The following is a 47,200-nucleotide window of genomic DNA, read 5'->3' as shown; positions in this document are numbered from 1 at the left end:
TTACCGCAACGCCGACCAATGGAGGCACCACACCAACCTACAGTTGGACGCTCAACGGAAGCAGTGTTGGTACGAATTCTTCAACGTATTCGAGTTCAACAATACCAGCCGGATCAAATACGATATTATGCACAATTACAAGTAATGCGACCTGTGCAAGTCCAGTGACTGCAACTTCAAGTATTGCAGTCACGGTTAACCCAACAGTAGTTCCTTCAGTAAGTGTAGCCGCCAGTCCATCCGGGGCTGTATGTGCAGGAACGAATGTGACCTTTACCGCAACGCCGACCAATGGAGGCACCACACCAACCTACAGTTGGACGCTCAATGGAAGCAGTGTGGGTTCCAATTTGCCTACCTATTCAAATTCGGCATTACCTGCAGGAGCAAATACTGTAGTATGCACAATTACGAGCAATGCAACTTGTGCAAGTCCTGTAACGGCGACATCAAGCGCAGTTGTCACAATTACTACTAACGCTGTGCCTTCATTGAGTTTAACCTCCAATCCGCCTGGAGCTGTTTGTTCAGGAACAAATGTTGTATTTATAGCCACCCCTTCAGGAGGAGGAACAGCACCGACCTACAGCTGGACACTCAATGGAAGCAGTGTTGGTGCGAATTCCTCAACCTATTCGAATTCCTCGTTAAATACTGGAAACAACAATATTGTTTGTACCATGACAAGCAATGCCGGATGTGCCAGTCCTGCCACTGCCACAATGAGTCTTGCTGTAACTGTAAATGCTAATGTTACCCCTTCAATAGCAATAACAGCTAATCCTTCGGGAGCGATTTGTGCAGGAACTAATGTTACATTTTCCGTTAGCACAACTACGAACGGAGGTTCTTCTCCTTCATATCAATGGTTTCTTAACGGAGCACCAGTTGGAAGCGGAACGTCCTATTCGTATTCGGGCTTGACCAATGGTCAAACTGTATATTGCCAGATGACAAGCAATGCAAATTGTGCCAGTCCGGCAACAGTATCGTCAAATACGATTATTATGTCCGTGAATCCATTAGTTATACCAACTGTCACTGTTTCGGCAAATCCTTCAGTACCCGTATGCACTGGTTCAAATATTGTATTTACTGCTGTTCCGACGAATGGTGGAACAGCACCAACTTACTCATGGACACTCAATGGAAGCAGTGTTGGTTCAAATATACCAACTTATTCAAATTCGGCATTACCTGCCGGAACGAATACAGTAGTTTGCACAATTACGAGCAATGCAACTTGTGCGAACCCGGCGACGGCAACAGCAAGTATTGTAGTAACAGTTAACTCAAGCGTTGTTCCTTCTGTGACTGTATCATCCAATCCGTTGGGCACAATTTGTTCTGGAACAAATGAAACGTTTATTGCATCCCCGACAAATGGTGGTACAACTCCGACCTACAGTTGGGTGCTCAACGGAAACATTGTTGGTACCAATTCCGCCACATATGCCAATAGTTCTCTACCTGCTGGAACAAATAGTATTGTATGTATTGTCACGAGTAACGCTACTTGTGCCAGTCCGGTAACAGCTACAACAAGTGCTACGGTCACTGTTAACCCAAGTATATCACCGTTAGTTGTGGTGACGGCGAATCCTTCAGGGGCAATATGTTCAGGTACCAATGTGACCTTTACCGCAACTCCAACTAATGGAGGTACTGCACCGACCTATAGTTGGACGCTCAACGGAAGCAGCGTTGGGTCTAATATACCGACCTATTCAAATCCGGCATTACCTGCAGGATCAAATACCATATTGTGTTCAGTTACCAGTAATGCTACCTGTGCAAGTCCAGTGACTGCAACTTCAAGTGTAGCCGTAACTGTCAACCCTACAGTTACACCTTCAGTTGTTGTGTCTGCAAATCCTTCAGGAATCGTTTGCGCAGGTACAAGTGTCACATTTACGGCAATACCTACTAATGGTGGTGCAACACCGACCTACAGCTGGACTCTGAATGGAAGCAGCGTTGGTTCTAATATACCAACCTATTCAAATCCGGCATTACCAGCCGGGGCAAATACTGTTGTTTGCACAATTACGAGCAATGCAACTTGTGCAAGTCCTGTAACTGCGACATCAAGCGCAGTTGTCACAATTACTACGATTGCTGTGCCTTCATTGAGTTTAACCTCCAATCCACCGGGAGCTGTTTGTTCAGGAACAACTGTTGTATTTACAGCCACCCCTTCAGGAGGAGGAACATCACCGACCTACAGTTGGACACTCAATGGAAGCATTGTGGGAACGAATTCCTCAACCTATTCGAGTGCCTCGTTAAATACAGGAAACAACATCATTGTTTGCACAATGACAAGCAACGCCGGATGTGCCAGTCCTGTGACGGCCACAATGAGTCTTGCTGTCTCAGTAAATGCTAGCGTTACCCCTTCAATTGCAATAACAGCCAATCCACCGAGTCCAGTTTGTATTGGTACTACGGTTGTGTTTACCGCAGTACCTTCCGGTGGTGGTACATCCCCTGCATATCAATGGTCGCAGAATGGCCTAAACTCAGGCTCTAATGCGCGCACATTCTCTAGCTCGACATTGATTAGCGGCAATAATATCATTGTTTGTACAATGACTAGCAATGCTGTGTGTGCAAGTCCTATTGCTGCAACCATGAGTCTTCCAATAACTGTTAATACTATTCCCTCAATAACCACGCAACCGGTTGACACGTCAGTTTGTCAGGGGCAGAATGCTGCATTTTCAACCACTGCAGGCAGTACAACAACAATGACATACCAATGGCAAGTGAGTACTGATGGCGGAGTGTCCTGGAATAATACCCCAACGACACCGCCATATTTTAACTATACGACAGCGACACTTGACATTGTTCCTGCTACAATAGGAATGAATAATTATCAATATCGTGTTGTGATAACCAATGCTTGTGGAGCAACCAACAGCAATGCCGGAACATTGTTTGTTGGCTCAGGTCCTGTAAATGTTATAGCATTAGCGTCACCGAATCCTGTGTGTGTTGGCACTACTTTGGATCTTACTGGAACAGCAACGGGTGCAACAACTTGGAGTTGGACAGGTTCCGGGGGTTTCAGTTCAACGGCACAAAATCCTCAAATAAGCCCAGTTACTACATCGCAAGGGGGTATATATACACTGACAGTTACAAATTCCTGCGGGACTGTAAACGTGACCACAGGGGCAATTGTCGTTAGCACCGGCCCAACCGGAATTTCTGCCGGTGCAACACCCAATCCTGTCTGTTCAGGACAAAGTTTAAGCCTTACGGGTACAGCGTTAGGTGCCACATACTGGTCATGGGCTGGGCCTGCAGGATTTACTGCGACTATTCAAAATACGTCTATGCCCTCAATTTCATCAATACAGGCCGGTATTTACACCCTTTATGCAGGTAACAGATGTGATACAGTCAATAGTACTGTTTCTGTGAGCCTGAATTATCCACCAACAGGTGTAAATATTTCTGTTTCTTCCGATACAATTTGCTCAGGACAAACCTTGACATTCACCGGGACTGCAATAAATGCCAGTTCTTTTGAATGGAAAGATCCCAATGACTTGTTGATTTCCGGTGCACAAGTTTATCCATTTTATAATATTTCAGTAAGTCAAAGTGGAATGTACCATTTCAATGCCATAAACACATGCGGCGTTGTTAGCGATTCTGTCGATATTATTGTACATCAAACACCTGCTATGCCCGGTCCCATTACAGGACCTTTGAATCCCTGTATTGGAAGTACAGCATGCTACAGCATTCCTGGAATTGCCGGGGTAACTTATCAATGGAGTATTCCTAATGGATGGACGTTGGTAGGAACGACAGGTGATTCAATATGCACACTACCTTCAACCAACCAAGGGCAGATTTCGGTTACTGTTTCAAATGGGTATTGTATGAGCACATCCCAGGCTCTCACTATACAAGGTGTTAATTTGGCTGTTGATGCCGGCCCAACTATTTGGATTGCTGCAGGAACATCTGCACATATCACGGGACAATGTTCAGGCATTAATGTTTCATGGTTATGGAGTGGTGGCTCTATTAGCGGACAGGATAATCTGCCAACGGTAAATACTGGATCTTTATCTTCAGATACCTGGTATTATGTTTCAGTAGATAATGGCAATGGTTGTAGCGCTATCGATTCAGTTCTTGTAAGAATCATTCCTACCCATATTACAATTATTGAAATATCCGGCTTACCCGACACTATTTGCAGTGGTGAAACTATTCAATTGCATTCACTTGTGAAAGGTGGTGATACGCTTAATTACTCTATCCTGTGGAGCGGTAGCGGTGTTCAGAATCCTTCCCTGCAGAATACAATTGCAATACCTGCTGATACAGGAGTTGTGAGTTATAAACTTCATGCAACAGATGGGGTAGATTCAGATGATTCAACGATATCGGTTTACGTAAAACAATCGCCCATTGCGGAAGGTGGACCCAATATTGGAATTGGTTGTAATATTCCATTTGATACTATTGGTCTTGCCGCTGTTCCCGGGAATACTTATTTGTGGGCGCCTGCTGCGGGTTTGAATAATGCAAATATTGCCCAACCGGTAGCTTCTGTTGTTCAACCAACAACTTACACCTTAACTGTAACGAACGTTAATGGCTGCGTTTCCACAGACACTGTTCTGGTTGCACCTATTGGTTCTATTACTGCAAATGCAGGTAAAGATACCGCAATCTGTAACGGCGCTGTGGCGCGATTGCATGGCACATCCGATTTTGGCAATGTATTCATATGGACACCTTTCAGCGATCTGAACAACCCATATATTGCCGAACCACTTGCAACGCCAACAGCAATCGGAATATATACTTTGACCGTCGGTTATGGAAGCTGTTCTGCCTCTGACGAAGTTCAGATTGATATCAATACTATTAATGTTTCATTGGTTTATGATTGTCAGTCATTCACCGCAATAGCCCTGCCCGATGGACTTGTAAGCTATGAGTTTAGTGTGAACGGAGTCGTAAAACAGGATTCAAGCGATAATAACTCATACTTTAACACCACCATCAATAATAAGGACAGTATTCAGGTTTTTGCAATTGATGAAAACGGATGCAGTGTCCGGGTTGCAACTATTAATGATTGCGGTTCTGAGTGGGTAAACGCTTTTACTCCTGATGGCGACGGCATAAATGACAGGTTTGGCAGCGGTCGGGATATGAGAATATTTGACCGCTGGGGTCTGCAATTATACATCGGCAGCGATGGATGGGATGGTACTTTCAATGGTAAAGGTGTTCCTGCCGGTACTTATTATTTCATTATTCAGCAACCCGACCCAAGCGGCGGATTTAAAGAAATAACTGGTCCTGTAACACTGGTTAGAAAGTAAAACGAATATTGGATGATAGTATAAGGTATAGGAACATGATGTTTAATCGGTTATAAAAAATTATGTAACATGAAAAGGATCTTTTTAATAATCGCACTGCTATTCACTTCTGGATTTCTCTTTGGTCAGAAATCCTTTGAAGCTGCAGAACAATTTTTTGCAGACAGGCAGTATTATCTCGCAATTGATGCCTACAAAACCGTATTGAAAAATACGTCAGATGCATCTTTGAAGAGAAGTATCTATTTTAAAATCGCTGAATCGTATCGGCTTATGAACTTTTATACCGACGCGATTAACTGGTACGAAGACGCGATGGCGAACGGATTCAGGGACACCAAAGTGTACCTGAATTACGGAGATGTGCTTACTGCCGTCGGAGAATTGGATAGGGCGCTGAATGCTTACGAAGAATACATGAAAGTTGTACAAAAGGATCCTAACGTTGAAAGGCGCATTGCCGGTATTCATAAATATCAGATTGCAGCCAAATCCCCGAACCTGCTTAATCCATTGAAAAATGAAGTCGGCTTGAATTCGCAATACAGCGAATATGGCCCGGCATGGTTCAATGACGGATTACTTTTTTCGTCGAACCGTAAAGACATGAGCGAAAAAACCGACACCAGGACAGGCGAGGGGAACTCAGATGTTTATGTTACAGACTTCAACCCTGCCACCGGGCAATTCTCAAACCCGGTAATCGTGAAAGGAGGGTTGAATACAAAAGCAAATGACGGGACATTGGTTTATCTGCAAAATGAAGCAACCGCTTATATTATGCAGTCAAACGGATATCTGGGAAAGGGAAACATCAATGAGTGTACTTATAAAGATGGAGAATGGAGCTCCTCAAAACCGACCGGTCTGAACAGCAAGACATACAGTGTTGGACATCCGACAATGGCATTTCAGGGGCATATAATGTATTTTGTGTCTGATATGCCGGGTGGTAAAGGTGGTTATGATATATGGATGTCTGAACGTTCTGTCAGCGGTAATTGGGGGCTGCCGGTTAACCTTGGTGATGGAGTGAATACGAAAGATGATGAAATGTTTCCATACATCATTGGTGATACAATGCTTTTCTTCTCATCCAACGGGTATACCGGTTTTGGCGGATTAGACATCTATTTTGCTCGGAAGAAAGATAAAAAATTCATGAACCCGACGAATATCGGCTATCCGTTCAATTCGCCTTCAGATGATTTCGGAATAATTATCAGGAATAATCTTAAAGGTGGCTATCTGTGCAGCAACCGACCAAAAGGCGCGGGAAGCGACGATATTTACTCTTTTCCTAATTTCCCGGCGTTTATTACGGCATCGGGTATTATCTCTGATCTGAATACAGGAGTGACTATCGGAAATGCAATGGTAGTGCTGAAAACAGCATCGGGAATGAATGATACTACTTTTTCTGATAATTCAGGAAATTATTTGTTCTCTAATCTGGCCCCCGGCGAATCCTATACTATTGAAGTAAGCAAAGTCGGGTATTTTGATGACTCAAAGCTTCTGCAAACGAATGAAAATGTCTATTTTATGGAATATAAAAAGGCAAATGGTACGAACCTTGATTTTGCGCTGCTAACCAGACCCATACCATTGTTTAGCGTTACCGGAAAAGTAAGAGACCGTGCAACACAAAGCCTTATTAAGGATGAAAAATTAATCATCTATACCAAAGATCAAAACTTCGGAGATTTTGATATGTCTGATGGTGGAGGTGTATATGCATTTACCTTACTCAACACAACCGGTTACACAATTAAAATTATGAAGAAAGGGTACTGGTCTGAATCGCGAGAATGCGACGGAACTAACGCAAAAGACGGAGAGGAATTTTCACTGAAATACGGAAAAGATTTTGATTTTGACCTCACCAAAATTGAGCCGAAAAAAGAAATCGTGCTGAACAATATCTATTACGATTATGCGAAAGCCACACTTCGCCCCGAATCTCTTATTGAACTGGATAAAATTGTTGCGATGATGCGCGAAACGCCCAATGTGACTATTGAACTCAGCTCGCATACCGATGCACGAGGCGAAGCAAACTATAATATGAGACTTTCGCAGGCAAGGGCGAAATCATGTGTTGATTATATCGTCTCTCAGGGAATTGATGCACGCCGTCTTACCGCCAAGGGTTATGGTAAAACAAAACTTTTAATTACCAACGCTCAAACCGAAGACGAGCACCAGAAAAACCGCCGCACATCTTTTCAGGTGATGAAGGTAACTGAAGCGGCCGTGAGTAATGCAGCCCCCGATACATTTAAATTTATGGTGAAAATTGTCTCATCACCAACACGGAAAATTACAGACGAGTATTTTGAAAAATTATACAGGAAGATACCGGGAATTGTAATTGGAATGGAAGAAGAAATCATTGATTCGCAAAAAATGTTCACCTACAATGCCGGAACATACGATGATCTTAATAAGGCAATTGAACTAAAGAAAAAGATAAGGCAGGAAGGCTTTATAAGCTGCACCATTCAGCCGTATGTAAATAATATCAAAACCGACGTTCAGAAAACGCTTGAATCATTGTCAAAGTAAAAATCACAACTAATAATAAGTATTATGAAAAAGATATCCGGATTATTAATATTGCTGCTCGGCCTCAGTTTTGCCGTCATGGCTCAAAATGACCTGCAGCTCAGTCATCAGATTTATAACAGGATATTATTCAACCCCGCTGCCACCGGTCAATCGGGCTGTTATAATATTACACTGTTGGCCCGCGAACAGTGGACAGGAATTAAAAAGGCACCCGAAACCCAAATACTGAACATCAACAAATATATAACTCCTGCTAAACTTGGTCTGGGGCTGTCAGTGATAAGTGATAAGGTGGGGTATGAGAATATACTGAATGTGAAAGCTGCAATCGCTTATCATGCATGGCTTTCAAAAAGGACGGTACTCTCATTCGGTGTGGGCGGCGGAATTATAAGCACAACTGTAGAAGGCTCTAAACTTACCTACCAGGAGCCGGGAGACCCGAATGCCACTATCAGCAACATCACTCATGTGTATCCTGATTTTGATTTCGGTGCGGAGTTTAACAGCGGCGGGCTGAATTTGGGCGTTTCAAGCACCCACGTTGTGACCTCTTTCAAAAAGTCCGATCTGATGAAGATGCCACGGCATATTTATGCCTATGGTAAATACGCGATTAAAGTCACCAAAGGGTTTGAGATTATACCGGCTGTTTCCTACAGCAACATTAACAGGGTTCATTTGTTTGACTGTAATGCGACCTTCAGTTTTTCCGACCGCGTGTGGGCAGGCGCATCCTATCGTATCGAAGATTCATTCGTATTAATGGCAGGCGTGAAAATAATTAATCAATTGCGCATCGGATACTCATATGACTTTAAAACCGGACCTATCAAATCAGCTATAACTAAAGGAACCCACGAGGCAATGATACAGATGAAATTCGGGTGTCCGTCAGCCAAACCCAACCAGATTTCACCAAGATTTTTCAACTAGAGGTCTTCGGTAAATAATAACTTCACAATTGTATGTTTTGAATCAGCCCGGTCTTTTGACCGGGCTTTTTGTTATAGTCAACGACAATTATCTACACTTGCTTATCTTTGCAAGACTATGAATAATCTGCTGTATATTTATTGGAATGTAAGCCCAACAATTTTTCAATTGGGCCCGTTGAAGGCAAAGTATTACGGATTCTTTTTTTCTTCAGTTTTCGTTGTTGCCTATGTGGTTATGCGCGCTATTTTTTTGAAAGAGAAAATCCCCTTACAGCATCTTACCCGCTTAATGGTTTATTCAATAATTGGAGTGGTTGTAGGAACACGTCTTGCGCATGTCTGCTTTTATGAGCCTGCTTATTATTACGCGCATCCTGTCGAGATTTTTATGTTCTGGAAAGGAGGGCTTGCAAGCCATGGAGGCATTATCGGTATTATCATTGCAGCCTGGATATTCTCAGCTAAATCTCCTCCCAAAGCAAGTTTTTTGTGGACAATGGACCGCGTTATGATACCTGTTGCATTTGCATCCGTCCTTGTCAGACTCGGCAATCTTTTTAATTCCGAAATTGTAGGTCGACCAACGGATGTTCCATGGGCTTTTGTTTTTCCCCGGGTAGATATGCTGCCGCGCCACCCCACACAGTTATATGAAGCTTTGTTTTATTTAATAATTGGCTTGATTTTGCTTGTCTGGTATTATAAAACCGATGCACGTATATATAAAGGACTTTTCTTTGGAATAGCCCTGGTTTCAGTTACTATCTTCAGGATATTGATAGAATTCTTTAAAGAAAATCAAGTGGTGTTTGAGGATAAAATGATTTTAAATATGGGGCAATGGCTCAGTGTTCCGTTTCTGATTGCCGGCGTTTACTTTGTTATCAGGGCATTGACGAGAAAAGAATTATAATACTATTGCCAAATAGCCAAAAAAAATCCCCCCGGAATTCGGAGGGATTAATATTTATTCAGGATTTACTGTTTCAGGTTTTACTATGTCAGCTTTTACTGCTTCAGGTTTTGGCGCTGCGTCTGCCGCTCTTGCCAATAGTTGGGCTTGTGAAAGGCGTTTCTCACGAATACGTGCTTTCTTGCCGGTAAGGTCTCTCAGGTAGAAAATACGTGCCCTTCTTACAACACCGACTTTATTCAAAATTATTTTATCAATAAAAGGTGATGCAATCGGAAAAATTCTCTCAACACCAGTGCTTCCGGACATTTTGCGAACAGTGAATGTTTCTTTTATGCCGGCGCCTGAACGCTGCAGAACAACACCCTGATACTGCTGGATACGTTCTTTATTACCTTCTTTTATTTTGTAATGTACTGTAACTGTGTCGCCTGCTTTGAATTTTGGAAAACTTTGACGTGGTACGAGTGTCTCTTCCACAAAATTCATTATTGCCATCTTATTCATAATGCCTGGGTTTTAGAAATTCTAAATTCGGAGTGCAAAGGTATGATAATTTTATTATGGTTTTCAAAATTCGCGCAGAAAATTTTACTATCGTCAGGGCGAGTAGGGTTTGCTGATGTTAATATGCAGAAAATCAATAAGTTTTGTTTAATGCCTAAAGAGGCCGGGCTATTTTAATAGGTTTGGGCGTCTGGCTTTGGTCTTTTCTATGGCTTTTTCATTGCGCCAGTTCCTGATTTCCTTTTCATTGCCTGAAAGGAGCACTGCGGGCACTGTCCAGTTGTTATATACGGACGGTCGTGTATAAACAGGTGGTGCAAGCAGTCCGTCCTGAAATGAATCCGATAAGGCAGAGGTTTCATCACCCAATACGCCCGGTATCAATCTGATAATGGAATCACATATAATAGCGGCAGCCATCTCCCCACCCGACAATACATAATCTCCGATTGATATTTCACGGGTGATAAAATGTTCCCGTACACGCTCGTCAACACCTTTATAATGACCACATAAAATAATAATATTGCCTTTGAGCGACAACTCGTTTGCGATTCCCTGTTCCAACAAATCTCCGTCGGGCGAAGTGTAAATTACTTCATCGTAATCGCGTTCCGACCTCAGCTTTTCAATGCACTGAGCAATCGGACCAATCATCATAACCATACCGGCACCACCGCCGTAAGGGTAATCATCAACACTTTTATATTTTGTTTCAGAAAAATCGCGCAATTGGTGAAGATGTATTTCAGCCAAACCCTTGTCTTTTGCCCTTTTAATGATTGAATGATCAAACGGTCCGGAGAACATTTCAGGAAAAATGGTGATGATGTCGATTCGCATATAATAATATTATTCGGTAAAATTAAGAAATGAAAGGGAATTCATGAAGAAATACGTGTCGTTATTCAGTCAGCAGTTTCATTAAAGGAAAACTTTAGTGGACGTGCAATTCATCAACTTAATATTTTTAATTCTTCGTAATTCGTTTTTTAGTTAATTTCAGTATCTTTATCACAAATAAAACAGGCTTATGAACCACGCTTCTGGCAAACGCAACCTTTTATTGATAATGTCAGCACTGATGCTGGCTATTGTGTTTATCGTAAGTTCGTGCCGCACGCACAGGCAGGCCGCCAAATACGGTGCACCGCCAACAAACTTCGAAGAAAAGAAATAGCCGATTATACTATTTCGATTGTTTCAGCGGTTGGGCGTAAAGAACTACGTCTTTACCGTCAATCTGCTGATCGCACATAATTACCAGACGCTCTACAACGTTTCTCAGTTCACGGATATTACCTGTCCACTGTATCTTCTGCAGTTCGGTGATGGCATCTGCTGTAATGTTCAGTGCCGGCCGTCCCTGTGCCTGACAAATATCTTTAATAAAATGGGCTGCCAGCAGCGGAATATCTTCGGGCCGCTCATGAAGCGGAGGTACGGTAATAAGGATTACGCTCAGGCGGTGATAGAGGTCTTCACGAAAATTCTTTTTACTGATTTCCTCTTCCATATTCTTATTTGTTGCAGCAATAACTCTTACGTTTACCGCAATTTCTTTTTCGCCACCAACCCGTGTAATTTTATTTTCCTGCAGCGCCCGTAAAACCTTTGCTTGTGCAGAAAGGCTCATATCGCCAATTTCATCCAGAAATAATGTGCCTCCGTCAGCAAGTTCAAAATCGCCTTTGCGCTGTTTTATGGCCGACGTAAATGAACCTTTTTCATGACCGAACAACTGACTTTCGATAAGCTCGGAAGGAATGGCCGCGCAGTTTACTTCTATAAAAGGCGATTTCGCACGGTTACTTTTTTCGTGCAGCCAGCGTGCCACAAGCTCTTTTCCGGTGCCATTTTGCCCGGTAATCAAAACCCGCGCATCAGTCGGAGCCACTCGGTCTATAAGATCTTTCACCTTCTTAATGGCCGATGATTCGCCAATCATTTCCCATCCTTTAATTACCTTCCGCTTCAGCACTTTTGTCTCTGACATCAGCGTTGATTTATCCAGCGCGTTGCGTATGGTTACAAGCAGGCGGTTCAGGTCGAGCGGCTTGGCGATAAAATCGTAAGCCCCCATTTTTATAGCTTCTACGGCCGTTTCAATAGTGCCGTGCCCGGAAATCATAACAACGGGTGTATCGGAGCGCTCAAGTATTTTTTTCAATACCTCAATGCCATCCATTTTGGGCATTTTGATATCGCACAATATCACATCATATTTTTCTTTATCAATCAGGGTAAGACCTTCACTACCATCAGATGCATCGTCAACACTGAATTTCTCATATTCCAGTATTTCACGAAGCGTATTTCTTATGCCTTTTTCATCATCAATAATCAGAATATTCGCCATAATTGTGAATTATTTATCTAATTGCAAATGTATAAAAATTGAAGCATGCGGCGGTTTAAAACTCGGACGATTAAAATTTTGTGTACTCGGTAAAATTCTTTAATCTTGTATCCAAGTAAAAGAAAAGTATTATGGAAAGCAAGTATTTGTGGCTGCTCGACAACGGTCATGCAAAATCAACGCCGGGAAAGCGATCCCTGGTTTTTGAAAACGGTGCGCAATTATTCGAATATGAATACACCCGAGATTTGGTAAGTCGCATCGCGGCAAAACTCGAGGCGGTTGGCATCAGCTATCATATTCTGATTCCTGAAACCGATGAGGATATTCCCGTTATAGATCGTGCAACGCGTGCCAACCAGTTCGCAGCAGACAAACCGAAATTGTATGTTTCTGTACACGGCAATGCTAACGGGTTTGGGCAGACCTGGGACGACGCACATGGCATAGAAACGTTTTATTGTATTGCAAGCTCTAAAGGGAAACGAATGGCAGGTATTTTCCAGAAAAAATTAATTGAGTTAACCGGACTGCGCGACCGTGGTGTGAAAACTGCCGAATTTGTGGTGCTTAACAAAACTCAGATGCCTGCCATCCGTACTGAAAATGGCTTTTATACCAACAAAGATGAATGTGCGAAGATGGCTGATCCTGCGTGGCGTGAACTTGTTGCTGAAGCACATTTTCAGGCAATTATTGAACTTGATCCAATTTTATAGCGCTGTTTCAGATTTATTTCTTAATATGCGGCGGATTTCAATGTGTCCTGTTATATTAAATGTCTTCTGAAATGAAACCGGGTATCAATAAAAACACATTTTTGTGGTTGCTCGTGTTGGGCTCATTACTGATAAATGCATGCCTTATCGGAGTGCTGCTGTCCTTCCGAAAAAATGCTGTAAATCGATTGGATAATGTTGCCGCATATATTGATGAACTTGGAAGTGCACACATTCTTTATACAGTTCGTATCAAGGATACACTGGATATTAATACGGAGTTCACTGTTCGCGAAAAGATCCACGTTTTTGTGGAGATGAATGTAAAAAATAATATTGCCATAAAGCAGATGATTCCGATAAATCAGAAGCTCGATGTTCCTATTTCAATGATCGTAAATCAGATGATTCGGCTGGATACGGTGATACTTATCAAAGACACAATAAAGGTGCCGCTCATTGCAAACATTCCGGTGAATCAAAAAGTAAATATTCCCCTTGAAGGGACGAAAGGCATTGAAGTTCCTATAATTGCTGATTTTCCGGTTAATCAGGTTATAAGTTTGTACATAGGAAAGTTGCCAGTACTCACAGACATCCCTATCAAAATTCCGATAAATCAGAATGTGCCTGTCACACTCGATTTAAAGATTCCGTTGGACATGAATATTCCTCTTGATATGCCTGTGAAGAGTGAGGCAACTATAGCTTTTCCGTATAAACTTCCTATTAGCGGGCGTATTCCGATAACCATGAATGTTCCCGTAAATATTGACCTCGGAAAAACCGAATTAAAAGAGAAGACAGATAAAATTTCTGCTGAGATGCGCCGACTGCTTGACTTTTAGTTTTCTCAGCTTCTGTACGAAAGCCATTTCCACAATTCGCGATAGCTTACTTTTTTTCCATACATCAGAATACCGGTACGGTATATTTTGCCTGCAAGCCACGTTGTGCCTATAAATCCTAGCACCAGTAACACCATCGAAAGTATCAGGTCGATTACCGGGACTCCAAACGGAAGCCGTATCATCATTACAATAGGTGACGTAAAGGGAATGATGGAAAGCCAGAATGCCACCGGCCCTTGCGGATCTTCAAGAATAAAATTTGACATCACAAATGCAAAAATGAGTGGCACGGTAACAGGCAACATGAATTGCTGCGTGTCGGCTTCGTTATCAACAGCACTCCCAATAGCCGCGAACATGGCTGAATACATCAGATATCCAAACATGAAATAGAACAGGAAAAACAACGCCAGATTCACAAAATTATAATTGCCGATGGTGTCAAAAAAACTTTGGGCGAGTTCCTGATCGTCGCTTACCTTTTCCTGTGTGGCAGTATTATCAGGCACCAGCACATTATTATTCAGAACCAGTTCATCCTTTTGTTTCGGAGCAGTATATTTTTCTGCCATCGAAAACTGAAATACGGTAACGATGCCGAGCGTGAGAACAATCCACAGAAGAAATTGTGTAAGACCTACCAACGCGATGCCGATAATCTTACCCATCATCAGCTGAAACGGTCGTACCGATGATACTATGACTTCAACGATTCGGCTCATCTTTTCTTCAATTACGCCTCGCATTACCTGAGCACCGAACATGAAAATAAAAAAGTAAATCAGAATGCCCCCAATCATTCCGATGGCAGTCGTGAGTATGGGCAGGTTTTTTTGACCGGTATGAATATTTTCAGAATTAATGGAAATAGAAACTTTAGACTGATCAATTATTTTTTTATCGATGTTATAATTATCAAGCAAAATCTTGCTTTCCAGAACGTATTTCATTTTGTCCTGAATGTAAGATGTTACCGTTATACCCGGTTGTTTATCCGAATAATATAAAATGGCGTGATTCGGTTTGTTGTAGGACGGCCGCGGAATGTAGAGTACTGCACTTGATTTCCTGTCATCAAACTGCGCTTTGGCAGAATCAATGGACATGTCAAGATAATTGAACAGTACCGAGTTGTTGCTTTTAAGTTTATAAAGATATATGCCAGTCTCGTCAACTACATCTATGGTCTTCTTTTCGTTGCCCATTTTGGTTATCATAACGGGAACAATCATGAGCGCCGCCATCAGAACAGGACCAAGAATGGTCATGATAATGAACGACCGTTTTTTTACGCGTGAAAGGTATTCGCGCTGGATAATGATAAGTGCTTTTTTCATAACAGGCCAGGCTTATACTGATTGTGATTTGGAAGAGTCGTTGTTTACCTTCGAAATAAAAATATCATTCATGGTCGGGATAATCTCATTGAGTGCGCGAACCTGTGCATGCGGCAAAAGCACCGACAGCAGGTCGTTTGGATTATCCGTATTTTTAAGTTGAATTCTTGCCGTGCAAACGGTATCTTTCGTTTGCTCTTCTGTCAGTTCAAAACGTCCGTTCAGCAAACTTTTTAAAGGTGTGTTCAGTCCCGATAACTCAACACTGTACATATTCGATTTGTGATTGTTTTTAATATCAGACATCTTCCCGTCAAGGATAATATTTGATTTATTGATGAGTGCAATGTCATCGCACAGCTCCTCAACTGTTGACATATTGTGCGTTGAGAAAATCACGGTTGCTCCGTCTTCTCTGAGTTGCAGTATTTCGTCGCGGATGAGGTTGGCGTTAATCGGGTCAAATCCACTGAACGGCTCATCAAAAATCAGTAATTTGGGTTGGTGTATTACGGTAACTATGAATTGTATTTTTTGCTGCATGCCTTTCGACAGTTCTTCCACTTTGCGGTTCCACCACCCAAGTATTTCGAATCGTGTGAACCATTGTTTCAGATGCCTGGTGGCATCGGTACGGTTCAAGCCTTTGAGCTGTGCAAGGTACACTGCTTGTTCGCCAACTTTCATTTTTTTATAAAGACCGCGTTCTTCGGGTAAGTAACCAATGATTTCTTTATGCGCCGCATTCAACTTTTTGCCTCCAAGAAAAAGTTCGCCCTGATCGGGTGCGGTAATCATGTTGATGATACGAATCAGTGATGTTTTTCCTGCACCATTCGGTCCAAGAAGCCCAAAAATGCTGCGTTCGGGAACTTCGATGCTGACGTTGTTCAACGCAACTTGCGTGGCATAACGTTTAGTGATGTTTTTGGCAGTCAGGTTCATTTATTCCGGCGAATTACGTGCGAAGAATGTGTTGTTATTTTTAGTAATCCTGAAATTTAGAGTTGCGAAAAAAATTATCCTCTGAAATATTCGCGCATACGCTCAAAAAAGTTTTTATCCTTGGCTGTTGGCCTGGGTTTAAAACTTTCTGATTCGGAGAATTTTTGCAATACTGCTTTTTCTTCTTTTGTGAGATTTTGCGGCGTCCACACGTGTATGCTCACCAATAAGTCGCCTCGGCTGTATGAGTTTATCTCCGGCAAACCTTTTCCTTTCAGGCGCAGCATTTTCCCCGATTGAGTTCCCGGTTCAATTTTTACTCTGGCTTTGCCGTCAATGGTGGGAATTTCAGCCGTAGTGCCCATTATGGCATCGGGAAATGAAATATAATGTTCGTACAGCAAATTATTTCCGTCGCGCAAGAGTTCGGGATGTTCCGCTTCTTCAATAAGTACAATGAGGTCTCCGGGAATTCCTCCTCGCGCTGCCGCATTTCCTTTTCCGCTCATGGAGAGTTGCATGCCTTCTTGAACACCGGCAGGTATTTTAATGCTGATAACTTCCTCGCCTTTCACTACACCGTTGCCGAAGCATTCGCTACATTTATCGGTAATTGTCTGGCCTTCGCCTCCGCACGACGGGCAGGTGCTCATGGTCTGCATCTGACCAAGGAAAGTATTGGTAATACGCGATGTTTGCCCCGTACCACCACAGGTTGAGCAGGTGCGGTAAGATGAACCGCCTTTGGCACCTGAACCTTTGCACGATGCGCAGGCAATGTATTTTGTAACCTTTATCTTTTTTTCAACACCTGAAGAAATTTCTTCGAGTGTGAGCTTCACTTTTACACGAAGGTTGGTGCCCTTGTTCACGCGGCGATGACTCTGTTGTCCGCCACCAAAGCCGCCAAAGTTGCCGAAGGCTCCGCCAAAAATATCTCCAAAATGGCTGAAGATATCATCCATGCTCATGCCGCCGCCACCGCCGCCCGAAAAGCCATTCATACCATCGTGCCCGAAACGGTCATATTTATTGCGTTTGTCTGGATTGCTGAGTACATCGTACGCTTCTGCAGCCTCTTTGAATTTTTCTTCAGAAGCTTTATCGCCGGGGTTTTTATCGGGATGATATTTGAGCGCTAATTGCCGGTATGCCTTTTTAATATCTGCATCGTTTGCGCTGCGCTCAACACCAAGTATTTCGTAAAAATCACGTTTTGCCATCAGGGAAATTATATTTTTTGTTTATGTGCCGTTTAATTTGCAACCAGTACTTTCGCAAAACGGAGCACTTTACCGTTCAGAAAATAACCTTTTTCAACCATATCTAATACCTTACCTTTATTTTCTTCGCAGTCGGCAGCAACATTGGCAATTGCTTCGTGCAGGTCTGTATCAAAGGTTTCTCCAATGGCTTTTATTTCCTCAAGCCCTTTCTGAACAAGGATATTTTTAAATTTATTATGGATGAGGTTCACACCTTCTTTAATGGCTTCCACATCCTGAGTCGTATCAAATGATTTTGTAGCACGTTCAAGATCGTCAAGTACCGGAAGCATTTGAACAATAATGTCTGATGATGCTGATTTTATCAATTCAATGCGTTCTTTTTGAGTCCGCTTGCGATAATTGTCGAATTCCGCAAACAGATAAAGGTATTTCGCGTTCAGCTCTTCAATTTTTGAATTTAATTCAATGCATTTATCTTCGGCCGTCAATGGCTTTTCCGGAGCTTCACCCTGTTTCGATTTTGATGAATTATCTTCAGCGCTTTTGCTGCTATTAGCTTCTTCATTGGGTTGACCGTTTACCGCGTCTTTCATTTCCTGCTCCATTTCTTCCGGTTGCTTCTTTTTCTTACTCATTTCCAAATAAATAGATGTTATTATGTAATATATTGCGTCTGATATCAACTATTTTGCCAATAGCTGCTGTTGCGACATTTTGTCATGTTCAAACAATATCACCAAAATTATACGCTAATGCCGATAATAAAGACTTTCAGTGATATTGAAGCTATTCAAATTTCATTTCCAGCGTATTGTCTTCTTCCGGGTCATCCTCAAAATCAAAAAGCTGCAGCTGGTTCTCACTGATGTAATCATCTTGAGGCATGGTATCGGCATATTTGCCCAGATACTCGCGTATAGCGCTCTTAATCATCTTGTTCGGACTGGTGTTATTTACTTTGCAGAAACGGTCAATTACCGACTTCTGCTTTTCCGAAAGCTTGAATGCGACTTTCTTATACTTGATCTTTTTTACCTTTTTCTTCTTTATGCGTGTTGGCATAGTGTAATCGGCTGATTTTGGCGAACAAAAGTATATATTTTGAACTAAGCAGTCACCATATCGCATAAAATAGATGTAAAATGATAAAGTATTTTTACTTTAGTGCCCGATATTTTTTTGAAATCTGAAACTACCTTATTGCAATAATTTATGATAAACAAGCAATTGATGGAGCCCCGGAGCATAGTGGTTGTGGGAGGCTCAAATGATGTTACCAAACCGGGAGGTAAAATCCTGAAAAACATTATTGACGGCGGTTTTAAAGGCTCACTGTATGTAACTAACTTTAAAGAGACAGAAGTTCAGGGTATCAAAAGCTATATGAACCCTGAAGAATTACCTGAAGTTGACCTCGCTGTTATTGCAATCGCTGCAAAATTTATCCCCGATACAGTGGAGCTTCTTACAACTAAAAAGAACACCCGCGCTTTCATTATTCTTTCCGCCGGTTTCAGCGAAGAAGGTCATGAAGGTGCATTGCTCGAAAAAAAAGTGGTTGATTTGATTAATAAGGTTGATGGAGCACTTATCGGCCCAAATTGTGTCGGCATTCTTACGCCGGTGCATCACAGCATTTTCACTTACCCGATTCCTAAACTGGAAAAACACGGATGCGATTTTATTTCCGGTTCAGGTGCAACGGCTTGTTTTATTATGGAAGCCGGCATTCCCAAAGGACTTACGTTTGCGAATGTTTTTTCTGTCGGAAACAGCGCACAGATGGGCGTGGAGGAAGTGCTGAAATATCTTGACGAGAGCTACGATTCTGAAAACAGTTCACCCGTTAAGTTATTATACATAGAAAATATCTCAAAACCCGGCATGCTGCTTAAACACGCCTCGTCGCTGATACGTAAAGGATGCCGTATCGCTGCGATAAAAGCCGGATCATCGGCGGCAGGCAGCCGCGCTGCATCATCGCATACCGGAGCGCTGGCAAGTTCAGATGTGGCTGTTGATGCGCTCTTCCGCAAAGCTGGAATTGTACGTGCCTATGGTCGCGAAGATTTGATCAGCATCGCTTCTGTGTTTATGCATAAAGAAGTCAAAGGAAAAAATATTGCCATCATCACCCATGCCGGCGGCCCTGCCGTAATGCTTACCGATGCGCTTTCCGACGGCGGCATGGAAATACCGCATATCAATTCGCCGAAAGCCGACGAACTGCTGACAAAACTTTTTGCGGGTTCGTCTGTGGCTAATCCTATCGACTTTCTGGCCACCGGAACTGCGGAGCAGTTAGGCACTATCATCGATTACGTTGACCGCGATTTTAGCGAAATTGATGCCATGGTGGTCATTTTCGGAACACCGGGATTATTCCCGCTTTACGAAGTGTATAAGGTGCTGGATGAGAAAATGAAAACATCCCGTAAACCCATATTTCCGGTACTTCCGTCAATAATGACAGCCGGTCCCGAAGTAGAAGAATTTATTTCTAAAGGCCGTATCAATTTTCCTGATGAGGTCACGCTGGGTCGTGCTCTTTCAAAAGTTTACTTTACAGAAAAGCCTGCCGATTCCGTGATTTCAGAAGTAGTAATTGACAGAAACAAAATTCGTACGGTGATTGAAAGTTGCGCTGATGGCTATATTTCGCCGGATGCAATTCAGAATTTACTCGACGCTGCCGGTATTCCAAGAGCTGGAGAAGCTGTTGTAACTTCGGGTGATGATGCCGTGAAAGCTGCGTCATCACTTGGCTTTCCTGTAGTGATGAAAGTGGTTGGTCCGATTCATAAATCGGATGTGGGCGGCGTAGTGTTGAACGTAAAAGACAGTGAAACGGCCGCGCGCGAGTTTGAGCGTATGATAAAAATAAAAGACACAACCGCGATTCTCATACAGCCAATGCTTTCCGGAACCGAACTGTTTATCGGCGCCAAAGCGGAAGAAAAATTTGGTCATATGATACTTTGCGGGATGGGCGGAATTTTTATAGAAGTGTTGAAAGATGTTACTGCAGGCCTTGTTCCTGTGGGTAAAGAAGAAGCATCATCCATGATAAAACGCCTGAAAAGTTATAAAATAATTGAAGGCGTGCGCGGGCAAAAAGGCATCAACCGGGATGCTTTTGCAGATGTAATCGTTCGGTTATCGGCATTGCTGGAAGCGGCTCCCGAAATTTCGGAAATGGATTTGAACCCGCTGTTGGGAAATCCCGAAAAAGTGGTGGCTGTTGATGCACGCATTAAAATAGAGAAAAGACATTAGACAAAAGACAATAGAAAAAGATGAAGAAAACAGATGCATTTATTATTGCAGGTATTATTATACTGTTAAGCCCGTTTTTTATTTTTCCTCAGGTATTTCATGCTTACGAGACCTTTAACAAGGAACATGGTATGGTGATGGCCTTTATTAAATTTGGAATATTGGCAACTTTTGGAGAAGCAGTCGGTCTTCGTATAAAAACAGGCGTTTATAACCACAAAGGATTTGGGCTGATACCACGGGCTATCGTATGGGGTTTTCTGGGGCTTACCATTGCCGCCGCTTTTAAAATATTTGCTACAGGTGTTCCTGTTTTTCTTGCCTATCTCGGTAAAGCAAATGCACCCGAGGCCATCAAAGGAGTATTTTCACTGACAAAACTGTGTACGGCATTTGCCATCAGCGCAGCAATGAACGTTACCTATGCTCCGGTTATGATGACCTTTCATAAAATTACCGATACGCATATCCTGTCGAACGGCGGACGATTTGCATGCCTGTTCCGGCCCATTAAATTTGCCGATATTTTTGTATCAATTAACTGGCGCGTACAATGGAACTTTGTGTTTAAAAAGACGATTCCTTTTTTCTGGATTCCGGCGCACACAATTACTTTTTTGCTGCCTCCCGAATATCAGGTGTTGTTTGCTGCTGCGCTAAGTGTGGCACTTGGAATATTTCTTGCCGTAGCAAGTGTGTTGAATCAGGAAAAACAGAAATAAGGTGAAGAATTCATCACGTATTATCCGTAAATTAACGTTAATTGTCGTTATCATATCAGGCACACTGTTTCAGCCGTTTTATACTTCGGCACAGGAAAAGGAAAAGCCTGCAAATTTCGGTATCCGCTTCACTGGTTTCGTGAAAAATGATTTTTGGTGGGATTCTAGGCAGGTGTTCACAACGCGTGAAGATTTATTTTTATGGTATCCTAAAAATATTCAGACCGATGCCGCCGGTTTAGATATCAATGCCAGGCCGACTTTTAATTTCACTGCCATGACCGCGCGCCTGTCGATGATTCTGAGCGGCCCTGATGCATTTGGCGCAAAAACATCTGGATATATTGAAGGCGATTTTTCAGGCGTGAGCAACGACCATGTGAATGGTCTGCGATTGCGCCACGCATGGATGCAGCTCAAATGGAAAAAAGTGGAACTTTTAATGGGGCAATACTGGCATCCACTTTTCGTTCCCGAAGTTTTTCCGAATGTGATATCGCTCAATACCGGCGCTCCATTCCAACCATTCATCCGGAACCCGCAGATTACTGTTACGGGAGTGTTTGGCAAGCACCGTATCATTGCTTCTGTTATTGCACAGCGCGATAACTCCAGCGACGGACCGCTTGGATACAGCTCATCCTATATGCGGAATGCGGTTGTTCCGAATGTGCATCTGCAATATCAATTCAAGTCTGAACATACCGTTTTTGGTGTTGGTGCCGATTATAAAATAATTCGCCCCCGGCTTATCACAGATAGTTTGCTGAAAACAAACGAGCAGCTTGCAACCTATGCTATGGTGGCTTATTTCAAGTATTCAAAGAACAGATCAACCTTCCGCTTTAAAACAATCTACGGGCAAAATCTCACAGAACACTTGATGCTGGGTGGTTATGCACTGCATTCACTTGATTCGATAACTGGCAAAGCAGTCTATACACCCACCAATCATATGTTCTCATGGGTGAATTTTACGTATGGTAAAAAAATTCAGGGAAGTCTTTTTCTGGGCTACCTGAAAAATTTCGGTACTTCAGAAACCAATATAGGCAAGTATTACAGCCGGGGGTACGATATTGATCAGATGATTCGTATCGCGCCAAGCATTTCATTTATTTCAAACAAGACACAACTTTCAACGGAACTTGAATATACAGCCGCTGCCTTTGGAAAGCCTGATGCACATGGTTTGGTGAAGAATACCACAAATGTTTCCAATCTGAGATTACTGTTCACGGTATTTTATTTTTTTTAAATCAAACAATTCAGGAATAGGCCGGTTAATGGCTATTGTTGTAATTTGAAATTATCCTGATCATGTCATTGGGATGAAGGTATCTTTCTTTGTAAGTTATCCGCAGGTAGGCATACACACCTAAAGAAATGACGCCAATATAAAAAAACGGGTTTGTCAGATTGATGATAACCATGCCCGGTCCGGCAAGATTTAACAGACTTATTGTATATGAAGCTAAACCTACAGGCAACAGAACACGTCCGGCAATTTTGGCTTTTTTCTTTTGGTCGAAATTCAATGCATCGTTGTATGCCGTTGGGGAATTCTTCAGGTATTTTTCAGCAACGGAATCTATATTTTTATTGGTAACGGGTATCATTTGCGATGAATCAGATGCAGGTGAGATAAAATAGTAATAATCATTTTTATACCTGCCCGAAAACGCCGATTCATCTATCATGGTATTATGATAATCCGGATGGTTCGGGTCTTTCGCGATTACTCGCAGCTCATCGTAGTCACTCGGCAGCGCACGGCAGTAATACAACGATAATTCTCCTTTTACGATGCGTTCTGCAAATACATGAATGTTGCCGAATGGCGTTGCACTTCTGTAATACTTCCCGTTGCGACGATAACCCCAAATTGAACTCGCGGGCAAAACACTGTTCGTACTGCATATCTGCAATAGCTGGTCAGTGAAATTTTTCATCAGAAATACATCACCTGTCCAGAGTGTATCTTTTGTAACGAGCACTTGTGCCTGGCTGCATTCTACAAATGTTTCAAGATGAAATCCATTATCGGGTTCAATGAATTTTACGCGTGCGCTGCTGTCGTTCTGCGCCACAGATACATGGTAACTGCAGCTGAATACAGATATAATTGTACAAATCAGAATATTTATGCGTGACATTTTGAACGTTTTTTTAATCTGAGGTTTTACGCTATTCAGAACAGACACTCCAGGTATACGTGATATATCAAACAAATATATACAGAATATTCATTAAAATACAGTGTTTTGTTCGATTTTACTTTGGAAATAGTGTTCACCGTCCTGCCTGACTACCCGTTGTTTACTGACAAGAACTGGGTGTTGTTGTCGTTATCGCCCATTTTCCTCTGTATTTTAAGGCGTTTGGGAAAATTTTTGGAAATATTTGGCTATGACCAAATAAGTCATTTTATTTGTGCAATATTGCATTGTTAATCTTTGAACAAGAAAATACTGATGAAAGACACTCCGATAAACTACGAAGTTGTAAAAAGGAAAATCGCTGAAAGCGGGATTACAAACGTGGGCAAAGCTACTATTCGTGAAATCAGGCGACTGGTTGATAATATTGAAAAGGAAACCGGCGATAAATTTGTTCGCATGGAAATGGGCGTTCCGGGTCTGCCGGCAGCAAAAGCAGGTGTTGATGCACAAATCAATGCGCTGCAATGTGGTGTCGCATCCATCTATCCTGAGATAGACGGCTCTGCAGAACTGAAAGCACAGGTTGCCCGCTTTGTTGAACTCTTCCTCGGAATCAAGGTAAAACCCGCACACTGCTTGCCAACTGTAGGTTCCATGCAGGGAAGTTTTGCTGCTTTTATGACCATCGGACGCATGAACCGCAACAAAAGTACCATGCTGTTTCTGAATCCCGGTTTTCCGGTACACTCACAGCAATGCCGTGTGCTTGGTGTGGATTACGAAGGTTTTGATGTGTATAATTTCCGTGGCGACAAGCTTCGCGAAAAGCTGGAATCATATCTTGTAAAAGGAAACATCTCATCCATTTTTTATTCAAATCCGAACAATCCTTCGTGGATCTGCTTTACCGACGACGAACTGAAAATTATTGCCGAGCTGGCCGTAAAATACGACGCAATCGTAATCGAAGATCTGGCGTATTTCGCCATGGATTTCCGTAAAGATTATTCTAAACCCGGCATCGGACCCCACCAGCCTTCGGTAGCAAATTACATGGATAACTACCTCCTGCTTATTTCCAGTTCTAAGGCATTCAGTTATGCCGGAGAGCGTATCGGTATGATGGTAATCAGTGAGAAACTCTTCACTACAGTGGCTCCTGACCTCAAACGCTTCTATTCTTTTGATGAATTCGGACGTGCCATGGTTTACGGAACCATTTATTCACTGAGTGCCGGGACCTCCCATTCTGCGCAGTATGCTCTTACCGCGATGCTGAATGCCGCGTGCGAAGGCAAATATAATTTTGTTGAAGAGGTCAAGGAATACGGCAAAAAAGCCGCTATCATGAAGAAATTATTTACCGATAACGGATTTAAAATAGTGTATGATAAAGACCTGGGCGACCCTATTGCCGACGGCTTTTATTTTACAATTTCGTATCCGGGAATGTCGGGTGAAGAACTGATTGAAGAATTTGTGTATTACGGGATCAGCGCGATATCATTGAGCATTACCGGCAGCGAGCGCAGTGAAGGCTTACGCGCCTGTGTTTCGCTGGTAAAACGCAGCCAGTTCCCCGATTTGGAAAACAGACTGAAAATATTCCATGAAAATCATCCGGTTTAATTGAATAATTAATTAGAAATCAATGGCTAAAATTGTTTTATCTTTTTTAAGGATTAATTAACCCGGGTTGCGCAAAAATTAGCTAATTTCGTCCGACTTCAATAATATAATAGTGTTTTTAAATAAATCATATAATGGCAAAAGTAAAAGGAGCAATCGTAATAAACATTGAAAGGTGCAAAGGATGCGAGGTTTGTCTGGCAGTGTGCCCCGAATCAGTGATTGCGATGGCAAAAGCAGTAAATGGAAAAGGATATCATTATGCCGAAGTGGTGAATGATAACTGTACCGGCTGTACCAACTGTGCGGTTGTTTGCCCCGACGGGGTAATCAGTGTGTATCGTGTTAAAGCAGCTGCCGAAGTTTAATCTTAAAGAAACTCAATAATGAAAGAATTACGGTTAATGAAAGGCAACGAAGCCGTGGCAGAAGCTGCCATCCGCGCCGGTGCCGACGGTTATTTCGGTTATCCCATCACCCCCCAGTCAGAAATACTGGAGTATCTGATGGCCGAACGCCCTTTTGAAAAAACGGGTATGGTTGTGCTGCAGGCCGAAAGCGAAGTTGCTGCCATCAATATGGTTTATGGCGGAGCTTCCTGCGGAAAAAAATGCATAACATCATCATCAAGCCCCGGAATAAGCCTTAAAATGGAAGGTATTTCCTACATGGCCGGCGCTGAGCTGCCCTGCGTTATTGTGAACGTGGTACGCGGTGGTCCCGGACTCGGAACCATACAGCCGGGACAGTCTGACTATTTTCAGGCAACCAAAGGTGGCGGACACGGTGATTACAGAATGATTGTGCTGGCTCCGGCTTCAGTTCAGGAAAGTGCCGACTTTGTTCCTCTCGGATTTGAACTCGCATTCAAATACCGTAACCCTGTGATGATTCTTACCGACGGCGTTATCGGGCAGATGATGGAAAAAGTGGAGCTCTTTGAACAGAGACCACGCTCTACTCAGGAAGAAATTATTAAGAATTCCCCCTGGGCTACCACCGGAAAAACTCCCGACAGAGAACGCAATATCATCACTTCACTCGACCTCGATTCTTCCAAACAGGAAAAGCACGTTATCAAATTGCGTGATAAATTCAGGAAAATGGAAGAGAACGAAGTTCGTTACGAAACATTCCAGTGCGAAGACGCCGAATACCTGCTCGTAGCTTTTGGCTCATCAGCACGTATATGCCAGAAAGCCGTTGATATTGCACGCGCCAAAGGTATCAAGGTCGGTCTTATCAGACCAATTACCCTGTTTCCCTTCCCATCAAAAGCAATTTCCGATTTGACTACAGACAAAGTTAAAGGAATCCTTGTTGTTGAAATGAATCTCGGACAAATGATAGAGGATGTGAAACTTGCCGTTGGCAAGGGTGTCAAAGTGGAACATTACGGACGCTACGGCGGCATCATCCCCACACCCGAAGAAACTATAGAAATGTTGCAACAAAAAATTATTGGAGGATAAGGCCATGGCTGAGATACTGACAAGAGAAGAAATTATAAAACCGGAAAACCTTGTTTACAAAAGGACAAACCTTCTTGTTGACAGGGCACTGAGCTATTGCCCCGGCTGCGGCCACGGCACGGTTCACCGTCTCGTAATGGAGACCATTGAGGAAATGGGAATACAGGCTGAAACCATCGGCATTGCGCCTGTTGGCTGCGCTGTACTTGCTTACGAATTCATGGATATAGACATGCAGCAGGCCGCTCACGGAAGAGCTCCTGCACTTGCTACTGCTGTTAAAAGACTGATGCCGGAGAAATATGTTTTCACCTATCAGGGCGATGGAGACCTTGCTGCTATTGGTACAGCCGAAACGATTCATGCCTGTAACAGGGGCGAAAATATCACCATTATCTTTATCAATAACGGTATTTATGGAATGACCGGCGGACAAATGGCACCCACAACGCTTCCCGGAATGCGCGCATCAACCTGCCCGTATGGCCGCGATACAGTAACGATGGGCAATCCGCTCAAAATAACCGAACTGGTTGCCACACTGCCCGGAACGTACTATGTAACCCGTCAGGCTGTTCATACACCCGGCAATGTGCGTAAAACCAAAAAGGCCATCCGTAAAGCGTTTGAAAACCAAAAACTCAAAAAAGGTGTTTCTTTTGTGGAAGTAGTTTCCAATTGCAATTCCGGATGGAAAATGACGCCTGTTGCGTCAAATCAGTGGATGGTGGATAATATGCTGCCGTTCTATCCCCTCGGCGACATCAAAGTTCCGACCGAATAGTCATAATGTTGAACTGAAAAATATTTAAAGATATGACCGAAGAAATTATTATTGCCGGGTTTGGTGGACAAGGTGTTTTATCCATGGGTAAGATACTTGCCTATTCCGGTGTGATGGGAAATATGGAAGTTTCGTGGATGCCCTCATACGGTCCCGAAATGCGCGGTGGAACAGCCAATGTTACCGTTATCGTCAGCGATGAGCGCATCAGTTCACCGATTCTGAAAATGGTTGATACTGCCATCATTCTGAATCAGCAATCGATGGACAAATTCGAAAACTCCGTGAAACCGGGCGGTGTCCTCATATATGATGGCAACGGCATCACACGTCATCCGGTGCGCAAAGACATCAATATTTATCGCATCGATGCTAACGACGAAGCAGCAAAACTCGGAATGCTCAAGGTGTTTAACATGATGATACTGGGCGGTTATCTTAAAATTAAACCGGTAGTGTCAACAGAGTTTATGCGTAAAGGGCTTGAGAAATCATTACCAAAACGCCATCACGGGCTTATTCCCGATAACATCAAAGCCATTGAAATTGGCGGCGAACTTATCAAGCCTGTATTCACGCTTAACTAAAATTCAACTTCTCAGATAAGGGGCTGTCTTTATAAGATAGCCTCTTTTTTTTATATCCAAATGCTTGGATGCTGAACGATTTTATTTGTAACATTATCCCGGAATTATAGCCTGAGACTCACTTTTTTTTAGAGAATACTGGGCAACCTACAGGAAAAAATGTCGAATAGCTAGATCTGAAGTGATATCGATGGTGGCATTTGCTGACAAGGGTTTTGGGTCAACGAATGCAAGCATGCCGGCAGCAAATTTTATTGCTCCCACTGTATAGTTTAACGGGATTCGGAAGTATAATTAATTCTAATGCACAACTAAATTTGAAAAACACCAAAAATCTGCCATTTAATGACCTCAGGGAATTTCTTGACAATAAGTGCGTGCAGTATGAAACTCCAGCTTTTATTGAACACGATCCGGTTGCAATACCGCATTATGTGCTCGCAACAGGTGGTCGGAAAGAAGATATTGAAATCGCCGCATTTCTTTCCGCCATTATTGCATGGGGGCAGCGCCCGGTAATCGTAAAAAATGCATTTACCTTGCTTTCGCTGATGGATGAACGGCCGTATGAATTTGTAATGAATGCCGGCACACACGAATTCAAAACGCTGAAAAGCTTTGTGCACCGAACGTTCAACAGTACTGACCTTGTCTTTTTTATTAAAAGTTTAAAACAGATATATGCCGTTCATGGTGGAATGGAGAAGGTGTTTTCTGATGGATTTGCTGAAACAGAAACGGTGAAAGGAGCGATTATACATTTCCGTAAGTTGTTCCTGCAGCAGCGCCATGAGCCACGGGCAGAAAAACATCTTTCGGATCCGGAGCGGAATTCCGCTGCCAAGCGTATCAATCTTTTTCTGCGATGGATGCTGCGCAAAGGCTGCGTGGATTTTGGATTGTGGAAAGGTATACCTGCATCGGCGCTTGTGTGCCCGCTTGATGTACATACGGGAAATGTCTCACGCGCCCTTGGTCTGTTAACCCGCACTCAGAGCGACTGGAAAGCCGTAGAAGAGCTGGCGGCAGCTCTGCGCAGTCTGGATGCAGATGATCCTGTCCGCTATGATTATGCTTTATTCGGGCTTGGTATGTACGAAGGTTTCGGACGATAATGCTCTGTCATTTCAAGGCAGCATAATTTACTTGCTTTTCTGACGTTTTTATTTATATTTTTGTGATAGTCGATTTACTTTTTGAGTTTTGAATTGTCTAAGCCATAACACCTCGGAATAACATGAATCTTCAGAGAGAACAGGGTGCGAAATACGGACGCTATTTTAAACAGTTGCGCATAAAATCATCCATGCTTTCAACTTCAGTGAAGATACTTGGTATTTGCGTGACCTGTTTTCTGCTTGAGGCATGTTACGGTGCTCCGCGGTCGACGTTTAAAAAACTACCGTCCACGGATAAGAAAAATGCAGAACTTGCTCCCCAAAATAGTGCAGTGAAACAAGCTGCCACTGTGGAATCAAAAACGCATGAAGCCGGGGTATCAACAAGGTAAGCTTATATTATTTGTATGAGAATGTTTACACTGTTTACTTAATAATATTAATAATATTTGAACGATGAAGCCCTTTAATAGTAACGTTTACGTAAGATTGTACCTGAAATTGCTCGGGCTATTGGGCGCCCTGTTTTTTGTGTCCTGCGACCGCGGGAATGATGGTATCATCGCCATGTACGGTGCACCCGTGAACGGTTATAAAGAAGTGCGTTTTCACGGAACAGTGAAGTCGGCGGATTCATTGCAGGTACTGCCCGACCTGAATGTTGATTTTTTCAGTGATCAGATGAGGATTTTGTTTACCAGCACAGATCTGGGCGGTGAATACTCATTTGTTCAGGGCGTGTATGAGGGTGAGAAGTACAGGCTGAAAGTTTCAGATACGGATTCGGTGGCAAACAACGGGCAGTTCGAAGCAAAAGAAATAGAGATTGTTATTTCAGGAAGGGATATAGGAGATAAAGAACACAAGGCAGATATTTTACTAAAACGAAAATAATTACAGATAATTTAAATACATTTTTATGAAGAAAAATATTCTGAAATTACAGAGCGGTGTCTATCGCAACATTCTTATTTTTCTTGGACTGTTCGGGCTTGTATTTGCTTCGGGTTGCGGCGCAAATAAAGAGAAAGAAATGCAGGCTAAGAATGATTCTATCGCTGCCGCAAAAAAGAAAAGCGATTCCGTTGCCCGTGCCGACTCCACTGTAAAAGCACAGCAGGCTGTTGAAATGGCAAGGCAGGATTCTATCACAAAAGCAAAAGAAGATTCCATTGCCAAAGCAAAAAAGAAGGTGAACACCTTTAAACCTGTGCATGTGGTTACCAAATATGGTATTCCTGTTAAGCGTGACTAACCTAGAAACCTAACCGATTTGAACCCTGTAAAACCTTCGTTCAGGAAAAAACTTGCACTGAACGTATTTCAGAAGTATGCCAATGTGCAGACACAACTGCACGAGCTTTCTTATTTTTTCTGGGAATGTACGCTGCGCTGTAATATCAGTTGCCAGCATTGTGGCAGCGATTGCCGTTCAGAAAATAATATCAAGGATATGCCTGCCGACGATTTTCTGAAAGTGACCGCGCAGGTGGCAAAGCATTATGATCCGCATAAGGTGATGATTGTGATTACCGGGGGCGAGCCCTTGTTACGCAAAGATTTGGAGTATGTGGGAAAGGAATTATACAAACAGGGATTTCCCTGGGGATTTGTTACCAATGGCTATGCACTTACACCAGAGCGCTTTCGCGATTTAATTAACAGCGGGCTGCGTTCCATGACCATCAGCCTCGACGGTTTTAAAGAAAGCCACAACTGGCTGCGTGGAAATAAGAACAGCTGGGATAAAGCTATTGACGCTGTAAAAACAATCGTAAAGGAACCCGGTTTTGTGTACGATGTGGTTACCTGTGTGAATCAACGAAACATTGGTGAACTGCGCGAACTGCGCGATTATCTTATCGGTATTGGCGTAATAAAATGGCGGGTATTTACCATTTGCCCGATTGGCCGTGCCAAAACAAATCCGGAGTTGAACATCACCAACGAGCAGTTTGTAGATATCATGGAGTTTATAAAAGAAACCCGCGATCAGGGAAAAATCTCTGCAAGTTATGGCTGCGAAGGTTACTTAGGCGGATTTGAAGCGGAAGTACGCGATAGCTTTTTCTTCTGCCGTGCCGGCATCAACATTGCCTCGGTACTTGCCGATGGGACTATCTGCGCATGCCCGAACATCAACCGCGGAGAATTCGCACAGGGCAACATTTACACAGACGATTTTATGGATGTGTGGAACAACAGATTTCAAAAAATGCGTGACCGCAACTGGACTAAAACCGGCATTTGCGAGGACTGCAAAGAATTCAAATATTGTCGTGGAAACGGTATTCACTTACGCGATGTGCCCAATCAAACCGTGATGCGCTGCCACCTCGACATGATTAAAAAAGCAAGTAATAGGTAACAGTCACTCTCGACTTTCGACTCACGACTCACGACTCTTGACTCACGACTCTTTTACAAAAGAATTTCCTTCACATTTTTCTCTATAGTCACACAGATAGTATCAACCGGCAGGTCGTTGGGGTCATCGCCAAACGGATCTTCTATTTCTACGCCTATTTCATTGATGCCAAGCAATACAACGGAAATGATTCCGACAACCGGAACCGCCAGCCAGTGGAGTTTGTCGAACATTCCGAAAGGCAATGCAAGAAAATATATCATGATGAATAATTGAAGATGGCTGGCGTAAGCAAACGGAATAGGAGTGAAGCGGATGCGTTCCATACCGCCCATATTACCTGTTACGGCGCCAAGTTCTGCCATGATAATTTTATATTCCGGATCACCCCTGAAGCCGCTATTCACTTTCAAATCAGTAATGCGTTCTTGTATCAGGCGCATGATGGTATTGGGAACATGGTCGCTGTCTTTAACTGTTTCTTTGAATTCAGGTCTCAACATATTCATTGTTTCTTCAGTAACTCCGTCGCGAAGACGGTCTTTAACGGCATGGTTAAAAACAGCAATTAATTCAACAAATTCTTCACGTAATTTTTTATTTTCTTTTGGTATCACACTATTCAGCAACTGTGAAATATTCCTGAATGAATTTACATTTGAACCAAGCAATTTGCGTCCTTCCCAAAAGCGGTCGTATGAAGTATTGGTGCGGAACACAAGCAGTAAGCCAAGTGCTAATCCTACAACGTTGTACACCAACGGATCAATTTGTTTTTCTTTAGGAATATAACCAAGATGATACAGATATATAACCAGCGATGTCCAAAGCATAAAGAAAATTACTCTGGGCAATACATTCGCTACAACTGTTCCTCTCCAAGCAAACAGATGACTTAACCATTTTTTATTGTCATAATTAATCATAGCAATACATGTCTTTGAATTATTATTAAAATTTAAAGTTTGAGCCGACCACAAAAATAATTAAATGCGTCATGGCGACGAGGGACGACGAAGCAATCTTTTGTAAAAGCAATGACGAAAGTGATTTTTCTGATTGGATTCAAGATTCGAAAAATCAAATGCTAATCGAAATCCATTTCGCTTCCGCCAATTCTGCTATTATTGGTTTCGTCGCCTGATTTTTTCTGACTGACTTTACTCAGGGCTTTGGCCATCAAACCGTGAATCAGCTCATCGTCTTTTTTCTTTTTACGAAAATCAAGAACACGGCATGAATTGCAGCAATACTTCTGGACAAAGCGTCTTTTAGGGATAAAAGCGTCTCCGCAGTAGGCGCAGGTGATTTCTTTTGCCATCGGTAATTGTTTTTTTTGTTAATGCAAATTTACGCATGATGCAAAAAAATGCAAGATGTTTCTGGGAAATGGATTAACAGGGGCGTGTTAATTTCATGAAAAGCTGGTCGCTGTAGGTAATGCCGCGTTTAAAATAATTCTTTTCAACTGCAAAGACACTAAATCCCATTTTTTCGTAGAACTTCACCGCCGTTATATTATCGGCAATTACACTCAGTTTGATTTCTTCTATACTCGGATCCGAAAAACACGCGTCAATCAGCCTATTCACAAGGGCTGTTCCAGTGCCTTGTCCTGTATATTCCCTGCGGATGTACATCTGCACCAACTCGCCTTTGTGTCTGGCCCGAATTCGGGGAAGCCTCTCGAATCCTACAATACCAATCAACTCATTGTTATTGAATGCGCCGAACATGAAATTTTCGCTGTTGGACTCCTTAAGGAATTTCTCGAATTTAAGCTCTGCAACCGCTGATTCTTCTTCGACGGTTGTCCCGAAAAGGTCAGCATGCCGCAACAGGCATTCTAAACGCAAAGCCCTGTATGCAGCGACATCCGTGCTTTCTAATTTGCGATAAGTGAGACTCAAAAAATATAATTATTTGATTTTATCGTTAACGTACGTTAATATTTCCTGCTCCAATTTCAGTGCTTTTTGCTCAATTTCCGCGCCTTCGTTAATAAGCGTTTCAGCAAACGGTCTGTCTTTTAATCCTGATGCATTTACTTTTACATTAAGATAGGCACCCATAATAGCAGAACGGGCACAGAGTGCACCAACGCCTGCATCGGTAATTGAGTTGGGATTTCCCTGCTCTACCATTGCCTTTATAACTTCGAATGAGGCGAATGCTTTTTTCATGGTGAGCAATGGAATTTCTGTCGCATATTTTGTTGCTTCCTGAATGGCGTTATCACGGGCTGCTTTTTCGGCATCATTTCCTTTAGGAAGACCAAAAGCATCCATAATTTTATTGAAGGCATTGGTGTCTTCGTCAACAAGAGCAAGTAATTCTTCTTTTATCTTCTGACCTTTTTCGGCCCAGATTGAAAACTCTTCCCAACGCTCGTCCCATCCGGCTTTATGCGACGACAGATTGGCTACCATGCTGGCAAGTGCAGCTCCCAGTGCACCCATGTATGCCGAAATAGATCCACCACCGGGAGCCGGAGATTCGGAAGCTGTTTCATCGGCAAAAGCTTTACAACTCATGTCGATGAGTCTTTTTGTGTTGCCTTCTTCTGAGGCGGCAATCACATACTCAATTATTTTTTCTTTTGGATTGAAAGGTTTTAAATCGTCCAGACCAAGCGATTTCACAGCAATTTTGATAATTTCTTCTTCTGAAATGCCGCAAGAACGTTTCTGTTTTTTTAGAAAATATTTGCCTGCATCGAGCATTGCTTTGAGCGGTATCAGTCCAACAAGTTCAGATCCTGTAACGCGCAAACCGCGATCCTGTGCCTTAGCACATGCTTCTTCAAAAGCTGTGTGAACGGGTGTTATGCTGATGTTGGTGAGGTTGATGGATATTTGTGCGATGCCGTATTCCTCGATAAACCATCCGATGGCTTTGCATGCTTTGAGGGTTCCGGGAATCATCACCTGATTGCCATCTTTATCTTTTACAATTTTACCTGTTACGGGGTTTCCTTCGCGCATGGGACGGCCTTTTTCGCGTATATCAAAAGCGATGGCATTGGCTCTGCGTGTAGAAGTTGTATTGAGATTTACATTGTATGCAACCAGAAAATCGCGAGCGCCAACTGCCGTTGCACCTGCCGTTGCGTTGAATGCGGCAGGTCCGAAATCGGGTTTCCAGTGCGGGTCTGACAGTTTTTTCGGAAGCCCTTCATATTCTCCTGCCCTGCAGTTGGCAAGGTTTCTGCGCTCTTCCGTAAATGCTGCATTTTCGTAACAATACACAGGTATGTTCAGTTCTTTTCCGATGCGTTCAGCGAGTTTCCGTGCGTAGGCTGCCGTTTCTTCCATACTGATTCCTGCAATGGGTATCAACGGGCATACATCGGTTGCGCCAAATCGTGGATGTTCGCCTTTATGATGACGCATATCTATTACTTCGCTTGCCCTTTTTACACCACGGAAAGCGGCTTCAATAACGGCTTCTGGTGTTCCAACAAGTGTAACAACCGTGCGATTGGTTGCTTTTCCGGGGTCAACATCAAGCAGTTTGATACCTTCTACGGTTTCTATGGCATCTGTTATTGTCTTGATGATGGCCATATCGTTTCCTTCGCTGAAATTAGGGACGCATTCTATCAGTTGTTTCATATCGTTGTTTTTTCTGTGGGTGCGAAAATATAAAAATCCTCAGTTTTTACTTGTTATTTTCCCGTTAAGGATAACGGTTTCCACTTTATTACTGCCAAATGCATAGGGCATAAACTCATAGGTGGAAATGGGTTTTGTGATAAACACATTGGCTTTTTTGCCGATGGCGATGCTGCCCAGTTCGTCGCTTACACCCATGGCGTAAGCACTGTTCAGTGTTACTGCATTTATTGCTTCTTCAGGAAGCATGCGGTATTTGATAGCAGCGAGTGAAAGAATAAATTGCATATTTCCTGAAGGCGCCGAACCGGGATTAAAATCGGAGGCTAATGCAAGCGGTAATCCTGCGTCTATCATTTTCCGTGCAGGTGCATAAGGCATTCCCAGAAACAAAGCTGCCCCGGGCAATAGTGTAGGCATGGTTTCCGAACCTAACAGCGCTGCAATTTCTGCCTCACCGGTGTATTCCAGATGGTCAACAGAAAGCGCGTTGTACTTTACGCCTGCCTGGATTCCACCCGAGTAATCCAATTCATTGGCGTGGATTTTCGGGCGCAGTCCGTATTTCATGCCTGCCATTAAAATGCGTTCGGTATCTTCAACGGTAAAAAATCCTTTATCGCAAAAGACATCAATAAAATCAGCAAGCTCGGCAGATGCAACCTGCGGAATCATTTCGTTGATAATAAGGTCAACATATTCCGTCTGTCTTCCTTTGTATTCGGTCGGTACGGCATGTGCTCCTAAGAATGTGGCTTTTATGGTAAGTGGTGAAATTTCTTTAAGCTTTTTGATTACTCTCAGCATTTTCAATTCATCTTCAACTGACAGACCATAACCGCTTTTTATTTCAACAGCACCGGTTCCGTAGGTAATAATCTCGTTTAAACGTGCGAGTGCCTGCTCGGTAAGTTCTTCTTCGGAGGCATCGTGCAAACGTTTTGCAGAATTCAGGATGCCACCACCGCGTCTGGCAATTTCTTCATACGAAAGACCTTTTATTTTATCTATGTATTCTATTTCGCGGCTACCGGCATATACCAAATGCGTATGCGAATCGCAAAAGCTGGGAAAAACCATTCTTCCGGATGCATCAATCAGAGTTGCTTCTTTTTCTACATTCAGTTTTTCCATATCCTGCATGGTTCCGTATGCACGAATGAGCCCGTTATCAAGGCAAAGGAATGCATTATTAAGAACCCCGAGCTTGGACATTTCGCTTCCGGACCTGAGCATCAGGGTTTCCGGACTGTGGTCGATACCCACGAGTTGCTTGATATTCGTTATTATTATTGTCATAGGAAATAGGATAATGGGCAAATTTATGAAATATTGCCACTCATGATGTAAATATGGCATGATGAATTTTACAAAGTAAATTCTTCGTTATTTGAATGAAGGAATCACATCAATTTGTGTTATTCCAAAACCTTTAATATATTTGTAAATCGGATGCTTATCTGCAAATGAAGCAAAGAATAATCAAAAGCGATTTCTTTTACAATAAACAATTAGGAATGATGAGAAAAATTGGACTCTTTTTTATATTATTTATTTTGGGGTTCGGTGGATTTGCCCAAAATAAAAAAGATCAAATAGAGAAACTCACAAGGCAGGTTGACAGTTTGGTGCAGGTTGTTAATTTGAAAAATCAGGTTATTGATGCGAAGCAAGCTCAAATGTATGCGTGGCAGAAAGAACTGATATTAGTTAAAGAAAAACTGGCTGCCGCGCAAAACAATGTGCAGGAACTTACTGTGAAAATGGATACTTTGCGAGATTCAGTTGCGCATGTATTGAAGCAAAATCAGGCAGTTCCCGTTCAGAATGCCATTGTAAATAATGTTCCTGCCGAAGGAAATAAAAAAACAGACTCTGTAAGCGTTAAACCTGTCATTGGTGAAGCTAAAGACAAAAAGAAAGCACTGCAAACGACCTGGGCATATGCGAATCTGGATGTATATACTTTCAGAAATGGCGATACAATTCCTGAAGCAAAGTCGGATGCGGCATGGTTAAAAGCAGGGAATGAAAACAAACCGGCATGGTGCTATTATGGATATGATCAGGCAAACCAAAAAGTCTATGGGAAACTTTACAATTGGTATGCTATAACTGACCCGCGCGGATTAGCGCCAAACGGTTGGCACATTCCTGATGTGGCCGAATGGAATGAGCTTACCAATTATTTTGGTTCTGATGCAGGTAAAAAAATGAAAAGCACCAGTGGTTGGTCCGACTTTAAAGGCCGAACCGGTAACGGCAATAATACAAGTGGTTTTTCGGGGCTTCCCGGCGGTATGCGTTACGGCGATGGCACCTATAATTACGTGGGTACGGGCGGCTACTGGTGGACATCGACAGAAAATAAGGCCGGCAGCGCCTGGCATCGCGCTCTTTATGGCACTGCCAATAATGTAATCAAGAGCTTCAGCAACAAGCAGAACGGGCTGTCGGTAAGGTGTGTGAAAGATTAAACGCAGGTCATTATATTGATGCAAATTAACGATTATTAATGTTTATTAACGCAAACAGAAATAGCGATGGATTCACAAATGTTTGTTTTGGGTACCTGGGAAATATGCTTCATTATACTAATCATTTTCATTGCAGTATGCGATGGCATTTTAAAACTTATTGCCATGTGGAAAGCCGCATGCAACCGGGAGCTCGCATGGTTTATTCTGCTTGCAGTATTTAATACAATGGGAATACTCCCGTTGATCTACATCCTTATGAAAAGGAAAAAGCCGGCTGCTTAGCACCTAAGAGCGCTTTCAGCGATAACTATCCGATGGTTCAGGTTAAAGTTTCGTTAATCACGAAAGTGGGTTAATTGAGGCATTTATGTGTGTTCATTTTTTTTGTATTTTTGTATTAATAAGACAGATAGCAATATCCCGTAACCCTAATCCACCGTATGAAAAAACTGTGCTATGTGCTGCCCGCACTGCTCATATTTGTTACTCTCAAAACTTTTGCTGCTAACGTTGATGTTGAAACCGCCCGAAAGGTTGGGGTAAATTATTTTTATGAGCGGCTGAGTCAGGTTCAGAATGTAAAAATTTCGGATATTAAAATTACCGGAAGTTCAACAGAGTATGTTGGTACAACGCCTGTTTATTATACGTTTAATACAAGTCCCGCAGGCTTTATTATCATTTCTGCCGATGACGCCTGTTATCCGGTAATTGGCTATTCTCTTGACCGGAACCTTGATTTCGAAAACCAGCCAACAGAATTCAAATGGTGGATGAAACAGATGGCTGCTCAAGTGAGTTATGCCGTTGAGCATGCACTTAAAGCCGATGCCGGAATTGCAGGTTTATGGAGTTATTATGAATCTGCAAATGATGCCCAGCTTTCATCCTTAAAATCCAAAGTTGTTACTCCTTTACTCACGTCTAACTGGGATCAGGGAAAGTATTATAATCAGCTATGCCCAACCGCAATTGATGGTCCTGATGGGCACGCTCTTGTTGGTTGTGTGGCAACATCAATGGCTCAGGTGATGTTTTATTACCGTTATCCGGTGAACGGACTGGGAACGCACGCTCTCATTAATTTGTCGAATGTGTATTATCGCTGGAATGAAATGGTAAATGAGCCTACCAACTATAATTATGGGATTGCAGAACTTTGCTTTCATGCCGGTAAAACGGTAAATATGAATTATAGTGGTACTGCTTCAGGTGCACAAACTCAAGATATTCCCGGTGCCATGAAAAGTCATTTCAGATATAATGCCGCGATTGGTTATGAAAGCAGGCAGGATTATGATGCAACAAGCTGGGCAGCGTTGTTGCGAAGTAACCTCGATGCGAAGCATCCGGTTATTTATTCTGGTACCGATCCGAATAATGGTGGTCATGCATGGGTATGCGACGGTTATCAGGGCACCGACCAGTTTCATATGAACTGGGGCTGGGGTGGAGCCGCAAACGGTTATTTTACTACGGCAAATCTTGCAGTGGGTGGATATATTTTTTCTGACTGGCAGGGCGCGGTTGTAAATATTTATCCGGGTACGGGATATCCCGCATATTGCAGCGGAACCCTGAATACGATTACCTATTCCAACGGTACCGTTGAAGACGGCAGCGGCATCAATAATTATCAGAATAATAACGATTGCAGATGGCTTATAGCGCCGGCTGAACCGGTGTCACATATTAATTTTAGCTTCGTGCGGTTCGAAACCGAAGGAACAAATGATGTTCTGACTATTTATGACGGCGATAATATTTCGGCACCTGTGCTCGGAACATTTTCCGGATTAAGCCTTCCTACCTACGTTACATCTTCGGGAGATAAAATGCTGCTTCGTTTTACCACTAATGGCAGCACAACCGGCGCAGGCTGGCTTGGAGAATTTCATTGTACGTTTCCTGTATTCTGTTCAGGCGTAACCACGCTTACAGCGCCGAGCGGGAGTTTTGATGATGGCAGTGGCACGAATAATTATTCATATAACCAAACGTGCCGTTGGGTAATCAATCCACCGAATACTGCCAGTATAAGTCTGAGTTTTTCTGATTTCAGCATTGCCAGCGATGACTATGTTAAAGTATATGATCAGATTGCTAATGTTGAAGTAGCCAATTATACAGGCACTACCATCCCTTCTACTCAAGTGTATAATTCAAGCAAAATAATGGTTCTGCTGAAGACCAACAGTTATACGAATGCGCCCGGTTTTAGCTGCTCCTACAACAGCACTGCACTGGGTATTGGTGAAAACGCAGTATCCGGTTCGCTTGAGGTTTATCCGAATCCTGCAACAACCAGCCTCAACGTAAACTTCATCTCGGTTTCAAATACAGATGCCTCAATTGACATTCTTTCAATTACGGGCGAAAAGGTTTATTCCATGATGCAGCAGACTAGCAACGGGGCATTCAGGTCAGTGATTGATGTGTCGGGGTTTGCTAAAGGCGTGTATTTTTTAAGAATCGGAACGAATAACGAATCCGTTATTCGTAAGATTGTATTAATGTAAAACAGGATCCGGTCCGGGCTGAATTCGGGCTTGCTACAAAGGATAAGCATGAGAGTTCTAAAAATATTTATTCTGATTTTATTGCTGCCGCTGTTTTCGTTTGCATCCCGCGTTTCACAAAAAGATGCAGAACGGCTTGCAATAAATTTTTATTACGAAAAGGTAAATCAATACAATGATGTTGCCTTCGTGGATATCGGCATAACAGAACGGTATGAAAAAACAGTGAACGGCTCTGTTGTGTATTATGTTTTTAATATCAACACCGGTGGTTTTGTAATCGTTTCTGCCGAAAATTCTGTAATTCCGGTGCTTGGCTATTCCTTTCAAAACAGTTATAATCCAAGCAAAATGCCTCCGGTTTTTGAACGGTGGATGCAGGATTACGAAACTCAGGTATTATGGGCTATCACAAATAATTATCCTGTTAAAAAAAATGTGAGTGACGAATGGAATCGGCTGTTGACAAGTGCTCCGTCAGGTCTTAAAAATCTTAAATCAGGTAAATCTGTTTTACCTTTAATAAAAACAACCTGGGATCAGGGAAAATATTATAATGCGGATTGCCCTGCCGGGCAGGGTGGTCCCGATGGGCATGCCTGGGCAGGTTGTGTACCTGCGGCGATGGGGCAAATTATGAATTATTATCGTTGGCCTGAACAGGGTGTGGGTGCCTATACTTACGTTCATCCTACATATGGAACGCTTTCTGCTGATTTTGGATCTACAGATTACCGCTGGGATGAAATGCCACTGAAACTTACTAAGTATAATGATGCTGTTGCTGAATTGCTTTTCCATCTGGGCGTTTCAGTTGATCTTGATTATGGTGCAGGCGGCTCGGGAATGTTCAATCATAAAGCAGCGTGGTCGCTCAGAAATTATTTCAAATATTCACCTTCGTGCGAATATATTTTCCGGGATACCTGTACTCAAAACTGGAAAGGAATAATCCTGGCGCATCTGGATAAGCATAAACCGTTATACTATGCCGGATGGGCTGATACAAGCAATATTTCAGGGCATGCTTTTGTTTGCGACGGTTATCAGGATACCACCTATTTTCATTTTAACTGGGGCTGGAGCGGTTCGTACGACGGCTATTTTACTCTTGATAACCTTATGCCGGGCGGCAATGATTTTACCCTGGATCATGAGCTTATTGTCAACTTTTTTCCAGACAGCAGCCAGGGATATCCCGTTAGCTGCAGCGGAACAAAAACTATTTTAGCACAGTCAGGAACAATTGAAGACGGAAGCGGTCCTCTGAACAGTTATGGCAATAATTTTGACTGTCAATGGCTCATTGCTCCTGCCGATTCTGTAAATTCAATCGTGCTGACCTTCATTGATTTTAATACTCAGGCAGATTCCGATGTTGTAATTGTGTATGACGGTGCTTCAACTGCTGATCCAGTTCTCGGCACATTCTCTGGAAATAATGTGCCGGCTCAGATTTCATCATCCGGTGATCAGATGCTTGTCAGATTTCTAACAAACGCCGATACCGCAATGTCAGGATGGTTGGCAACATACGCCTCGGTAATTCCGGTTTATTGTACGGGACTTACTGACATGACGGCATCTTCGGGAAGCCTGAGTGATGAGAGTGGAAATAATCAGAATTACCACAATAATTCGTTGTGTCGTTGGCGTATTCAACCTGTTGGCGCAAGTAGTGTAACACTTCATTTCAGTTCCTTTGCGTTGGCTTCCGATGATTATGTTGAGGTAACAGAATTACCGTCGGGTACAGTACTGGCGCATTTTACGGGCGACTCAGTTCCGTCGGATGTAACAAGTCTCACCGGAAAAATGCTGGTCAAATTTTTATCGAATGGCCAAAATACGGCAGCAGGCTGGGAAGCCGGTTATACCTCAGTCTCCGGAATAGATGAGAATAATGGATTCAATGGGTTAACTGTATTTCCAAATCCTGCAGAAAACAGTTTTACCTTTTCACTGGATGTTGCGACGCTTCAGGATTTGAGAATTTCAATACAGGATATTACAGGTCGTGATGTTTACCGGCGGTTATACGAAAAAATATCAGGCAACTTTACCGATGAAATAGATATTTCTAATCTGCCTTCAGGAATGTTTTTCTTTTCTGTTGAAGGAAAAAATAATAAAAATATTACTAAATTAGCTCACTTCTAAAACGCTGCATGGTACATAAAATTATAAAATTAGGACTCGCTTTTATTTTATCAATACCGGTAATGTCCGGTATTTCTTTTGCGCAGAAAGTAAATGTCAACAAGGCACGTCAGGCCGCAAATAGCTTCGTATCTCAGTATGCTCCTGATAATATTAATAATGAAATTAAAGGTGTAGGTGATCTGGTAAAAGCGAGCACTTATAAAAATACGGTAACCTATTATGTGTTCAATGTTGTCAATGGCGGTTTTGTAATTATTTCTGCCGATCAAAGCGTATTTCCACTTTTAGGATATTCATTTGAAAATAATTTTTCGTTGGAAAATGCTTCTCCTGAATTTTCGTGGTGGATGCGGCAATACGAAGAGCAAATATTTAATAGCGTCTCTGATAAAATTCCTGCAGGCGTTTCTGCAAGCAATGCCTGGAATGATTTGCTGGCAGGCAGGCAAATACAGTCATTTGAGAGTAAAGGCATGAAATCAATGGCTCCCTTGCTGCGTTCTACGTGGGATCAAGGCATTTTTTACAATATGGTTTGCCCAATTGATACTGCCGGTCCGGGTGGGCATGTATGGTCGGGATGCGTTGCTACCTGTATGGCACAAACAATGTATTATTACCGTTTTCCATTACAGGGAACAGGCTCCCATGGTTATACTTCTGACTATGGTTATCTTTTTGCCGATTTTGCAAATACTACTTATGACTGGAACGCTATGCAGGATAATATCGGAAACTATTATAATTCCGAGATGTCGAAAATACAATACCATTGCGGCATTGCTGTTGACATGATGTATTCTCCCGATGGCTCTGGTGCGTATATGGAAGATGCCGTCAATGCAATGATAAATAATTTCGGATACAATCCGGGCGGGCAGTTATACAACCGTTATAATTACAGCGATAGTCAATGGAAATCTATGCTGCGCAGCAATCTTGATAATAAATGGCCTGTAATTTACTCCGGTCATGGTCCTGATGGTGGTCATGCTTTTGTATGCGACGGCTATCAGAATTCTGATTATTTTCATTTCAACTGGGGTTGGAGCGGGGCGTTTGACGGATATTTTTACCTCGATAATCTGAATCCGGGTTATACCTTTAATTCAGGTCAGCAGGCAGGTTTAGACCTTTATCCGGCAACCCAATATCCTTATTATTGTTCAGGAAGTAAAACCCTGACGGGTGTGCGCGGCTCTGTTGAAGACGGCAGCGGTCCCATCGAAAATTATCAAGCCAATGCCGACTGTTACTGGCTCATCGCACCATCGGAGCCTACACAGTCAATCATTTTAGAATTTCGTGATTTTATTACCGAAGCCGGGAATGATGTGGTAACGGTATATGATGGCGCCTCAACGAGCGATTCAGTATTAGGCGTTTTTTCGGGAAATACGATACCTGCCACCATTCAATCTACGGGTAATAAAATGCTGATACGTTTTGTTTCTGACAATGCAAATAACGCTTCAGGCTGGTTTGCCTCCTACCGAACCGTGAAATATCAGTTTTGTGATTTTATGATGGAACTCACCGAACCTGCCGGCAGTTTTTCGGATGGTAGTGATATCAATAATTACAACAATAATACTATTTGCCATTGGCGAATCAGACCGCCGGGTGCGCATGCCATAACACTCAATTTTACTTCGCTTGATATAGAAGCGGGTAATGATATGGTGAAGGTTTACAACGAATCAACCAATACCGAAGTAGCAGAGTGGACGGGCAATACGTTGCCAACCTCGATGACTATTTATACTGGTAAAGTGCTTATCACTTTTGTTACAAATTCACTGAATACAGGTGCGGGTTGGGATGCTAATTACACAAGTTCTACTTCTGCGGTTGAGGGAACTAATATGAATTCCGGGATGCTTATTTATCCAAATCCTGCAAACGATATTATTAATGTTTCCGGAATTGCAGCAGAGTCGGGTGTATTGAATATTTCGCTTTTCGACAGCCGTGGAATGGAGGTTTTATCATCAGTCACAAATCCGGCCATTAGCGGTCAGTTTGCTGCAACCATTGATATAAGCGGTCTGGCATCGGGCATTTACTTTATGAAATTGCAAAGCGCCCTTGGGACTTCTCATTATAAAATTGTTGTGAAATAAGCATTCTTCCATTGTCAGTTCTGACTTTGTACTGTTTTTGTGTTAATAAAGGTGTTGATTTTTTGAACCTTTCCCGCCCTGTTTTCCCGTTAATATTCATACTTTTGTGTATATGAGCAGTCATTCATTTGGCGGGAATTTCAGACTTTCCATTTTTGGAGAGTCGCATGGTGTTGCAATTGGTGGTGTCATCGAAGGCTGTCCGCCTGGTTTGGCTGTTGATGAGCAATGGATTCAAAAACAGATGGACAGACGCCGGCCGGCTAATACTTTTTTTGCATCCCAGCGACACGAAACTGATATTGTTGAATGGCTGTCAGGCATAGAAAATGGCATCAGCAACGGCTTTCCTATAGCATTCATTATAAGAAACAGCGATCAGCGTACGGCAGATTATAAGGCGCTGAAAAACTCCTTCAGACCGTCTCACGCGGATTTCACCTATTATATGAAATACGGATTAGCGCCTCCTGCCGGCACCGGAATGGCTTCGGCACGGCTCATGGCACCTGTTGTTGCTGGAGGTGGCATTGCCCGTATTTTTCTACAGTCAAAAAAGATAAACATTGTTGCTTACGTTGATGAAATTGGGGGCATAAAAATGAAAAAAAATATGTCTTCGGTAAATGAACTCTCTATTGACGAAAGTTTGGTGCGTTGCCCTGATAAAAGTACATCCGTGAAAATGGAAGGTCTGTTGCGGCAATTACAAAAGAGGGGCGATACGACAGGCGGAACAATTTGCTGCACTATTTCGGGATGTCCTGCAGGTATCGGTGATCCGATTTTTGAAAAACTGCAGGCGCGTCTGGCACATGCCATAATGAGTATTCCGTCAGTTAAAGGATTTGAATATGGCAGTGGTTTCGCAGGAACCGCCATGACAGGCTCAGAACACAATGATATTTTCATTAAAAAGGATGGTGTGATTGCTACAAAAACAAATCATTCAGGGGGAATACAGGGCGGAATCTCAAACGGTATGGACATCACTTTCAGGGTGGCGTTTAAACCCGTTTCGGCAATACATACCAAACAGCAAACTCTTGACGTTAATTTGAAAAAGACAGAGATTGCAATTAAAGGGCGGCATGATATATGTGTGGTGCCACGTGCTGTCCCGATTGTTGAGGCAATGGCTGCATTGGTTGTTACAGATAGTTTTCTCAGGAACAATACGACATGCTGAAAATAGGACACTTCATATCAGGATTTGTAATTTCTTTCATGTTCTTTGCTGCAAATGCTCAGGACAATGAAAGTGCCTGCCCTGAACTTGCAAATAAAAAAGCCGTTAAAACATACCAGAAAGCACTGGATTTATTTAAGGATCGTAAAACTGCCGAAGCATATCCATTATTCAAGGAAGTGACAGAATTGGATCCAACTGCTGCGAATGCCTACTTTTTTATGGGTTATATCAATTTTAAAAAACAAGATTACAATCTAAAAGCTGCCGAAGCAAATCTGCTGAAAGCAGTTGAATTATGCCCCGACGTTGATATTTATGCGTACTATTTTTTGGGTGATATTTATGCCGGTGACGAAAAATGGGATTTAGCAGTAAAATATCTGAGCAAATTTGTTAAAGATGCCGAAAAAGTTGATAATGACGCAGATTACAATCGTGCCGGCGATTTGCTGAAATGGGCAAAATTTTATAACGACGCCTACAGCAAACCCGTGCCATTTAATCCAATTTATGTGAAGGGTATTTGCACCGCCAATGACGAAATTCTCCCGTTTATTTCACCCGACGGTGAAGTCGCTCTGTACACGCGCCGTCTTGAAATGCCCCCGAACAGAAACGACCTTGTCCCCAAGCCTGTTTGGAAAGAGAAATTCTACGAAAGCCTCCGGAAAGACGGTTCTTTTGATAACGGGAAGGAGATGCCCTGGCCCTTCAACGTGTTTGATAATGAGGGCGGTGCTACACTTACACTGCTGAATGATGAATTGTATTATACGGTTGGAAAATACAATATGGCCAATTACCTGAACTGTGATATTTACTATTCCCATAAAGATGCTAACGGAATTTGGTCGGAGCCGGAAGCAGTACCCACAATCAATGATGCTAAAACCTGGGAAGCGATGCCGAGTATTTCCTCTGACGGAAAAACTTTATATTTTGTGAGCGACAGACCGGGTGGTCTGGGTGGATATGACATTTGGAGATCACGGAAAAATGAAGCAGGGGAGTGGAAAACCCCTGAAAATCTGGGGCCGTCAATTAATACGAAAGGAAATGAGAAATCACCGTTCATTCATTCTGATAGCCAGACGCTGTATTTTTCTTCTGATTCTGACGATTTGATGGGAATGGGAGGCTATGATATCTATTTCTCGCGTATGCAGCCCGACGGCAGCTGGTCGAAGCCGGTCAACATAGGTTACCCGATAAACACTAAAGATGATGAGACCTCATTTTTTGCAAGTGCGAACGCCCGT

The 47,200-nt window shown here is 42.7% G+C and carries 40 protein-coding genes and 1 pseudogene (1 of these 41 running past the window's edge); 27 read left to right on the top strand and 14 right to left on the bottom strand.

The genetic code is table 11. The annotated features are described in order from the left end of the window. The 4 genes from WCM76_05855 to lgt all read left to right on the top strand — a co-directional run. On the top strand, positions 1–5,363 hold a 5,363-nt coding region (locus tag WCM76_05855; GenBank protein MEI6765146.1), incomplete at its 5' end, for a T9SS type B sorting domain-containing protein. A 69-nt stretch (positions 5,364–5,432) separates the two neighbouring features. Continuing rightward, complete coding sequence (locus WCM76_05850; GenBank protein ID MEI6765145.1) at positions 5,433–7,931, top strand: OmpA family protein; 2,499 nt, start codon at positions 5,433–5,435, stop codon at positions 7,929–7,931. Positions 7,932–7,955: 24 nt separating this feature from the next. Next, on the top strand, positions 7,956–8,870 hold the full coding sequence (locus WCM76_05845) for a type IX secretion system membrane protein PorP/SprF (protein ID MEI6765144.1): 915 nt from the start codon (positions 7,956–7,958) through the stop codon (positions 8,868–8,870). Between the two features lie 117 nt (positions 8,871–8,987). Then, complete coding sequence (gene lgt / locus WCM76_05840) at positions 8,988–9,785, top strand: prolipoprotein diacylglyceryl transferase (GenBank protein ID MEI6765143.1); 798 nt, start codon at positions 8,988–8,990, stop codon at positions 9,783–9,785. A gap of 150 nt (positions 9,786–9,935) precedes the next feature. Here lgt and rplS read toward each other — a convergent pair. Further along, positions 9,936–10,292 (bottom strand): annotated as a pseudogene (gene rplS, locus WCM76_05835) (50S ribosomal protein L19). Positions 10,293–10,460: 168 nt separating this feature from the next. Further along, on the bottom strand, positions 10,461–11,135 hold the full coding sequence (trmD, locus tag WCM76_05830) for a tRNA (guanosine(37)-N1)-methyltransferase TrmD (protein MEI6765142.1): 675 nt from the start codon (positions 11,133–11,135) through the stop codon (positions 10,461–10,463). 190 nt (positions 11,136–11,325) lie between these two features. On the opposite strand from trmD, the gene WCM76_05825 reads away from it, so the two are divergent. Then, a complete protein-coding gene (locus tag WCM76_05825) occupies positions 11,326–11,472 on the top strand; it encodes a hypothetical protein (protein ID MEI6765141.1) in 147 nt (48 codons plus the stop codon). A 9-nt stretch (positions 11,473–11,481) separates the two neighbouring features. Here WCM76_05825 and WCM76_05820 read toward each other — a convergent pair whose 3' ends face one another. After that, positions 11,482–12,651, bottom strand: a complete 1,170-nt coding sequence (locus tag WCM76_05820; protein MEI6765140.1) for a sigma-54 dependent transcriptional regulator — start codon at positions 12,649–12,651, stop codon at positions 11,482–11,484. 131 nt (positions 12,652–12,782) lie between these two features. On the opposite strand from WCM76_05820, the gene WCM76_05815 reads away from it, so the two are divergent. Next, positions 12,783–13,370 (top strand): N-acetylmuramoyl-L-alanine amidase, encoded by a 588-nt coding sequence (locus tag WCM76_05815; protein ID MEI6765139.1) that lies wholly within the window; start codon positions 12,783–12,785, stop codon positions 13,368–13,370. Positions 13,371–13,441: 71 nt separating this feature from the next. Continuing rightward, the gene (locus WCM76_05810) at positions 13,442–14,218 is read left to right on the top strand and encodes a hypothetical protein (protein MEI6765138.1); all 777 of its coding nucleotides are present in this window, start codon (positions 13,442–13,444) and stop codon (positions 14,216–14,218) included. Positions 14,219–14,223: 5 nt separating this feature from the next. Here WCM76_05810 and WCM76_05805 read toward each other — a convergent pair whose 3' ends face one another. The 5 genes from WCM76_05805 to WCM76_05785 all read right to left on the bottom strand — a co-directional run bounded on the left by WCM76_05805 (position 14,224) and on the right by WCM76_05785 (position 18,794). Then, entirely contained in the window at positions 14,224–15,558 is a 1,335-nt protein-coding gene (locus WCM76_05805) for an ABC transporter permease (GenBank protein ID MEI6765137.1), read from the bottom strand. 12 nt (positions 15,559–15,570) lie between these two features. Beyond that, positions 15,571–16,503 carry an ATP-binding cassette domain-containing protein gene (locus WCM76_05800; GenBank protein ID MEI6765136.1) on the bottom strand — a complete coding sequence of 311 codons (933 nt, stop codon included), beginning with the start codon at positions 16,501–16,503 and terminating at the stop codon, positions 15,571–15,573. A 74-nt stretch (positions 16,504–16,577) separates the two neighbouring features. After that, positions 16,578–17,726: a molecular chaperone DnaJ gene (dnaJ, locus tag WCM76_05795; protein ID MEI6765135.1), complete on the bottom strand. Its 1,149-nt coding sequence runs from the start codon at positions 17,724–17,726 to the stop codon at positions 16,578–16,580. A 32-nt stretch (positions 17,727–17,758) separates the two neighbouring features. Continuing rightward, positions 17,759–18,367: a nucleotide exchange factor GrpE gene (locus tag WCM76_05790; protein ID MEI6765134.1), complete on the bottom strand. Its 609-nt coding sequence runs from the start codon at positions 18,365–18,367 to the stop codon at positions 17,759–17,761. Between the two features lie 151 nt (positions 18,368–18,518). After that, complete coding sequence (locus tag WCM76_05785) at positions 18,519–18,794, bottom strand: hypothetical protein (protein ID MEI6765133.1); 276 nt, start codon at positions 18,792–18,794, stop codon at positions 18,519–18,521. Positions 18,795–18,944: 150 nt separating this feature from the next. On the opposite strand from WCM76_05785, the gene WCM76_05780 reads away from it, so the two are divergent. From WCM76_05780 to WCM76_05770, 3 genes are read left to right on the top strand one after another with little or no spacing between them, the layout of a single operon-like run. Continuing rightward, the gene (locus WCM76_05780; GenBank protein MEI6765132.1) at positions 18,945–21,008 is read left to right on the top strand and encodes an acetate--CoA ligase family protein; all 2,064 of its coding nucleotides are present in this window, start codon (positions 18,945–18,947) and stop codon (positions 21,006–21,008) included. A gap of 20 nt (positions 21,009–21,028) precedes the next feature. Beyond that, complete coding sequence (locus WCM76_05775; GenBank protein ID MEI6765131.1) at positions 21,029–21,730, top strand: Mpv17/PMP22 family protein; 702 nt, start codon at positions 21,029–21,031, stop codon at positions 21,728–21,730. Position 21,731: 1 nt separating this feature from the next. Then, positions 21,732–22,988: a hypothetical protein gene (locus WCM76_05770; GenBank protein ID MEI6765130.1), complete on the top strand. Its 1,257-nt coding sequence runs from the start codon at positions 21,732–21,734 to the stop codon at positions 22,986–22,988. 25 nt (positions 22,989–23,013) lie between these two features. Here the strand turns inward: WCM76_05770 and WCM76_05765 are convergent, their stop codons facing one another. Beyond that, entirely contained in the window at positions 23,014–23,886 is an 873-nt protein-coding gene (locus tag WCM76_05765) for a hypothetical protein (GenBank protein ID MEI6765129.1), read from the bottom strand. A gap of 318 nt (positions 23,887–24,204) precedes the next feature. On the opposite strand from WCM76_05765, the gene WCM76_05760 reads away from it, so the two are divergent. The 10 genes from WCM76_05760 to WCM76_05715 all read left to right on the top strand — a co-directional run bounded on the left by WCM76_05760 (position 24,205) and on the right by WCM76_05715 (position 31,850). Next, complete coding sequence (locus tag WCM76_05760; protein MEI6765128.1) at positions 24,205–25,521, top strand: pyridoxal phosphate-dependent aminotransferase; 1,317 nt, start codon at positions 24,205–24,207, stop codon at positions 25,519–25,521. Between the two features lie 134 nt (positions 25,522–25,655). Continuing rightward, complete coding sequence (locus WCM76_05755) at positions 25,656–25,889, top strand: 4Fe-4S dicluster domain-containing protein (protein ID MEI6765127.1); 234 nt, start codon at positions 25,656–25,658, stop codon at positions 25,887–25,889. Between the two features lie 15 nt (positions 25,890–25,904). Beyond that, the gene (locus WCM76_05750) at positions 25,905–26,993 is read left to right on the top strand and encodes a 3-methyl-2-oxobutanoate dehydrogenase subunit VorB (protein MEI6765126.1); all 1,089 of its coding nucleotides are present in this window, start codon (positions 25,905–25,907) and stop codon (positions 26,991–26,993) included. Positions 26,994–27,009: 16 nt separating this feature from the next. Then, a complete protein-coding gene (locus WCM76_05745; protein ID MEI6765125.1) occupies positions 27,010–27,777 on the top strand; it encodes a thiamine pyrophosphate-dependent enzyme in 768 nt (255 codons plus the stop codon). Between the two features lie 32 nt (positions 27,778–27,809). Continuing rightward, on the top strand, positions 27,810–28,364 hold the full coding sequence (locus WCM76_05740) for a 2-oxoacid:acceptor oxidoreductase family protein (GenBank protein MEI6765124.1): 555 nt from the start codon (positions 27,810–27,812) through the stop codon (positions 28,362–28,364). A 317-nt stretch (positions 28,365–28,681) separates the two neighbouring features. Beyond that, the gene (locus WCM76_05735; GenBank protein MEI6765123.1) at positions 28,682–29,479 is read left to right on the top strand and encodes a TIGR02757 family protein; all 798 of its coding nucleotides are present in this window, start codon (positions 28,682–28,684) and stop codon (positions 29,477–29,479) included. A gap of 122 nt (positions 29,480–29,601) precedes the next feature. Further along, positions 29,602–29,874, top strand: coding sequence for a hypothetical protein (locus WCM76_05730; protein ID MEI6765122.1), 273 nt, complete (start codon positions 29,602–29,604; stop codon positions 29,872–29,874). 64 nt (positions 29,875–29,938) lie between these two features. After that, positions 29,939–30,376 (top strand): radical SAM-associated putative lipoprotein, encoded by a 438-nt coding sequence (locus tag WCM76_05725; protein ID MEI6765121.1) that lies wholly within the window; start codon positions 29,939–29,941, stop codon positions 30,374–30,376. Positions 30,377–30,401: 25 nt separating this feature from the next. Further along, positions 30,402–30,737 (top strand): hypothetical protein, encoded by a 336-nt coding sequence (locus tag WCM76_05720; protein ID MEI6765120.1) that lies wholly within the window; start codon positions 30,402–30,404, stop codon positions 30,735–30,737. An 18-nt stretch (positions 30,738–30,755) separates the two neighbouring features. Further along, entirely contained in the window at positions 30,756–31,850 is a 1,095-nt protein-coding gene (locus WCM76_05715; GenBank protein ID MEI6765119.1) for a TIGR04133 family radical SAM/SPASM protein, read from the top strand. Between the two features lie 53 nt (positions 31,851–31,903). Here WCM76_05715 and WCM76_05710 read toward each other — a convergent pair whose 3' ends face one another. The 5 genes from WCM76_05710 to hutI form a co-directional block, all read right to left on the bottom strand. After that, a complete protein-coding gene (locus tag WCM76_05710; GenBank protein MEI6765118.1) occupies positions 31,904–32,776 on the bottom strand; it encodes a bestrophin family protein in 873 nt (290 codons plus the stop codon). Positions 32,777–32,937: 161 nt separating this feature from the next. After that, positions 32,938–33,171, bottom strand: coding sequence for a hypothetical protein (locus tag WCM76_05705; protein ID MEI6765117.1), 234 nt, complete (start codon positions 33,169–33,171; stop codon positions 32,938–32,940). 73 nt (positions 33,172–33,244) lie between these two features. After that, a complete protein-coding gene (locus tag WCM76_05700) occupies positions 33,245–33,760 on the bottom strand; it encodes a GNAT family N-acetyltransferase (GenBank protein ID MEI6765116.1) in 516 nt (171 codons plus the stop codon). Positions 33,761–33,769: 9 nt separating this feature from the next. Beyond that, positions 33,770–35,464, bottom strand: coding sequence for a glutamate formimidoyltransferase (ftcD, locus tag WCM76_05695; GenBank protein MEI6765115.1), 1,695 nt, complete (start codon positions 35,462–35,464; stop codon positions 33,770–33,772). Between the two features lie 39 nt (positions 35,465–35,503). Continuing rightward, positions 35,504–36,763, bottom strand: coding sequence for an imidazolonepropionase (gene hutI / locus WCM76_05690; GenBank protein ID MEI6765114.1), 1,260 nt, complete (start codon positions 36,761–36,763; stop codon positions 35,504–35,506). 218 nt (positions 36,764–36,981) lie between these two features. On the opposite strand from hutI, the gene WCM76_05685 reads away from it, so the two are divergent. The 7 genes from WCM76_05685 to WCM76_05655 all read left to right on the top strand — a co-directional run. Next, entirely contained in the window at positions 36,982–37,941 is a 960-nt protein-coding gene (locus WCM76_05685) for a fibrobacter succinogenes major paralogous domain-containing protein (GenBank protein MEI6765113.1), read from the top strand. Between the two features lie 66 nt (positions 37,942–38,007). Further along, positions 38,008–38,226: a DUF5652 family protein gene (locus WCM76_05680; protein ID MEI6765112.1), complete on the top strand. Its 219-nt coding sequence runs from the start codon at positions 38,008–38,010 to the stop codon at positions 38,224–38,226. A gap of 158 nt (positions 38,227–38,384) precedes the next feature. Beyond that, entirely contained in the window at positions 38,385–40,463 is a 2,079-nt protein-coding gene (locus WCM76_05675) for a C10 family peptidase (protein ID MEI6765111.1), read from the top strand. Between the two features lie 48 nt (positions 40,464–40,511). Further along, positions 40,512–42,623 carry a C10 family peptidase gene (locus WCM76_05670; protein MEI6765110.1) on the top strand — a complete coding sequence of 704 codons (2,112 nt, stop codon included), beginning with the start codon at positions 40,512–40,514 and terminating at the stop codon, positions 42,621–42,623. Between the two features lie 8 nt (positions 42,624–42,631). Further along, complete coding sequence (locus WCM76_05665; protein MEI6765109.1) at positions 42,632–44,749, top strand: C10 family peptidase; 2,118 nt, start codon at positions 42,632–42,634, stop codon at positions 44,747–44,749. Positions 44,750–44,861: 112 nt separating this feature from the next. Next, positions 44,862–45,938, top strand: a complete 1,077-nt coding sequence (gene aroC / locus WCM76_05660) for a chorismate synthase (GenBank protein ID MEI6765108.1) — start codon at positions 44,862–44,864, stop codon at positions 45,936–45,938. After that, positions 45,932–47,200, top strand: the 5' portion of a protein-coding gene (locus WCM76_05655; GenBank protein ID MEI6765107.1) for an OmpA family protein. 708 nt of this gene lie beyond the right edge of the window; the window shows 1,269 of its 1,977 coding nt (coding positions 1–1,269); its start codon is at positions 45,932–45,934; the stop codon falls past the right edge of the window. The genes aroC and WCM76_05655 overlap by 7 nt, the downstream gene beginning before the upstream one ends.

Source organism: Bacteroidota bacterium (assembly GCA_037133915.1).
In the GTDB taxonomy this organism is placed as follows: domain Bacteria; phylum Bacteroidota; class Bacteroidia; order Bacteroidales; family CAIWKO01; genus JBAXND01.
Note: the sequence above shows the minus strand (reverse complement) of the source record. Positions and strands in the feature narration are given on the sequence as shown.

What these genes read in the sequence shown, in the direction of transcription:
- dnaJ (MEI6765135.1), bottom strand. Translation starts at nt 17,726, where the DNA reads ATGGCAAAACGTGATTTTTACGAAATACTTGGTGTTGAGCGCAGCGCA.
- WCM76_05780 (MEI6765132.1), top strand. Translation starts at nt 18,945, where the DNA reads ATGATAAACAAGCAATTGATGGAGCCCCGGAGCATAGTGGTTGTGGGA.
- lgt (MEI6765143.1), top strand. Translation starts at nt 8,988, where the DNA reads ATGAATAATCTGCTGTATATTTATTGGAATGTAAGCCCAACAATTTTT.
- WCM76_05805 (MEI6765137.1), bottom strand. Translation starts at nt 15,558, where the DNA reads ATGAAAAAAGCACTTATCATTATCCAGCGCGAATACCTTTCACGCGTA.
- WCM76_05825 (MEI6765141.1), top strand. Translation starts at nt 11,326, where the DNA reads ATGAACCACGCTTCTGGCAAACGCAACCTTTTATTGATAATGTCAGCA.
- WCM76_05815 (MEI6765139.1), top strand. Translation starts at nt 12,783, where the DNA reads ATGGAAAGCAAGTATTTGTGGCTGCTCGACAACGGTCATGCAAAATCA.
- WCM76_05755 (MEI6765127.1), top strand. Translation starts at nt 25,656, where the DNA reads ATGGCAAAAGTAAAAGGAGCAATCGTAATAAACATTGAAAGGTGCAAA.
- aroC (MEI6765108.1), top strand. Translation starts at nt 44,862, where the DNA reads ATGAGCAGTCATTCATTTGGCGGGAATTTCAGACTTTCCATTTTTGGA.
- WCM76_05705 (MEI6765117.1), bottom strand. Translation starts at nt 33,171, where the DNA reads ATGGCAAAAGAAATCACCTGCGCCTACTGCGGAGACGCTTTTATCCCT.
- WCM76_05850 (MEI6765145.1), top strand. Translation starts at nt 5,433, where the DNA reads ATGAAAAGGATCTTTTTAATAATCGCACTGCTATTCACTTCTGGATTT.
- WCM76_05765 (MEI6765129.1), bottom strand. Translation starts at nt 23,886, where the DNA reads ATGTCACGCATAAATATTCTGATTTGTACAATTATATCTGTATTCAGC.
- WCM76_05800 (MEI6765136.1), bottom strand. Translation starts at nt 16,503, where the DNA reads ATGAACCTGACTGCCAAAAACATCACTAAACGTTATGCCACGCAAGTT.
- WCM76_05845 (MEI6765144.1), top strand. Translation starts at nt 7,956, where the DNA reads ATGAAAAAGATATCCGGATTATTAATATTGCTGCTCGGCCTCAGTTTT.
- WCM76_05725 (MEI6765121.1), top strand. Translation starts at nt 29,939, where the DNA reads ATGAAGCCCTTTAATAGTAACGTTTACGTAAGATTGTACCTGAAATTG.
- WCM76_05675 (MEI6765111.1), top strand. Translation starts at nt 38,385, where the DNA reads ATGAAAAAACTGTGCTATGTGCTGCCCGCACTGCTCATATTTGTTACT.
- WCM76_05665 (MEI6765109.1), top strand. Translation starts at nt 42,632, where the DNA reads ATGGTACATAAAATTATAAAATTAGGACTCGCTTTTATTTTATCAATA.
- hutI (MEI6765114.1), bottom strand. Translation starts at nt 36,763, where the DNA reads ATGACAATAATAATAACGAATATCAAGCAACTCGTGGGTATCGACCAC.
- WCM76_05775 (MEI6765131.1), top strand. Translation starts at nt 21,029, where the DNA reads ATGAAGAAAACAGATGCATTTATTATTGCAGGTATTATTATACTGTTA.
- WCM76_05685 (MEI6765113.1), top strand. Translation starts at nt 36,982, where the DNA reads ATGATGAGAAAAATTGGACTCTTTTTTATATTATTTATTTTGGGGTTC.
- WCM76_05810 (MEI6765138.1), top strand. Translation starts at nt 13,442, where the DNA reads ATGAAACCGGGTATCAATAAAAACACATTTTTGTGGTTGCTCGTGTTG.
- WCM76_05680 (MEI6765112.1), top strand. Translation starts at nt 38,008, where the DNA reads ATGGATTCACAAATGTTTGTTTTGGGTACCTGGGAAATATGCTTCATT.
- WCM76_05790 (MEI6765134.1), bottom strand. Translation starts at nt 18,367, where the DNA reads ATGAGTAAGAAAAAGAAGCAACCGGAAGAAATGGAGCAGGAAATGAAA.
- WCM76_05730 (MEI6765122.1), top strand. Translation starts at nt 29,602, where the DNA reads ATGAATCTTCAGAGAGAACAGGGTGCGAAATACGGACGCTATTTTAAA.
- WCM76_05785 (MEI6765133.1), bottom strand. Translation starts at nt 18,794, where the DNA reads ATGCCAACACGCATAAAGAAGAAAAAGGTAAAAAAGATCAAGTATAAG.
- trmD (MEI6765142.1), bottom strand. Translation starts at nt 11,135, where the DNA reads ATGCGAATCGACATCATCACCATTTTTCCTGAAATGTTCTCCGGACCG.
- WCM76_05710 (MEI6765118.1), bottom strand. Translation starts at nt 32,776, where the DNA reads ATGATTAATTATGACAATAAAAAATGGTTAAGTCATCTGTTTGCTTGG.
- WCM76_05720 (MEI6765120.1), top strand. Translation starts at nt 30,402, where the DNA reads ATGAAGAAAAATATTCTGAAATTACAGAGCGGTGTCTATCGCAACATT.
- WCM76_05740 (MEI6765124.1), top strand. Translation starts at nt 27,810, where the DNA reads ATGACCGAAGAAATTATTATTGCCGGGTTTGGTGGACAAGGTGTTTTA.
- WCM76_05670 (MEI6765110.1), top strand. Translation starts at nt 40,512, where the DNA reads ATGAGAGTTCTAAAAATATTTATTCTGATTTTATTGCTGCCGCTGTTT.
- WCM76_05820 (MEI6765140.1), bottom strand. Translation starts at nt 12,651, where the DNA reads ATGGCGAATATTCTGATTATTGATGATGAAAAAGGCATAAGAAATACG.
- ftcD (MEI6765115.1), bottom strand. Translation starts at nt 35,464, where the DNA reads ATGAAACAACTGATAGAATGCGTCCCTAATTTCAGCGAAGGAAACGAT.
- WCM76_05760 (MEI6765128.1), top strand. Translation starts at nt 24,205, where the DNA reads ATGAAAGACACTCCGATAAACTACGAAGTTGTAAAAAGGAAAATCGCT.